Source organism: Ensifer adhaerens (assembly GCF_028993555.1).
Classification (GTDB): Bacteria; Pseudomonadota; Alphaproteobacteria; order Rhizobiales; family Rhizobiaceae; genus Ensifer; species Ensifer adhaerens_I.
Map to the genome: position 1 here is coordinate 3,190,539 of NZ_CP118610.1, position 57,671 is coordinate 3,248,209.

A 57,671-nucleotide genomic window follows, 5' to 3' on the forward strand; every position below is an offset into this window, starting at 1 on the left:
CGACGACGAGGTCACGCCCGGCGATAACGAGATCGCGCGATGACCGGCTTTTCGCTGATCGAAACATTGCGACACGAGCCTGAAAACGGTTTCGTCCGTTCGCGTCTGCATCTGGCGCGACTGAAGCGATCGGCGCGTCGACTTGGTATTCCTGGAGCGGAAGGCGCAGAAGCGGCCTTGCTGGCAGCTGTGGAGAGCGGCGACGAGAAGGCTGCGCGCCGCGTGCGGCTCGAGCTTTTCCCCGACGGACGCATCGATGTGAAGACCGCGCCGTTCGTGCCATTGTCGGACGATACGATCTGGCGGGTCGGGATTGCCGCCACGCGTCTCAACTCCCGCGATCCGCTACTGCGCTACAAGACCAGCCGCCGAGCCACCTATGAAACCGCCCGCGGCGAGTTTGCAGCGAACGAGGCCGACGAGGTTCTTCTGCTCAACGAGAAGGGCGAGGTTTGCGAAGGCACGATCACCTCGGTCTTCCTCGACGACGGCAGCGGCGTTCTGAAGACCCCGCCGATCGCCTGCGGCCTGCTCGCCGGCGTGCTTCGCACCGAACTCATCTGCCAGCGACGCGCGCGGGTAGCGCGCCTTTCGCCGGCGGATCTCAGCCACGGAACGCTCTATGTCGGCAATTCGCTACGCGGACTGATCCGGGTGAGACTCCTGGTCTGAACCGGGAAGCGTATAACGCCTGACCTGATCGCGGCCGTCGCGCTTGGCGAGATAGAGGGCCTGGTCGGCGCGCGCATAGAGGTCGCTGACGGAATCGCCGTCGCGATATTCCGCCAATCCCACAGAGCAAGTGTAGAAGAATTCCGGAATGTTCTCGAGCGGCCGGGAGCTTCTGACCCTTTCGAGCAGGCGGTCAAGAATGCGATTGCCTTCGCTGATGGTGGTATCGGGCAGGATGAGCATGAACTCCTCGCCGCCGATCCGGCCGAAGCAATCCGAGCGTCGCACGAATTCCTGCATCTGACGCGCGAAGTCGAGCAGCACCTCGTCGCCGCGCTGGTGTCCGTGGCGGTCGTTGATCGCCTTGAAGTAATCGATGTCGATGATCGCGACGCAGCCCCACATGTGCGGGTTCTCGGCGCAGTTGGCGATGAACTCGGTCAACCGCCCCATCGTGTAGCGACGGTTGGGCACGCTCGTCAGCTCGTCCACCTGGGCCGCGCGAAGCGCGAAGTCGCGATCCTGCCGGAGCTCGCGCTCCCCCGCATGGATAGTGGTGACATCGACGGCGATGCAAAGCATCCAGCCGTCGGAATCCACGGTCTCCGTCATCCACAGCCAGCGGCCGTCATGCAGGTCGGTTTCCATGGCACGAAACGGCGTCTTGCCGCGCCGGTGCGCCGTCGAGGCGATCCAGGCGTTGACGTCGTCGGTCTTCAGGACGGTCCCCTGGCCGGCTGCGTAGTTCCGGCGCATGATCTCCGCCCAGGTCGGGCTCTCGTCCGGGCCGACGTGATAGGCGGTGCGAAATGCCGGGTTGGCAAACCGCAATCGATCATGCTGATCGTAGAGCGCGATCAGTACGGGTGTTTTGCTCTGTAAGGCCGCAAGGGCCTTGAGATGACTACCGGTCACGGTCTGTCACGCCTCCGGGTCGGACAATATCAATCATGGCGCGAAGCGGATGCTTCAAGCGAAGCTATAGCACGAAGTGTCTGTGACAAGCGTTTACGCGCGTGAAACGATGGGGATATGGTTAAATCACCGCCTCGGACCGGCCCAACTGCCCGAAGCATATGGCCGACAACGGTTCGTCCAGGGCCCCTCGCCACCGGCCTTGCCCAGCTCGATCCCGATCGCTGGATCGAGCCTGACCAGGCGATCTTCGTCGCTGCAAACGGCATCCAGGAGGCGCAGCGCGAATTGCTTGGCGTACCCGCGGGTTAAGCACACTCTCAAATAGCGGTTGACCCGCCGGCTCTTTATTGTGACAGGAATCTATGCTCTACAGCGCCGCGTGCCCGACCGGGCACCAAGGGCCGCTTCGGCACATTCATCGAGCCAGAACAGCGGCGCCAGCCGCTCCTCATGCTTAGTCACCCACTGTCACAGGGAAAGTTTTCTCAGGAGAAAGACAAAAATGGCAGATACCACCTATCCGGTTTACGGCGAGATCACCGGTCCGATCGTCATGATCGGTTTCGGCTCGATCGGTCGCGGCACCCTGCCGCTGATCGAGCGCCACTTCAAATACGACAAGAACCGGTTGATCGTGGTCGAGCCCCGTGAGGACGCCGCCGACAACGAGATTTTCGAACGGCATGGTGTACGTCACGTTCGCGCTCATGTGACGAAGGACAACTACAAGGAACTGCTGAAGCCGCTTTTGACCGAAGGCGAAGGCCAGGGCTTCTGCGTCAACCTGTCGGTCGATACCGGCTCGCTCGACCTGATCAAGATGTGCCGCAAGCTCGACGTTCTCTACATCGACACGGTCGTCGAGCCGTGGCTCGGTTTCTACTTCGACTCTGAAATGGACAATTCCGAGCGCACCAACTACGCGCTGCGCGAAACCGTCCGCAAGGAAAAGGAAAAGAACCCGGGCGGCACCACGGCCGTTTCCACCTGCGGCGCCAACCCGGGCATGGTCTCCTGGTTCGTCAAGCAGGGCCTCTTGAACCTTGCCAACGACCTCGGCGTTAAGTTTGAAGAGCCGCATCAGGACGACCGCGAAGGCTGGGCGAAGCTGATGAAGAAGGTCGGCGTCAAGGGCGTGCACATTGCCGAGCGCGACACCCAGCTGACCAAGAAGCCGAAGCCGCTCGACGTATTCTGGAACACCTGGTCGGTCGAAGGCTTCATCTCCGAAGGTCTGCAGCCGGCCGAACTCGGCTGGGGCACCCATGAAAACTGGATGCCGAAGAACGCCAAGAAGCACAAGAAGGGCTGCAAGGCTGCAATCTACCTGGAGCAGCCGGGCGCCAACACCCGCGTGCGCACCTGGTGCCCGACGCCTGGCCCGCAATACGGCTTCCTCGTCACCCACAACGAGGCGATCTCGATCTCGGACTTCTTCACCGTTCGCGACAAGGACGGCGAAGTGACGTATCGCCCGACCTGCCACTACGCCTACCATCCGGCCAACGACGCTGTCCTGTCGCTGCACGAAATGTTCGGCAACGGCGGCAATGCGCAGCCGGTTCATCACGTTCTCGACGAGAAGGAACTCGTTGAAGGCCTCGACGAACTGGGCGTCCTGCTCTACGGCCACGACAAGAATGCCTATTGGTTCGGTTCGCGCCTGTCTCTGGAAGAGACACGTCGCATCGCCCCCTACCAGAATGCCACCGGCCTGCAGGTAACCTCTGCGGTTCTGGCCGGCATGGTCTGGGCGATCGAAAACCCGAAGTCCGGCATCGTTGAAGCCGACGAGATGGACTACAAGCGCTGCCTGGAAGTACAGCTTCCCTATCTCGGTCCGGTTGAAGGCCACTACACCGACTGGACCCCACTCGACGGTCGTCCGGGCCTGTTCCCGGAAGACATCGACACCAAGGATCCCTGGCAGTTCAAGAACATCCTTGTTCGCTAAGCTTTTGACGTAAAACGTCATCCGGCCCGGGGCACGACCGTGTCCCGGGCCTTTTCATCTGTGCTGGAAAAGGCGCCGGCAGCCCCCTGCCGCTCTTGCTTTCAACTCATGATCGCGGCATGGTCATGCCGGAATGAAACAGTCCGCTCGGCCCAATGCGGGGGAAATCGCCTATGAAGCCATTCGCAGTTCTGACCCTGATCGCAACCGCCGCGGCCTTGGCATCCTGCCAATCGTCGCCCCGGATCATCGATGAGGGTGGGCCGTCACGCCAGGCGACCGGCGTCGAAGGTTCCTGGGTGGACCCGAACGGCATCGTCTCGACTTTTGCGGGCGGCACCTTCTCGACCCGCACGACCGACACCAATCAGCTGCTCGCCTCGGGCAACTATACCCAGATGAGCCCGACGCTCGTCGAGATCAACATGACCTCGCTCGTGCGCAACACCCAGTCCAAGGTCAACTGCGCCCTGGTCACCCAGAACCAGCTCAATTGCACCACCGATGCCGGCGCGCAGTTCTCGCTGGCACGCCGCGGCTAAAACAGAAAATACGCACATATAAAAGCCCCCGATCGGGGGCTTTTTTTGTTGCAGGACCGCAGCTTAACCTAGTTCCAAATTGACAAGCGAGCTTGGTTTTTAGCGCTTGAAGTAACCTTCAACTGATGAAAACATCCGGCCCGGCAAAGCCACTCCGACCGTGGGGAACGGTTCCGTTTTGACGGCTCCGGAAACGGTCGGCTGACAACCGGCAAAACAGGAGAACATCATGATCAGACACATGCGGACCGGCCTGATGACCGCGTCCATTCTTGCCCTCTCCTCGGGCGCAGCCTTCGCCGATTATGAGTTGAACATCCTGCACATCAACGACCTCCATTCCCGCATCGAGTCGATCAACAAGTTCGACTCGACCTGCTCGGCGGAAGAGGAAGGCAAGAACGAATGCTTCGGCGGCGTCGCTCGCCTGAAGGCGCTGATCGACCAGAAACGCCAGGAGCTTTCGGGCAGGAACGTGCTGCTCTTGAACGCCGGCGACAACTTCCAGGGCTCGCTGTTCTTCACCACCTATAAGGGCTTGGCCGAAGCCGAGTTCCTCAATCTGATGAAGTTCGACGCCATGACCGTCGGCAACCACGAGTTCGACGAGAGCGAAGACGGCTTGGCTGGTTTCCTCGACAAGATCACCTTCCCGGTCGTCACTGCCAACGTGCTGCCGAGCTTCAAGTCGAAGATCGGCGACCGCATCAAGCCATCGATCGTGCTTGAGGTTGGCGGACAGAAGGTCGGCATCGTCGGCGCCGTCGCCAACGACACGCCGGAACTCTCGTCCCCCGGTCCGGATATCCTGATCGGCGACGATGTTGCCACCACCACCGCAGCCGTCGAAGAACTGAAGAAACAGGGCGTCGACAAGATCATCGCCCTGACCCATGTCGGCTACCCCCGCGATCTTGCGGCAATCGCCAAGATCCCTGATGTCGACATCGTCGTCGGCGGTCATTCGCACAGCCTGCTGTCGAACACCGACGCGAAAGCCGAGGGTCCTTACCCGACGATGGTCGACAACCCCGGTGGCTACAAGGTTCCGGTCGTCCAGGCCGCGTCCTACACCAAGTATCTCGGCGATCTCGTCGTCACCTTCGACGACAAGGGCGTCGTGAAAGCCGCCAAGGGCGATCCGATCCTGGTCGACTCGTCCGTCAAGCCGGATGAAGCGGTGCTCGCGCGCGTTGCCGAACTCGGCAAGCCCATCGAGGAACTGCGCTCGAAGATCATCGCCAAGACCGAAGCGCCGATCGACGGCTCGCGTGAGAATTGCCGCGCCAAGGAATGCGAGATGGGCAGCCTCGTCGCTGACGCCATGCTTGATCGCGTCAAGGGCCAGGGCGTGACGATCGCCATCACCAACGGCGGGGGCCTGCGCGCCTCCATCGACGCCGGCGACGTCTCGATGGGCGAAGCCATCACCGTTCTGCCGTTCCAGAACACGGTGGCGACCTTCCAGATCAAGGGTGACGGCATCCGCGAAGCGCTGGAAAACGGCCTCAGCAAGCTCGAAGAAGCCGGCGGTCGCTTCCCGCAGGTGGCCGGCATGAAGTTCTCCTTCGACAAGTCGAAGCCCGTCGGCAGCCGCGTCGTTTCGGTCGAGGTGAAGGAAGGCGAGAGCTACGTTCCGCTGGATCCGGCCAAGACCTATTCGCTGGTCACCAACAACTACATGCGCAACGGCGGCGACGGCTACAGCGTCTTCAAGGACAAGGGCGAAAACGCCTATGACTACGGTCCGGGCCTCGAGACCGTGCTTGCCGACTACCTGGCAGCACATCAGCCGTTCAAGCCCTATACCGACGGCCGCATCACCGAAGTCGCTTCGGCAGCCGGTGCGACGGCTGCAGAACCGGCAGCCGAAGCAAAGCCAGCCGCCGATGCAACGGCAACGCAGCCGGCTGCCACCGCCGGCGCTACGACGGCTGCAGCCAGCGGTCCGCAGAAGCACGTGATCGCCAAGGGCGACACGCTCTGGGACCTCGCCAAGGCGTTCTACGGCGAAGGCTCGCTGTGGAAGAAGATCTCCGAAGCCAACGGCAAACCGGCGCCGCGCGCGCTGCATGTCGGCACGGAACTGGAGATTCCGGCAAAGTAAGACAATTTGCCTCTACTTTCAGAGCCGGCGCGGGCTTCCCCGCGCCGGCTTTTCTTTTTAGAAGGATTTGAAACCGAAGGCAGTGTCCCGATTGAACGGGACCGACGAGGACCAAGATGACCGAACAGCTTGCCGTGACCGCCCCTGCCAACCATCCTTCCGTCAAATCCGGAAAGGTCGGCATTCTCCTGGTCAATCTCGGCACGCCCGACGGCACCGACTATACCTCGATGCGCCGCTACCTGAAGGAGTTCCTGACGGACCGCCGGGTGATCGAATGGTCGCGGCTGTTCTGGTATCCGATCCTGTTCGGCATCGTGCTCAACACCCGCCCCGGCAAGGTCGGCAAGGCCTATGAGACGATCTGGAACAAGGATTTGAACGAAAGTTATCTCCGGACCTACACCCGCAACCAGGCGGAACTCATGGCCAAGACCTTCGCCGATCGTCCAGATGTGATCGTCGACTGGGGCATGCGCTACGGTCAGCCCTCGATCGCCTCGCGCATGGAGGCTCTGCAGAAGGCCGGTTGTGAGCGCATTCTCGTCTTCCCGCTCTATCCGCAATATGCGGCTGCGACCACCGCCACCGTCAACGACAAGGCCTTCGAAGCGCTGCTCAAGATGCGCTGGCAGCCGGCGCTGCGCACGGTTCCGCCCTATCACGACGACCCCGTCTACATCGATGCGCTCGCGACCTCGATCGAACGTCATCTGGCGACACTCGACTGGGAGCCGGAAGTGGTGCTCACCTCCTTCCACGGCATCCCGAAGAGCTACTTCGATAAGGGCGACCCCTATTACTGCCAGTGCCAGAAGACCGCACGGCTGCTGCGCGAGAAGCTCGGCTGGTCCAAGGAGAAGCTGCAGGTCACCTTCCAGTCGCGCTTCGGGCCTGAGGAATGGCTGCAGCCCTACACCGACAAGACGGTCGAGAAGCTCGCCCAGGAAGGCGTCAAGCGCATTGCCGTTCTCAACCCCGGCTTCGTTTCCGACTGTCTGGAAACGCTGGAGGAGATCGCCGAGCAGGCCGCCGAGAGCTTCCACCACAATGGCGGCGACAAGTTTACCCACATTCCTTGTCTCAACGACAGCGCCGAGGGCATGGCCGTGCTCGAACATGTCGTGCGCCGGGAACTTGCCGGCTGGCTCTGAGAGCTTGCCGCACCCGCTGGAAACGGATGTAAGACCACCACCACCGGCTGAAACCGTGCCGCCCACGTCAACTCGCGTCTGCGCCAATCTAACATTTTGAATCTACGCGCAATCCGCGGAAAGCGATTCCGAAGGCAAACGGAATGCGCTAGAGTTCAGCCCCAGATCGCGATTGCAATTTAAGGGGGTATGTCTTGGGCGGCTTGGATTATGCGGTCATCGCATTGGTGGTTCTGATGATCATTGTGATCATCGCGATGGTTAAGACTGTACCACAAGGCTATCGCTATACGGTCGAGCGCTTCGGCCGTTACACGAAAACGATGGAGCCGGGTCTGAACGTCATCCTTCCCTTCATCGACCGAATCGGCGCGAAGATGAACGTGATGGAGCAGGTGCTCGACGTTCCGACCCAGGAGGTCATCACCAAGGACAATGCCAGCGTCTCGGCCGACGCCGTCGCCTTCTACCAGATCTTGAACGCGGCGCAGGCAGCCTATCAGGTCGCGAACCTCGAAATCGCCATCCTCAACCTGACGATGACCAATATCCGCTCGGTCATGGGCTCGATGGATCTCGACGAACTGCTGTCCAACCGCGACACGATCAACGACAGGCTGCTGCACGTCGTCGACGAAGCCGCGAGCCCCTGGGGCATCAAGATCACCCGCGTCGAGATCAAGGATATCGCACCGCCGAAGGATCTGGTCGACGCGATGGCAAGGCAGATGAAGGCCGAGCGCGAAAAGCGCGCGCAGGTGCTGGAAGCCGAAGGCGCCCGCAATGCGCAGATCCTGCGCGCCGAAGGCGCCAAGCAGTCGGCGATCCTCCAGGCTGAAGGTCAGCGCGAGGCTGCCTTCCGCGACGCCGAAGCCCGCGAGCGCCTGGCCGAGGCCGAAGCGAAGGCGACGAAGATGGTCTCCGACGCCATCGCATCCGGTGACGTCCAGGCAATCAACTACTTCGTCGCCCAGAAGTATACCGAAGCGCTCGCCTCGATCGGCACCGCCAACAACCAGAAGATCGTGCTGATGCCGATGGAAGCCTCCGCGCTGATCGGCTCGCTCGGCGGTATCGGCGCCATCGCCAAGGAGGTCTTCGGTGACGGCCAGACGGGGCAGGCCGTGCGCCCGCGCCAGTCGCCACCGCGCAGCACACCAGCCTTCCCCACCGATCCTTCGCAAGGGAAGTAGGCGATGATCGAACGCGCCATTCAAGAACTCGGCCCCTGGAGCTGGTGGGTTCTCGGCTTCGTGCTGCTCGCAGCCGAGCTCGTGGCACCCGGCGTATTCCTGATCTGGATCGGCATCGCCGCGCTCATTGTCGGAATTCTCTCCCTTATGCTCTGGGAGGCCGGCTTCTGGATGTGGCAGGTTCAGCTCGTCCTCTTCGCCGTCCTCGCGGTGGTCGCTGTCCTGCTCGGCCGCCGCTTTGTAATGTCCTCGTCCGAGACCACCGACGAACCCTTGCTGAACCAGAGAGCGGAAAGCCTCGTTGGCCGCACTGCGGTGCTCGAGAAACCGATCGCCGAGGGACGCGGTCGCATCCGGCTCGACGACACGTTCTGGATCATCGAGGGACCGGACCTGCCGGCCGGCACCCGGGTCCGCGTCGTTTCCAGCCATGGTCGAAGCCTGACAGTCGAAAGCGCCTGATCGGCAAGCGGCTGATGCCACGACGTTTTTCCCATTTGGAAACGATTGCTTAACCACGTCGCTTTACGATTGCGAAAGGATTGCAATCAGGCTCGTGGACAGACGGCATATGGTGCCAGGCTCATCTCGCTCGACCAAAGGAGACGCGCGGCGTTCGACGTCGCTGGCGTTGCTATTGGTTGGCACTGCCCTGCTCGCACCATCGCCATTGCTCGCGCAAACGGCCACGGCCCCCGCCCCGACGACCTCCTATGGCGTCGGCAGCACTCCGGCAGCCGTTCCGGCCGCGACGCCTGCAATCGCCGATCCGCAAACCACCGGCGCCGTCAGCGGTGACGATCTTCCGCCTGCACAGAACGAGGATTTCCTCCGCCTTAACCGGCGAGAGCCGACGATCGATGGCCTGCGCCTGCGCACCGATGGTCCTGAATATGATCGCGCACCGGGCGTTCGCATTGGCACCTTCACCCTGCGCCCCAGCGTCAGCGAGAGCATCAACCATGAATGGCGCAAGGACGGTGACACCAAGACGAACCGCGGTTACCTCGAAACCGGCATCCGCGGCACCCTGACCTCTGACTGGTCGCGTCACCAGTTGACCGTCACCGGCGGAGGCATCCTGCAGAACAATATCTCAGGCGAAGGCGAGGAAGAACCGCGCGCCGATGTCGACGCGGAACTGCGGCTCGATCTCTGGGACGAAACGATTGCACGACTCCGGGCCGGATACAGTTTCTACCGCGAAGACGCCGACGATCCGAACGCGATCTCGGACGCCAAGACCCAGTCGGCGGTCAACAGCTATCGCCTGGGCGCCGCCATCGAGCGCGACTTCGGTCTGATCCGCGGTTCGGTCGGTATCGATTTCGACCGCCAAACCTATGGCGATGTCGAGCTGGAGAACGGCACGAATCTCTCCGTCAAGTATCGCAATCGCAATACGGGCATCCTCATAACCCGCGTCGGTTATGAGCTGTCGCCGGCACTGATCCCGTTCATAGAAGGCTCGGTCGGAAAATCGCTTTACGATCTGCGCGAGGATCCGCTCGGCTTCGAGCGCTCGTACCAGACCTATGCCGCGCGCGGCGGTGTCGAGGTCGATCTCGGCGAGAAGCTCTATGGCGAGCTCGGCCTCGGCTATGAGACCTACAATTTCGAAGATGACCGGCTCGGTGAACTCAGCGGCCTGTCGGTCGATGGGCGCATCAACTGGTCGCCGCAGCGTGGCACCGATGTGCTCTTTGCGGTTTTGACCGACCTCAACCCATCGACGACACCGGGCGACCCGGGTTCGATCGACTACAACCTCACCAACATCATCACCCACCAGATGCGCTCGGATCTGGTGGCGCGTCTGACGAACAGCCTGACGCTGCGCAATTACCCCTCGGACGCCAGCTCATCGGACGAAATCACCTGGCGCACCGGCGCCGGCCTCACCTACGACATCAACCGCTACCTGGCGCTGACGGGCGACGTCAGCTACGAGCGCACGACCCGCGATCAAGGCGATACGACGGACATCACCCGCATCGGTGTCGGCCTGACGCTGCGGCGCTAGAGCAACTCCAGGAAAAGCGTGAAGCGGTTTTCCGTCCGGAATTACGTCGTTTCAAAGAAGCCTGCCATCTTCAACGAAAAAGGCCGCGCCCAAGGGACGCGGCCTTTCGCATGTTCGGGACCTGAGCGACTACTTCAGGCCGCTGAGCAGCGACTTCAGCGGACCTTCGACGGTCGGGCGGATGTCGCCGCGTTCCAGCGCAAAGGCAACGTTTGCCAGGATGAAGCCGTCCTTGGCGCCACAGTCATAGGTATCGCCACGGAAGTGATAGGCGGCGAACTGCTGGCTGTCGGAGAGCTTGAGCATGCCGTCGGTCAGCTGGATCTCGTTGCCGGCGCCGCGTTCCTGCTTTTCGAGGATCGGGAAGATCTCCGGTTGCAGGATGTAGCGGCCGTTGATGAAGAAGTTGGACGGGGCTGTGCCCGGTGCCGGCTTCTCGACCATCTTGGTGATCTTGAAACCGTCGCCCACCTTGTCGCCGACGCCGACGATACCGTACTTGTGGGCCTGGTCCGGTGCGCATTCCTCGACGGCGATGACATTGCCGCCGCTCTGCTCATAGAGCTCGACCATGCCCTTGAGGCAACCCTTTTCGCCCTTCATGATCATGTCCGGCAAAAGCAGCGCAAAGGGCTCGTTGCCGACGAGGTCGCGGGCGCACCAGACCGCGTGGCCGAGGCCGAGTGGCGCCTGCTGGCGGGTGAAGCTGGTCGTGCCGGCCTTCGGCAGGATACCGTCGAGCAGCGCGATTTCGGCCTTCTTGTTGCGCTCACGCAGGGTCTGGTCGAGTTCGACCTGGATGTCGAAATAATCCTCGATGACCGCCTTGCTGCGGCCGGTGACGAAGATCAGGTGCTCGATGCCGGCTTCCAGCGCCTCATCGACCACATATTGAATGACCGGCTTGTCCACCACCGTCAGCATTTCCTTCGGCACGGCCTTGGTGGCCGGCAGGAAACGGGTTCCCAGTCCTGCGACCGGGAACACGGCTTTGCGGACTTTACGCTTGTCGGTCATCGATACCTCCTTGATAGGACTTCACTCATAACTCTTGCTGAATGGCCTCGGACGTCAATCCGTCCAACCATACAGCGCTCCGTAATGGAGCCGCAATCTCTATGCCGTCAGCTGAACACAGCCTGAACCGACGGAACAAATGCATATGCGAACTCCACGACCATGGCTTGACATTTTCTACAGCGGAAGACGCCACCACAATTTCATGGTAAAGGGTTTGTTGACCACGTTTCTGTAGATTCGTTGCAATCCGGCAATGCAACAATCGCGGCCGGATCCGAAACAGGAGCCGCCGACGACTGCCCCCACCGTCGAGGCTGGCCCCAGACTGCCACCTTGCGGAGTGATTCGGGCCATGACGGCCGAAGCCCCGCAGAGAAACGGAACCGACAGCTGATGATCAGAAACCGCAGGACGTTTTTCCGTCATATCGCAGCCGCTCTCGTCCTAACCGCCGCAACGCTCGGCACCGCCCCCGCGCGCGCCGATGCCGGATTCCAGAACTGGATCAACGAATTCTACACGACGGCCGCCAAGGCCGGCATCACCAAGGCGACCTATCGCCAAGCCTTCGCCGGCGTGAAGTCGCCCGACCAGACGGTCATCGAGAAGGCGAACTACCAGCCGGAGTTCAAGCACAAGATCTGGGAATACATCGATTCCCGCGTGAACCCCTACACCAAGCGCGTCGGCCAGGAGATGGCGACGAAGCACGCCCGCACCCTGAACGCGCTGGAAAAGCACTTCGGCGTCGACAAGACCATCCTGCTCGCGATCTGGTCGATGGAATCCAACTACGGCGCCGTGCTCGAGAAGGATGATCGCCTTCACTACGTGCCGCGCGCACTCGCCACCCTTGCCTATGCCGACCCGAAGCGCTCGAACTACGCCAAGAAGCAGCTGATCGCAGCGCTGAAGATCCTCCAGAGCGGCGACATCACGCCGCGCGAGCTGACTGGCTCCTGGGCGGGCGCCATGGGCCACACGCAATTCATCCCGACGAGCTACCTGCTCTATGCGGTTGACGCCGATGGCAATGGCCACCGCGACATCTGGAACTCGGTGCCGGATGCGCTGGCGACCGCCGCCAACCTCTTGAAGAAGAACGGCTGGCAGCCGGGCGAAACCTGGGGCTACGAAGTCGCGCCGCCGGCAAATGCCGCGAAATATTCCGGCCAGACAAAGACGCTTGCCGAATGGGCGTCGCTCGGCTTCGGCCGGCCAAACGGCAAGGGCTTCCGCAATGGCAGCATTCGCGCAGAACTCAAGCTGCCGAGCGGTGGCGAGGGTCCCGGCTTCCTGATGACCAAGAACTTCTTCGTCATCAAGCGCTACAACGCCTCCGACAGCTACGCTCTTGGCGTCGGCCTTCTTGCCGACCAGATCGCCGGCTACCAGGGTATGCAGCAGCGCTGGCCGCGTCCGGACGGCTCGCTCGACATCAGCGAGAAGTTCGAACTCCAGAACCGCCTGAAGGAGCTCGGCTACTACAGTGGCGAAGTCGACGGCAATTTCGGTTCCGGTTCGAAGGCCGCGATCCAGGCGTTCCAGTCGAAGAACGGCCTGCCGCCGGATGGACAGCCGACGCAGATGCTGCTGCGGGCATTGCGCAACTAGCGGGATCAAGCGGTTTTACGACCGCCACATCCGTGAGATAAATGACGAGAAGCGCGCCGCACCCCGTGCGGCGCGCTGAGACGTCACAGCGGCTTAAGGCCGCCCGAACTCGCTATGAACGGGCATAGAAGCAGATGACAAGCACGCGCCGCGCGCAACCGCACCGAACGCCCTTCGGGATTGCGACAATCTGCATTGCCGCGATGGCGATGGTCGTCGTCGGCCTTTTCGCGAGCTTTGCCGAAGCGCAGGAACGGGTCCAGCGGCGCACCCTGTTCCAGATGCTTTTCGGCGGCCTGTCGCGCGAACGACCGGTCTATGAGGACCGTGACTATTTTCCCGAGCAGCCGCGCCCCAAACGCCAGCGCCAGCAGCAACAGCAGCGCCAGAAGGGCCTGGGGCAACAGAAGCAGAAGCCGAAGGCCACCGATACACCGGCCGCCGCGCCGGTGGTGGTGGAGAAGGCACCGGACGCCAAGAAGGTTCTGGTCGTCGGCGACTTCATGGCCGGCAGCCTCGGCGACGGCCTGAAGACCGCCTTCGAGATGACACCCGGCATCGCCGTCGAGACACGGGCGAACGGCTCGTCCGGCCTGGTGCGCGAGGATTACTTCAACTGGCCGGGCACCCTTCCCGGCTACGTCGGTGAAGTAAAGCCATCGGTGATCATCATCAGCCTCGGCGCCAATGATCGGCAGCAGATGCAGATGGGCGACGTCAAGGAGAAGTTCCGCAGCGATCTCTGGACGGAAGAGTATCGCAAGCGCGTCAATGCGCTGGCGGCCCTTGCCCGCAAGGAGAAGCTGCCGGTTCTCTGGGTCGGCATGCCGCCGTTCCAGTCGGCTGCGATGACCGCCGACATGGTGACCTTCAACGGCATCTATCGAGAGGAAATCGAGAAGGTCGGCGGCCAGTTCGTCGACATCTGGGATGGCTTCGTCGACGAGGGCGGAAAATTCGTCCTGACCGGCTCCGACATCAACGGTCAGCAGGTTCGCCTGCGCGGCGCCGATGGCGTCAACCTCACCAAGGCCGGCAAGCGCAAGCTCGCTTTCTATGTCGAGAAGGACATTCGCCGGCTGCTCGGCGATGCCGCCGCGACCGACAAGAACGTGCCGGGAGCGGGAGAACTCAAGGACCTGGTGGTAACGGCACCGCTTGGCAACGAGGATATCGTCAAGACCCAGCCGATCGGCCTGACCGATCCGGCGCTGGATGGCGCCGGGTCGTTGCTTGGCAACGCCGCACCGGACAAGGGCAACGGCAAGAGCCCGCGCGACCTGCTGGTCGAGAAGGGCGATATCGCCGCCGCACCCGCGGGCCGCGTCGACGACTTCCGCCTGTCGAAGCCAAGTACGGTGATCAGCAATCCGGTGATCCGCAACTAAGGCATGTCGCGTAGAACGGTGCCGCCGTTTTGCGAAAACGACATCCGAAATATCCAGAGCCCAAGGAGCGAATCTGAAAGATCGCGACGCGCTTTGGAACCAGCCTCAGCCCAGGACTGCCGAGCCTTCGGCACGGTCCAAAAAAAGCCCCGCATCGCTGCGGGGCTTTTTTCATGCTTGGGAGTGAACGCTTATCGCGGCAGGGTCGTCGAGCCCATCAGCGCCTCGTCGATCGCCCGCGCCGCCTGGCGGCCCTCGCGGATCGCCCAGACGACGAGCGACTGGCCGCGACGCACGTCGCCGGCGGTCCAGAGCTTTTCGACCGAGGTCTTGTAGTCGCGCTCGTTGGCAACGACATTGGTCGAGCCGCGGCGGTCGGTGTTGAGCGTCAGCTTGCCGCCGAGATCCTTCAGCACGCTGTTGGTGAAGGGACCGCTGAAGCCGATAGCGATGAAGGCAAGATCCGCCTTGATGATGAACTCGGTGCCGGCGACCGGCTTGCGACGGTCATCCACCTGGCAGCACTTCACGCCGGTCAGGTTGCCGTCCTCGTCGCCAATGAACTCGAGTGTCGCCACCTGGAACTCGCGGATGGCGCCCTCGGCCTGGCTGGAGGAGGTGCGCATCTTCGTCGCCCAGAACGGCCAGACGGCGAGCTTGTCTTCCTTTTCCGGCGGCTGCGGACGGATGTCGAGCTGGGTCACCTTGACCGCGCCCTGGCGGAAGGCAGTGCCGACGCAGTCCGACGCAGTGTCGCCACCGCCGACAACGACGATGTGCTTGCCGCCGGCAAGGATCGGCTGCGACGGCCAGCCGACGCTGTCGATGTTCTCGCGGCCGACGCGGCGGTTCTGCTGGACGAGATAGGGCATGGCGTCATGCACGCCGGCGAACTGGACGCCCGGGATGCCCGCGTCGCGCGGCGTTTCCGAGCCGCCGCAGTAGAGCACGGCATCGTGGTCGTCGAGCAGGCGCTGCATCGGCACGTCGACGCCGACATTGATGCCGCAATGGAAGGTGACGCCCTCGCCCCGCATCTGGTCGACGCGACGGTCGATGAAGTTCTTCTCCATCTTGAAGTCCGGGATGCCGTAGCGCAAAAGGCCACCGGGCTTGGTCTCGCGCTCGTAGACGTGAACCTCGTGGCCGGCGCGGGCAAGCTGCTGGGCCGCTGCCATGCCGGCAGGTCCCGAGCCGATGATCGCGACCTTCTTGCCGGTTTTGGTAACGGCCGGCTGCGGCACGATGTAGCCCATCTCATAGGCCTTGTCGGCAATCGCCTGCTCGACCGTCTTGATCGCGACCGGCGTGTCTTCAAGGTTCAGCGTGCAGGCTTCCTCGCAGGGAGCCGGGCAGACGCGACCGGTGAATTCCGGGAAGTTGTTGGTCGAATGCAGGTTGCGGATCGCCTCATCCCAGTTGCCGTTGTAGACGAGGTCGTTCCAGTCCGGGATCTGGTTGTGCACCGGGCAGCCGGTCGGCCCATGGCAATAGGGAATGCCACAGTCCATGCAGCGAGCAGCCTGCTTCTGCACTTCCGGTTCTGACATCGGAATGGTGAATTCACGGAAATGGCGGATGCGGTCAGACGCCGGCTGGTACTTTGCCACTTGCCGGTCGATCTCGAGAAATCCAGTTACCTTACCCATCGTACTATCCTGAAAGCTTTGCGTCTGAACAGGCGCTTTTGACAAGCGCGCGTGAGAGGCCCCCGAACCAGTCTGTGATGAACCGGGAGCCTTGGTCACCGGGGCCTCCTATTCGGCCGCCTCTGCCATTTTCATGCGTTCCATATCCTCGAGCGCACGGCGGTACTCGACCGGCATGACCTTGCGGAATTTCGGCCGGTAATCCGTCCAGTGATCGAGGATCTCCTTCGCCCGGGGCGAACCCGTGTGGTGAAGGTGGTTGGATATCAGCTGGTAGAGCCGCTCCTCGTCGTGGCGCGTCATGTCGCCGGACACGTCAACCATGCCTTTATGCATGATGTCGCCGCCGTGATGATGCAGCTTCTCAAGCATGTCGTCCTCTTCCGGAACCGGCTGCAGCTCGACCATGGCCATGTTGCAGCGGCGAGCGAAATCGCCTTCCTCGTCGAGCACATAGGCGACACCGCCGGACATGCCGGCCGCAAAGTTGCGCCCCGTGCCGCCAAGCACGACGACGACGCCGCCGGTCATGTATTCGCAGCCGTGATCACCCACGCCCTCGACGACCGCGACCGCGCCGGAGTTGCGCACGGCGAAACGTTCGCCGGCGACGCCGTTGAAGTAGCACTCGCCCGAGATCGCGCCATAAAGCACGGTGTTGCCGACGATGATCGATTCCTGCGGAACGATCGTCGCGTTTTCCGGCGGCCGGACGATGATGCGACCGCCCGACAGACCCTTGCCGACATAGTCGTTGCCGTCGCCCACGAGGTCGAAGGTGATGCCGCGCGCCAGGAACGCGCCGAAGGACTGGCCCGCCGTGCCCTTGAGGGTCACGTGGATGGTGTCGTCCTTCAGGCCCTTGTGGCCCCAGCGCTTGGCAAGCGCACCGGCGAGCATCGCACCGGCCGACCGGTCGACGTTCTTGATCGCAGCTTCGATCTTCACCGGCGCCTTGGTTTCGAGCGCGACCTTGGCCTCCTCGATCAGCTTGCGGTCGAGAATGTCGTCGATCGGATGCTTCTGGCGCGTGGTCCAGTAGGTCTCTTCCTTCTTTGCTTCCACCTTGTGGAAAATCTTCGAGAAGTCGAGGCCGTTCGCCTTCCAGTGGGCAAGCGCACCGTCCTTTTCGAGCAGCTCGGACGCGCCGATGATCTCGTCGAGCTTCTTGACGCCAAGCGACGCTAGGATCTCGCGCACTTCTTCAGCGACGAAGAAGAAGTAGTTGATGACGTGCTCGGCCGTGCCCTTGAAGCGCTTGCGCAGCACCGGATCCTGGGTGGCCACACCGACGGGACAGGTGTTGAGGTGGCACTTGCGCATCATGATGCAGCCGGCGGCGATCAGCGGTGCGGTGGCGAAGCCGAACTCGTCGGCACCGAGCAGCGCACCGATGATGACGTCGCGTCCGGTCTTCAGGCCACCATCGACCTGAAGGGCGACGCGCGAACGCAGGCCGTTCAAGACCAGCGTCTGCTGGGTTTCGGCAAGGCCGATTTCCCACGGGCTGCCGGCATGCTTGAGCGAGGTCAGCGGCGAGGCGCCGGTACCGCCGTCGAAGCCGGCGACGGTGATGTGGTCGGCGCGCGCCTTGGCAACGCCAGCGGCAACCGTGCCGACGCCGACTTCCGAGACGAGCTTCACCGAGACGTCCGCTTCCGGATTGACGTTCTTCAGATCGTAGATCAGCTGCGCCAGGTCTTCGATCGAATAGATGTCGTGGTGCGGCGGCGGCGAGATCAGGCCGACGCCCGGTGTCGAATGGCGGGTCTTGGCAACCGTCGCATCGACCTTGTGGCCGGGCAGCTGGCCGCCTTCGCCGGGCTTGGCGCCCTGGGCGACCTTGATCTGCAGCATATCGGCGTTGACCAGGTATTCGGTGGTCACGCCGAAACGGCCGGACGCGATCTGCTTGATCGCCGAACGCTCGGGGTTAACAGAGCCGTCCGGCAGCGGCAGGTAGCGATCGCTTTCCTCGCCGCCCTCGCCGGTGTTCGACTTGCCGCCGATCCGGTTCATGGCGATGGCCAGCGTCGTGTGCGCCTCGCGGCTGATCGAGCCGAAGGACATGGCCCCGGTCGAGAAGCGCTTGACGATATCGGCGGCCGATTCCACCTCATCGACGGAGATCGGCTTGCGGCCGGCAGCCTCTGCACTCTTGACCGTGAACAGGCCACGGATCGTGTTCATCCTGAGCGCCGAGGTGTTCACCATCTCGGCAAACTCGCGGTAGCGGTCCTGAGCATTGCCGCGCACCGCATGCTGCAGCGAAGCGATCGCGTCCGGCGTCCAGGCATGGCTTTCGCCGCGCATGCGGTAGGCATATTCACCACCGATGTCGAGCGTGTTGGCGAGCACCGGATCGGCACCGAAGGCCGCCTTGTGGCGGGCGACGGTCTCGGCAGCGATCTCGTCCAGACCGATGCCTTCGATCGTCGTTGCCGTTCCGAAGAAGAACTGGTCGACAAGCTTCGACGACAGGCCGACGGCGTCGAAGATCTGCGCGCCGCAATAGGACTGGTAGGTCGAGATGCCCATCTTGGACATGACCTTGAGGATGCCCTTACCGACCGCCTTGATGTAGCGGTAGACCACTTCGCTGCCGTCGACTTCCTTCGGGAAGTCGCCGCGCTTGTGCATGTCGGTCAGCGTATCGAAGGCGAGATAGGGGTTGATCGCCTCGGCGCCGTAGCCGGCAAGCAGGCAGAAGTGATGCACTTCGCGCGGTTCGCCGGATTCGAGCACGATGCCGACCGAGGTGCGCAGGCCCTTGCGGATCAGGTGATGGTGCACAGCCGCGGTCGCAAGCAGCGCCGGGATCGCCACGCGGTCCGGCCCGACCTGACGGTCCGACAGCACGATGATGTTGTAGCCGCCCTTCACCGCCGCTTCCGCGCGCTCGCAGAGACGGTCGAGCATTTCCGGCATGCCTTCGGCACCGCGCGAAATGTCATAGGTGAAGTCGAGCGTCTTGGTGTCGAAGCGATCCTCTGTGTGACCGATCGAGCGGATCTTTTCGAGATCACCATTGGTCAGGATCGGCTGTCGCACTTCGAGCCGCTTGGCATGCGCCATGCCCTCGTGGTCGAGGATGTTCGGGCGCGGGCCGATGAAGGAGACGAGGCTCATCACCAGCTCTTCACGGATCGGGTCGATCGGCGGGTTGGTGACCTGCGCGAAGTTCTGCTTGAAGTAGGTGTAGAGCAGCTTGCGCTTGTCCGACATCGCCGAGATCGGCGTGTCGGTGCCCATCGAGCCGATCGCTTCCTGGCCGGTCGTCGCCATCGGCGACATCAGGATCTTGGTGTCTTCCAGCGTGTAGCCGAAGGCCTGCTGACGGTCGATCAGCGAGACGTCGCGGCGAAGCGCGCGCGGCTCGACCGGCTTCAGTTCTTCCAGGATGAGCTGGGTGTCCTCGAGCCACTTGCTGTAGGGGTGCTTCTGGGCAAGCGACGACTTCACCTCCTCGTCGGAGATGATGCGGCCCTGCTCCATGTCGATGAGCAGCATCTTGCCCGGCTGCAGGCGCCACTTCTTGACGATCTTGTCCTCGTCGACCGGCAGAACGCCGGCTTCGGACGCGAGAATGACGCGATCGTCAGAGGTGACAATGTAGCGGGCCGGACGCAGACCGTTGCGGTCGAGCGTGGCGCCGATCTGGCGACCATCGGTAAAGGCAACGGCCGCCGGTCCGTCCCACGGCTCCATCAAGGCTGCGTGGTATTCGTAGAACGCCTTGCGTTCGGGCGACATCAGCTGGTTTCCGGCCCAGGCTTCCGGGATCAGCATCATGACGGCATGCGACAGCGAATAACCGCCCTGAACCAGGAACTCGAGAGCGTTGTCGAAGCAGGCGGTGTCCGACTGGCCCTCATAGGAGATCGGCCAGAGCTTGGAGATGTCGTCGCCGAAGAGCGGCGAGGAGACCGACGCCTGGCGCGCCGCCATCCAGTTGACGTTGCCGCGCAGCGTGTTGATTTCGCCGTTGTGGGCGACCATGCGGTAGGGATGCGCGAGCTTCCACGACGGGAAAGTGTTGGTCGAGAAGCGCTGGTGAACGAGCGCCACCGCACTTTCGAACCGAGGATCGGCCAGGTCCTTGTAATAGGCGCCAACCTGGTATGCGAGGAACATGCCCTTGTAGACGATCGTCGAGGACGACAGCGACACGGGATAGAAGTTGCTCTCTTCGCCCTTGTATTCATCATAGATGCGGTTGGAGATCACCTTGCGGAGCGTAAAGAGGCGACGCTCGAACTCGGGGTTCGTGGCAGCATCGCGGCCGGCGCCGATGAAGATCTGGACGTGGCGCGGCTCGGTCGCTGCGATCTCGGGCGCCTTCGACAGCGACGAATTGTCGACCGGTACGTCGCGGTAGCCGATGAGCACCTGGCCCTCTTCGGCGACGACGTCCTTGATCACCTGCTTGAAGTGTTCGACGAGCGCATCGTCCTGCGGCATGAAGATGTGGCCGACGGCATATTCGCCGGCCTTCGGCAGGGTGATGCCCTGCTTCGCCATTTCCTCGCGGAAGAAGCGGTCGGGAATCTGCACGAGAATGCCCGCGCCGTCGCCCATCAGCGGATCGGCACCGACGGCACCGCGGTGCGTCAGGTTTTCGAGCATGAAGAGGCCGTCGCACACGATCTGGTGCGACTTCTGACCCTTCATATGCGCGACGAAGCCGACGCCGCAGGCGTCATGCTCGTTGCGCGGATCGTAGAGACCCTGTTTTCGCGGCAGGCCAGTCGGGAATGCGGGCGTTTTTTCAGCCGTCGCAACGCCGTGTGCGAGGTTGAGCCCAGATTGCTGTGATGGCGAATGATCCGTCATCGTTTTCCCTCCTGTTAAACCCGGCGACCGCCGGGCATGGCACCGCCCGCGCATGGCTCTTCGTTGCGTGCGAAGGCACGCCAAAAAGCCGGGGCATTCATCGTCTCATGATCCTGATCAGGTCGCAAATAAGCACGGCATCATCAGGCACTGATGTCTGCGACCATCCTGACGGCAGGCGATAACAACCGGATGAAATCCGGCAAATCCCCCTGCTGCGCACGCCGTCTGCCATTTTTTTAGGCACTCGCGGCGATTGTTCCGGTCCCTAGACCGAAATAGGACAGCAAACCTGTCCTATTTCATGTGCTCTATGCCAGAAACTACCCCCCTCTGCAAGAGGCATATCAGCAAATAATAGAGAAGATTTTGCCGAACATTGCCGGAAATTTCCGGCTTTTATAATTTAATTACGGCTTGCCGGCGTTTTCTTCCTTTTGGTTTCAAACTGGTCTCCTGTTGGCCTTTGAGCTGCCAACCGTGATTGATCCCGTAGAGAACTCGGCTAAGGTCGGTTGAATCCGTCAAAACGACGGTGAAACAGAGTGAGAAGTGATGATTTTTTCGTCTGATAACTGGGCCGGCGCCCATCCCGCGATTGCCGAAAGCCTGATGGCGCATGCCGGCGGCTATGCGTCTGCCTATGGGACCAGCGACCTTGATCGGAAGGTGGAAAAAAAGTTCGCCGAGATATTCGAACGAGATGTCGCCGTCTTCTTCGTCGGCACGGGAACGGCTGCCAATTCTCTGGCACTTGCGAGTGCCTACCGGGCGGGTGGCCTCACCTTCTGCCATCGCGAAGCGCATGTCATCGCCGACGAATGCGGCGCACCGGAATTCTTCTCGCACGGCGCCAGGCTGAAGCCCGTCGACGGTCCCCGCGGCAAGATGGAGGCCGCACGGCTGGAAGCCGAGATCCGGCGCTATCCATCGGACAACGTCCATGGGGGCCAACCGGCGGCGGTCTCGCTGACCCAGGCAACGGAAAGCGGCACGGTCTATTCGCTCGCGGAGATCGAGGCGATCGCGGCCGTTGCCAAGGCGCACAAGCTGCCGCTGCACATGGATGGCGCCCGCTTCGCCAACGCGCTCGTCGGCCTCGGCGCAACGCCCGCCGAAATGACCTGGAAGCGTGGCGTCGATCTCGTCTCCTTCGGCGGCACCAAGAACGGCTGCTGGTGCGCCGAGGCGTTGGTGCTCTTCGACCTCTCGAAAGCGCATGAGATGCATTTCCTGCGCAAGCGTTCGGCCCAGCTCTTCTCCAAGTCGCGCTTCGTCTCGGCGCAGTTCGACGCCTATTTTGCCGGCGATCTCTGGCTGAACCTCGCACGCCATTCCAATGCAATGGCCACCCGCCTTGCCGAGGGAATCTCCGCCTCGAAGACGAGCCGGCTCGCCTGGCAGGCGGATGCCAACGAGGTCTTCCCGATCCTGAGGAAGGACGTGGCAGCGAAGCTGAGACAGCAGGGAGCTGTCTTCTATGACTGGCCGGTACCCCACGACCTCGATGGAAGCCTTACGCCGGACGAAGGTCTCTACCGGCTGGTGACCAGCTTCGCGACGAAGGCCGATGACGTCGACCGGTTCGTTGCCGGCTGCTGAAGCAATTCCAGGAAAATGGTGAACGCTTAGTTCTGTAAGCGACACGCCTTGAGAAACCGAACCATCCCGCTGCCTGAGCGGGATGGTACATCCACATCAAGCCTGCCCCTGCAGTGTCCTCACATTGGAGAGAATCTCGACCGAAAGTGCTGCACTCAGTTTCCGGTCGACGCCCTTGCTCGGCACCAGCACGAATTCCACGTCTTCAAGCGGCGGCAGGGCGCCGGCGGGTATCTCCTTCAGCCCCGACGGCACCATGCTGCGCGGCTGCACCAGCACGCCCATGCCGGCGCGGGCAGCCGCCGTCAGGCCGCTGAGACTGCCGCAGGTGCAGACGATGCGCCACGGCAAGCGATGCCGGTCGAGCACTTCGAGCGCGACGCTGCGCGTGATGCTCGGCGGCGGAAAGGCGATCAGTGGCAGCACCTTGTCCCGCCGGATCCTCTCGGGGTCACGCGCCAGCCAGACGAGCGGCTCGCGATAGACGAGTTCGCCCCTGAGGTCGCCGAGCCTTCGCTTGGCAAGCACGAGATCGATCTCGCCATTGTCCTGCATCTGGTAGAGCACGCCGCTCAAGGCGACGGTCAGTTCAAGATCGACCGACGGATGGGCGCGGACGAAATCTTCGAGAACCGCTGGCAACCGGCTCATGACGAAGTCCTCGGAAACGCCGAGGCGCAGGCGACCGCGCAGGCTGCTTTCGGCAAAAAGCGCCCGCACCTCGCCGTCGATCGCCAGCATCGAGCGGGCATGGGCAAGCAACGCCTGACCGTCCGCGGTCAGCGATACGCGGTGCGTATCACGGGCAACGAGCGTCCGTCCGAGCGAGGCCTCAAGCCTTTGAATATGCTGGCTCACCGTCGATTGCCCGAGCGACAGTTTCTCCGCCGCGAGCGTGAAGCTGCCCATTTGCTCGAGGGCGACGAAGCTGCGCAACTGCACGAGATCCAGCATGGCTCATCTCATTTCGTGATAACTGTTATTCCTTGCATCCTGCTTCATAATGCGTGATCCCGGCAAGACGTTTGATGACGAGCAAGTGACCTGATATGCGCCGCTACCTACCCGATACGTTCACGATCCTGCTTCTCGCGACAGTGCTCTTCGCATCCGTCCTGCCGATCCACGGAGAGGCAACCGTCTGGTTCGGCATGGCGACGAAGGTGGCCGTCGGCATGGTGTTCTTCCTGCACGGTGCGCGCCTGTCACGCGATGTGGTGATCGCCGGTATCCTGCACTGGCGGCTGCACCTGACGATCCTTGCCTCCACCTTCGCACTGTTCCCGCTGATCGGCCTTGCGATCGGATTCGTCCCGGACTCGATCCTGCCGCAGTCGCTCTACACCGGCATCCTCTTCCTCTGCGTGCTGCCCTCGACGGTGCAATCCTCGATCGCCTTCACCTCGATGGCCGGCGGCAACGTGCCGGCGGCCATCTGCTCGGCGTCTGCCTCCAACATCTTCGGCATGTTCCTGACGCCACTGCTCGTGGGGCTGCTCTTTTCCGCGGGTGGACATGGCGGCGTGACGCTCGATGCGCTGGAGCAGATCCTGCTGCAACTGCTTGCACCCTTCATCGTCGGGCAATTGCTGCAGCCCTGGATTGGCAACTGGATCCGCGCGCGCAAGGGGCTGCTGGCACCCGTCGATCGTGGCTCGATCCTGATGGTCGTCTATCTTGCCTTCAGCCAGGCGGTAACATCAGGCCTTTGGCAGACCTATTCGCTGAGCGATCTTGGCATCCTTGTTGTCATCGAGATCATCATGCTGGCGCTGGTCCTTGCCGTCACCATGTTCGGCAGCCGCCTGCTCGGCTTCGACAAGGCCGACGAGATCGCCATCACCTTCTGCGGCTCGAAGAAGAGCCTCGCGAGCGGCGTCCCGATGGCGAGCGCCATCTTCGTAGGCCAGAACATCGGCGCGATCGTGCTGCCGGTCATGCTGTTCCACCAGATCCAGCTGATGGCCTGCGCCGTGATTGCCCAGCGCTATGCCGCCAAGAAGGCAGCAGACGCCTCCGCCGTGGCGGTACCGGCGCAGTCCTGATCCGACAAACGAAATATCCTGACCGACAAAAAACGGCGTCCCTTTGGGGACGCCGCTCTTTGTGGGAGGCCTGTTCACGCCCTAATCGGGCATGGCGTTAGAGGCTCTGGGCCTCGATCTGCTTGGCTTGAGAGGCGACCGACGCGATCTCGATCCGGCGCGGCTTGGCGGCTTCCGGGATCTCGCGGGTAAGGTCGATGTGCAGCAAGCCGTTCTTCAGCGAAGCGGACTTGATCTCCACGTGATCGGCGAGCTGGAAGCGGCGCTCGAAAGCGCGCTTGGCAATGCCGCGATGGAGAAACTGGCTTTCTTCACCCTTTTCCTCGGCCTTTTCACCCTTGACCGTCAGCGTGTGCTCACGGGCTTCGATCGAAAGCTCGCTCTCGTCAAAGCCGGCAACGGCCATGGTGATGCGGTAGGCGTTTTCGCCGGTGCGCTCGATGTTGTAGGGCGGATAGGTCTGGGCTTCACCCGGCTGGCCGAGGCTGTCGAGCATCGTGAACAGGCGATCGAAGCCAACGGTGGAACGGTAAAGGGGAGAGAAATCGAAGTGACGCATTGTGTCCTCCTGGGAGCAACGGTTTGCGATGTCTGGTCGGCCACCCCATTCTGGCAGCGGCGAGACCGGTGAACGGACCCGTCTTCGGCGCCCGTGACCCTGATTTGGGGAGGCAAATTCGCGACTTCAAGACGCGAGCGCTGACGATTTTCGCGTGAACCCGAAATGAATGACCGCTTCGGCTTCCGTTCAGCCCCGGAGGGCTAGAAAGAAACTCTGGGCGGCAACTCCCAGGCTGAAGTGATAAGTCCCTTCCTCTTCAGCGGCCGGAAACGGTGATCGTCCGGATTTCACCCACCGTTTCCGGCTTTTTTCTTTGACGGCGAAGACCCTGCCGCCTATCCCTTGATGATATCGATCAACTCGCTCTTCTCGGTCGCAACGACGTCATGACCTCGATCCTCCACTCGACACCGGACAATCCGATCCCGGAGAACCACGTGGCGGGATTCTTCGACGGTGTCGGCGGCCGCAAGATCCGCTACGCGATCTTCAAGACGAAACAGCCGGTGGCCCGCGGCACGGTCGTCCTGCTGCAGGGCCGCAACGAATCGATCGAGAAATATTTCGAGACGATCGCCGAACTCACGGCAGCCGGTCTCTGGGTCGCGACCTTCGACTGGCGCGGCCAGGCGGGCTCGGAGCGGCTGCTGCTGCACCCGGGCCGCGGCTACGTCGACCACTTCTCCGACTATGAGCGCGACCTCAGCACCTTCCTCGAGCAGATCGTGTTGCCGGATACGCGCCTGCCCTTCTCGATCGTCGCCCATTCCATGGGTGCGCTCGTTGCCCTGTCGCTGGCGCCGATGCTCGCAAGCCGAATCGACCGGCTGGTGGTCCTCGCACCCTTCGTCGGCCTCGGCGGACAGGCGCTCGGCGAGCGCAGCATTGCTGCGGTTGCGACCCTCATGCGTTGCATCGGCCTTGGCACCCTGCCGGCCCATCCCGACAAGGGCAACCGCCCGTTCGAAAACAACGTGCTGACAGCGGACCGCCGCCGCTACCTGCGCAACATCGCGCTGACCGACACGCATCCGGAACTGAGGCTTGGCCCACCGACGGCGCGCTGGCTGAGCGAGGCCTTCCGCGCCATGCGCCGCGTCATCCGTCGTGAGCATCTGACGCGCATCACCCTGCCGACGATCATCCTGGCGCCGACGGCGGACCGTCTTGTGCCCCATCTCGCCGTCGAGTGGCTGGCGCGCAATTTCCGCGCCGCCCAGATGATCCCGATCGACGGCGCCCGCCACGAACTGTTGCACGAAGCGGATCGTTATCGCGCCCAGGCGATGGCAGCGATCCTTGCCTTCATCATCCCCGAAGAGGGTGACGAACGCGAAACGTCCGCGGCCTGACGACCCAGATCGCAGCCTAAACATTTGATTCTACGATTTTCTCCCGTAGGAGTAGCGGCGCGGTGCAGCCTCAGCCGTTGAGGATTTCCAGCGCCTGCGCATGCAACTCGGCGCTACCTGCGGCGACGACTTCGCCGCCCATTTCCGCGGGGCCACCCTGCCAGTTGGTGATGATGCCGCCGGCCTGCTCGATCAACGGGATCAGACCACCGACGTCATAGGGCTTCAACCCACATTCGATCACCAGGTCGATATGACCGGCGGCCAGAAGGGCGAAGGCGTAGCAATCGCAGCCGTAGCGGAACAGCCGAACCTTGTTCTGCACCGCCTCGTACTTGGTCTTGAAGTCGCCCGTGTAGAGATGCGGCGAGGTCGTAAACAACACCGCGTCCGAAAGCGAATTGCAGGCTCGCGTCGAAAGCACCTGCTCGCCACCCGGTCCGCGGTAGCTCGTCGTCTTGCCGTCGGCGAAATAGCGCTCGCCGGTGAAGGGTTGGTCCATCAGGCCCATGACCGCTTCACCATGGCGATAGAGACCGATCAGCGTGCCCCAGACCGGCAGGCCCGAAATGAAGGCGCGGGTGCCGTCGATCGGGTCGATGACCCAGACATACTCTCGGTCGAGCCCGACATTGCCATGCTCTTCGCCGAGGATGCCGTGTTCCGGGAAATGCTTCTCGATCAGTGCGCGGATCGCCGCTTCCGCCGATTGGTCCGCCTCCGTTACCGGATCGAAGCCGGCTTCGAGCTTGTTGACCACGCTGGTGCCGATCCGGAAACGCGGCAGGGTCTCAGCCTTGGCGGCATCGGCAAGGCGATCGAAGAAGGCGCGGTCAGGCAGCATGGCGATCTCTCTCGGAAGACGGACGAAGGAAGGTTTGTCCTGCATAGACGAAATTTATCGAAAGGCAAACGAGCTGATGCGATGGCAGAGGCGGCCAAATAGCCTGTGTTTTCAGATTTCTAGCGTTTCAATCGGTTCAGATGCCGCTTTCGACTGAAAAATCTTTGATGCACCGCAAAAGTTTTCACTGCTTTAACTTGACATTTGTGCAGTGCAATATTAAGGTTTGGGTACAGTCACCTGTGACTGTAAATACCCTCCTTGGGTGTTTCCTCCCTAGACTTGACCGCGCCGTTGGCGCGGTTTTTTTTGAAGCTCCCCGACCGAAATCTTTGAAGTCATTCCGCCGCGAGCGGGAGGTAGGCGCCGTAGTCTTCGACATGGCGGGCAAGCGACGCGATGAAGGTTGTGAGATCCGCGACCAAGGCGCCGAAGCCGGGCTTGCGCACCAGCGTCATCTCGTCGACATAGAGCGCCCGATTGATCTCGATCTGCAGTGCATGCAGCCCCCGTGTCGGTCGACCGTAGTGCTCGGTGATGAAACCGCCGGCGTAGGGCTTGTTGCGCACGACGCTGTAGCCGAGTTTCTGCAACAGGTCGACCGCAGCGCGCGACAGCTCCCCCGCGGCACTCGTCCCGTAGCGGTCGCCGATGATGAAGTCGGGACGCTGGGCGCTGCCGGGCAGATGCACGTTGCCGGGCATCGAATGGCAATCGATCAGCACCGACAGCCCGAACTGCACATGGGTGCGCGCAATCAGTTTGCGCAGGGTGGCATGGTAGGGCTTGTAGATCGTCTCGATCCGCGTCAGCGCGTCTTCGACAGGCACGCGTCCGCGGTAGATTTCCATGTTCTCGGCCACCAGCCGCGGGATCGTGCCGAGCCCACCTGCAACGCGCATCGAACTGATGTTGGCGTGCGGCGGCAGCGGACCGTCGAACATGCGCGGGTCAAGCTCATAGGGCTCTCGGTTGACGTCGAGGAACGCGCGCGGGAAATGCGCCAGCAGCATCGGCGCGCCGAGAAAAGTCGCGTTCTGGAACAGCTCATCGACATAGTGATCTTCCGACCGGCGAATCGAAACGGCATCGAGCCGCGACTGATCGAGAAAACTCTGGGGATAGGACCGGCCGCTATGCGGTGAATTGAACACAAAGGGAATGCGCTGGATCGGAGGTTCCAGGACCTCGAACAGTTCCCTCTCCGCAATTTCCCCCATCTGAACCCTTTTTTACCATATGCGGTTCTTACAATTGTCATCATGTTGCCAGTTGGTCCGCGCTGTGTCCATAGTGACAAAACACAGCCCCCGGGGAATTGACGTCCCGCGTTCACGAGATATTTACCGCGTTGGGTTTGGATAAAACGCCGCAATCTACACGCAATAATCTGAATAAAGAGAAGCACGGCCGAATTCATGACTGCGAAAATCCTTCTTGCCGAAGACGACAACGATATGCGCCGATTCCTGGTGAAGGCGCTCGAAAAGGCCGGCTACAAGGTCATGTCCTACGACAATGGCGCCAGCGCCTATGACCGGCTTCGCGAAGAGCCTTTTTCGCTTCTCCTCACCGACATCGTCATGCCCGAGATGGACGGCATCGAACTGGCGCGCCGCGCGACGGAACTCGACCCGGACCTCAAGGTCATGTTCATCACCGGCTTTGCCGCTGTTGCACTGAACCCCGACTCCAAGGCGCCGAAGGATGCCAAGGTGCTCTCGAAGCCCTTCCATCTGCGCGACCTCGTCGACGAGGTCAACAAGATGCTGGCCGCGGCTTAAAGCAACGAGTTTTCCACAGCCGCGATCGGCTGTGACGAGAGATCAAGAGACCGCCGTGATCCACAGGGGATCTCCGGCGGTCTTTTCGTTTCAAGACCTTAGCGGGAATCCCGCAAATCCGGGCCATTGCCAGGCCGCCCGGACCGACCCCGGTATGGGAAAAACCATGCCTTCGAAATTTCTGTCAAAAAACCTTCGAAAACCCTATTGACGCGACAGCGGGTTATGTGGTCTATGCGCCCCATCGGATGGGCGTGTAGCTCAGCGGGAGAGCACTACGTTGACATCGTAGGGGTCACAAGTTCGATCCTTGTCACGCCCACCATTCGAATTCAAAAGGCCTTTCGAGAAATCGAGAGGCCTTTTTCGTTTGCACCGCGGACGCGCCGGACGGCGACACCTCGACCGGTGCCAATCCTGTACGAAGTTTAATGTCTTCCGTCATGGAAGCGCCCCGATCCGCGCCCTAGTTTGCTTTCGCAAACTGATCGTATCCGCAGACCATCGTATCCGTAACCGCACGAGCGGCGATGCATCGCGCGCACTTCACCGGGCGGCAGGGACGGCATCGCCAACCAAATCTTTTTATCGGGAAAGGAACGGACATGCCGGCAGTCAAGAACATTGTGCTCGTACACGGCGCCTGGGGCGATGCGTCCCATTGGCGTCACATGATCCCGCCGCTCCACGCCAAGGGCTACAGGATCGCCGCGGTGCAGAACCCACTGACCTCGCTTGCCGACGACGTAACGCGCACGCGCAAGCTCGCCGAATCGCTCGACGGCCCAACGCTGCTCGTCGGCCACTCCTACGGGGGCGCTGTGATCAGTGGTGCTGGCCACGCGTCCAATGTCGTCGGCCTCGTCTATGTCGCGGCCTTCGCGCCCGATGAGGGCGACAGCCTCGGCAGCATCTTCGCGCGACGCGACCCGCCCTCCGGTGCCGCCAGCATCCGGCCCGACAAGGACGGCTTTCTCTGGCTGGCGCAGGACACCTTTCGCCAGAGCTTCGGCCAGGATTTGAACGAGACCGACGCGCTGGTCATGGCGGTGACGCAGAAGCCGATCGCGGCGCGTTGCTTCGAGGACAGGGCCGGACCGCCGGCATGGAAGGCGAAGCCGAGCTGGTACCAGGTTTCGCGCCACGACAACATGATCCCGCCGGAAACCGAACAGTGGATGGCCGAACGGATCAAGGCAAAGAAGATCATCACCCTGGATACCAGCCACGCTTCGCTTGCATCGCATCCAAAGGAGATCGTCGCACTGGTCGACGAAGCGATCGCGTCACTCGGCTAGCTTCCAAGGACTTTGGATCATTCGCCATTTTCAATGTCGCAACGAAAAACCCCGTCGATCGCTGGACCGACGGGGACTGTTCCTGGACCGCCGCCAGCGCCAACCGCCGTCGACGGCCAACCATCCAAGTGCAGCGCCCTAGTGCACCATGGCGGAGGCGACGGACATCAACTCGTCGCGGCGCGGGACGCCGAACAGGTTCTGACCGCCATCCGGCACTTCCGTGAAGCTCCAGCGCACGACGCCATCGCGATCAAGCAGGAATTCGCCAATGAGTTGCCCGGTCCCGGTCGCCATCATCCGTTCGTCGGCCTCGGTGATCTGGTAATCTTCCACCTTGTCGAGATAGGCCATGGCTGCGATCGGATCCATCGGTTCCGGCAGTTCCCCCGGCAAGTCCACCTTCATCGCCATGATCGTCTTCTGGGCGACCTTGTAGGGCCAGGCGTCTTCGTCCTCGGTGAATTCGAGGTTGGGCAGCCCGAACGCCCGATGCGAGACCCGTTCCGGGTCGGCGGCCGCCAGCAGGTTCGGCACCGGATGATACCGGAAATAGAGGCGCGCGCGATCGATCGGCGTGTTGACCACCGTCAGGCTCTCGATCCCCTTCTCCCGCAAGGCACCGTCCAACTGCGCCATGGCAGCGATCTGCCGTCTGCAGAATGGACAATGCAGCCCGCGAAACAGGCCGACCAGGACCGGTTTGCGGCCACGAAAATCATCAAGGGCGATCTGACCTTCCTGCGTGATTGCGTCGAGCACCACATTCGGCGCCCGGTCGCCCGGCTGCAACGGCCGTGCACTCAGCGGTTCAACCATGTTTTCATCTCCTCATCCCGGCCGGCACGCTCCTGGTGCGCCTGTGGCAAGGCGGGAGCTTCTCTCCGGCAAGCCATGCGCAGCAACGCAAACGCGGGCGCAGCGTCACGCGACGCTCGGAAATGTCAGTCGAGAAACGGCAAGATCATCAACGCCTCGGGATCGAGACCATGTTGCGCACATATGTCCCGCGCCAAGGCGAAGTACCTTTCCGCTGCATCGAGATCACCGGCGTCCAGGCAGAGCGTCGCCAAGCCATCATAACACGGAAACAGAAGCTGCGCCTCTTGCGTTTCTCCACAAAGGTCGAGCGCCTCCTGATACAGGCTGCGGGCGACGTCTGGCCGACCATGACACTGATTGATCTGGCCGAGCACCAGCAGCGACACCGGCAGATGGTCGCGCTGGTCGAGTTCCCGGTCGATCGCAATCGCGCGCTCGGCTGCCGGCATGCCGTCCGGCGCGCAGCGATCGGTGAAGGTGCAATAGGCAACGGCGAGGTTGGCGAGCAGGCGCGCCTGAAAACCGAGGTCGCCGATACGCCTCGCCATATCGAAACCGGAACGACAAACCTCGATCGCACGTTTCGGATCTGTGACCGCATAGAAGACCGCCAGATTGGTATAGCCGCGACAGGCGGCATTCAACAGGTTCGCACCTTCCGCCACGGCGACGCTTCGCTCGACGATACCGATCGCTTCGGCGCTACGGCCAAGGCGGGCAAGCGTCACACCCTTGGTGTTCAACGCTTCGGCCGTGACCCGCATCGCCTCCCGCTCAGTCTCTGGCGTATCCGTTGTATATGCCGCAATGCGATCCAGCGCGTCGTCCGCCGCCTTGAGGGCACCTGCATAATCTCCCATGCGGAAGGCGAGATGACCGCATTCCTGTGAAAGATGCGCACCTTCTATCGGTGCACTCGCGCCTTCGAGCAGCTGGGCGGCTGCGGCAAAGCAAGCCAGAGCCTCGTCACGCCGTCCGGTTTCCCAGAGATGATGACCGAATTTGCGCCGGATCCGTGCCGATGCAATGCGGTCCTCCGTGGCGCAGTAAATCTCCAGCAGTGCGCTGTAGTGCTGAACCGCCGCCTCACGGCGACCGGTCGGCCCCAGGAGGTCGGCGACGCGTTCGCGTGCGGCCAGCCATTCGGCCCCCTGTTCACCGGTAGCCTCCAGTGCCGCCATGGCCTGCTGATAAAGCCGGATGGCATCATCATTGGCATAGAGCGCCCGCGCCCGGTCTCCGGCCGCGATCAGGTAATGCGCGCCCTTGGCCTTGTGTTCAGAGAGGCCGAAATGGTGGCCGAGCAGCGCCATCTCCTCGAGCCGCTCGGTATCCTCGCCGAACCGGCGCTCCAGCACCTTGCCGATCAGTGCATGCTCGTCCGTGCGCCGGCTGAGCAGTAGATTGTTGTAGACCACCTCCTGCAACAGCGTCTGGGTAAACCGATAGGTCTGCATGCCAGGAGCCCCGCCGCCGTCCCTGATTTCTTCGACGATCTCGGTGTCGCAGAGCAGATCAAGAACCGCATCCACCGGCGTGTGCCCCGAAACCGCTTGCAGCAGATCCGCGTCGAAGCGCGGCCCGATCATCGCAGCGTGGTGCAGCAACCGGCGGGCGTCCGGCGGCAGCCGATCGACGCGGCCGAGCAGCATCGCCTCGATGGTCACTGGAATGTCAGTGGCCGCATCGCGCTCCACCACTCGCCAGGCCGAGCCGACCTTCTGCATGGCCGAAACATCGATCAGGCCGCGCACGATTTCCTCGACGAACAGGGGATTACCGCCGGCCCGTGCCAGGATGCGCTCCGCGACCGCCTGTGGCAGCCCATCCCCGCCGAAGAACGCCGCAAGCAGGCGTCGCCTGTCGGTTTCTGAAAGCGGTGTGAGGCGCAGCGCAGTCAAGCTTGTGCGGCCGGGCTTCAGCCGATCGGCATCGACGTCTGGCCGTTGAGTGGTCAGCAACATCAACGGGCTGCCTTCCGCCCGATCGAGGACAAAGGAAATGGCCTCGAGCGAGGCAGCGTCAGCCCAGTGCAGGTCCTCGATCACGAGCAGCAAGGGCGTTCGTGACAGGCGCCGTTCAAAAATCGCCCTCACTGCCGCGAAAAGCTGCCGGCGCATCTGTTCCGGCTCCACATGGCGCAACAGCTCATCCTGGGAATCCATGCCCAGAATCCTGAGGAACAGCGGCACGAGCTGTTCGAGCTTGTCTTCAGCAAAGCCGATCTCGGCCAGTCCTGTTGCGAGCAGCTCCGTCGTCCGCGGCAGGCTGTCGCTCAAAGATATCCCGTAGGCACCGCGCAGGACCGACGCGAGAACACCGTAGGACGGTTCTCCGAGCGAAGAACTGCCGGCGCGGCGAACGACGACGTTCGAGAAGCGCGGATCCGCGGCCACCCGTTCGAGGAACTCTTTGACCAGTCGCGACTTTCCGAGCCCTGCCTCTCCCGTTAGACGCACCACTTGCGCCGTCCCACCGCAGGCGAGCTCGAGACAATCAATCAGGCGCTTCATCTCCGCCTCACGCCCGATCAGCGGCGCGCCGAGCCCCAGAGCTTCGAGACCACGTGCCGTGCGCGGTGCCTCCAGAGACTGCGTCAGTCTGTAGACCTCGACGCTTTCCACTTTCCCGCGCAACGTCATCGCGCCGAGCGCCTCGTAGGCAAAGGCGTGGCAGGTCAACCGATAGGTCACCGGCCCGACGAGGATTTCCCCGGGGCCTGCCAGCGATTGCAGTCTCTGCGCCGTGTTGACTGCGTCGCCGGTCACCGAATAGGCCTTGCCGTCACCAGCGCCCAATCGCCCTGCCACGACCGTTCCGGTGTTGAGCCCGATATGGAGGTTCAGCGGCTCACCGATCCGCCGCTGCCAGCGTTCGCCGACCCGCCTTGCCCGACCGGCCATGTCGAGCGCGGCACGGAGCGCTCTTTCGGAATCGTCCTCGTGCGCCACCGGCGCGCCGAAGAGGGCAAGCAACGCGTCGCCGATGAATTTGTCGACAAAGCCGCCATAGGCCTCGACCGCTTCGGTCAGTTCTTCGAAGAGTTCGTTCTGGAAAGCCCTGAGGACTTCCGGATCCACCTGCTCGCTGAGGCCGGTAAAACCGCAGAGGTCGGCAAAAAGAATGGTGGCCGTGCGGCGGTCGGCGCCCGCCTCCTCCGGCAATGGCGGTGCGAGCGCCTCACCGCCAGATCGCACCAGGGGCGTCTGCGCCGGCTCAGGTCGCAAAGCCGTCGGCTTTGCTGATGCCGGAGCTCCAAGCCGGGTACCGCACGTGGGACAAAACGAGAAGTGTGGCGGACAGAGTGCGCCGCAACCGGGGCACGGGCTATGCTGCTTGGCGCCGCAATTCGGGCAAAACGCAAACCCGTCTTGGATCTCGCAACCGCACTCGTGGCAGTTCATCGACGACGAACCTTCGAACGAGCCCCGGTCGGCACGGCCAATGCTGCGCCAACCGGGGCTGGTGGCCTCGAAAGAATGAACCTGCGTCAACTGCTTTGCAAGCAACAGGAAAAAGCTCGACAGGAGACCGCGGGTGCGGCCCCGTCCAAGGCTCTGATGCGTTCATCTCCGGCGGGCAAACCCCGATCGTCCGGGTGAGGCAAGCGCCATCAGGAATGGGTACGGCGCACCCTTGATGGACGTGAAAACGTATCGAGATCGATGGCGGCGCCTTCCGGCGCGCGGCAAACCTCTTCCGGATGCCGATCGCTCGCCTCGACTGCGAAGTGGATCGCGGCCGTCTCGTTGGTGAAGAGACCGCCGACGACCCCTTTGCGATCGGAAACGACCCACCAGCCGTGCCTGTCGCGACCGACGACGAAACGTGCGCGCGCGCGAAAACCGCGCCGGATCTGCTGCATGCTGCCCATGATGGAATGATCCTCGTTGGTGGGAAAGAAGACTTAACCGGCAATCCACGGAATGGCCGCCTGAATGCCATAGGCAAGGCCGAGAACGATACCGAGGCGGATGCCGATGCCGAGAAAGGCGTCGCGAACCGCGCTGTCGTTACCGCGATGGTTCTCGATGTTTTCACTGCCTTGAGCGCGCCGGCGCTGTTCGGCCAGGGCGGCGAGGTGTGGTAGGCGTGACATCATCTGTCTCCTTTTTAACGAAGGGCCAGGGCCGCGCTTTGATCCCGAGGCAAGCTCCATGGATCAGGGGATGCGGATGGAGCGAAAATGGCTTGGGGAACTTAGCTCGCGAGCGCGATGCGTAGACCGCGTGCGATATGGGTCGAGGTCGGAAGCTCGGTGAGTGGCTCGAGCGCTGCGCGGATCTCGGCCGCGGCTTCCGGCGCAAGCGGGGTCAGCGGCAGCCGCAGTTCGGGGCTCATGCGGCGCGCAAGATGCAGGGCGTATTTGACCGGTCCCGGATTGGTCTCGCGCTCCAGCGCCACCAGCAACGGCCTTAGCCGCTCATGGATGGCGATCGCCGCCGATACGTTACCGGTCGCGACGGCCTGATGCATCGCCACCACCAGGCGCGGAACGACGTTGGATGCCACCGAAATCGTGCCGTAACCGCCACAGAGGTTGAACGCCAGCGCCGTCTGGTCATGGCCGGAAAGCGGACGAAGGCGGCTCTTCAGCGGCGCGGACATGGAGAGAAACCGGCCGATGTCACCCGTCGCGTCCTTGATGCCGACGATCCCTGGAAGCTCTGCCAACCGTTCCAGTGTGCGCGGCGCAAAATCAACGCCGGTGCGGGAGGGAACATTGTAGATGATAATGGGCAGATCGACTGCCTTGGTGACCGCCTCGAAATGCCGATAGACCCCTTCCTGCGACGGCTTGCTGTAGTAGGGCGCAACGATAAGCGCCGCATCGGCACCGAGCGCCTTGGCTTCCGCCGTCAGCGCGATCGTCGTCTCGGTACTGTTGGTGCCGGTTCCGGCGATAACGGGGATCTTCCGCTCGGCAACCTCGACGCAGCGCTCGATCACCATTGCCCGTTCGTTGCGCGACAGCGTCGGTGCCTCACCGGTCGTGCCGCAAGCGACGATGCCGGAGATGCCGTGGCGCATCTGCCATTCGACCAGCGACATCAGGCCGACGACATCGACCTTGCCCTCACGAAACGGCGTGACGAGCGCCGTGATCGCCCCTTCGAGGCGCAGCGATTGCATGCTCATGGAAATATCCTTCAGGTGGGAAACTGGCCGCGGTCAACGGTGCTGATGGCAAGCTGGTAGCCGCGGCAGGAGCGCAGGAACGCGCCGAGGATCGCGGTGGCCAGATCGGCATGGCGCGCCTTGAACGTGACCCGACCTGCGCCTGGCGGCCGATAGCGCAGCGCGCAGGTCCAAAGCCCGAGTTCGTGGCTGAGTGTCCTGAGGCAGAGTTTTGCCTCAGTCGTCGACGTCAGGTGGATGACCGCATCGACGAGGGCATCGGCTGCCATCAGATCGCGAAACCGACGCGACGGCCACTCGTCCACGACAAGGCCGGGCAGCTCCCGGATCACGCGGACCGCCTCCCAGACGTGATGTTCGCGCAGGCGGCGAACCGCGGTCAGCCGCAGCAGCAGCGCGTCCAGGACGTCCGCACTCGCCTCGACAGTGCCGGGCCGCTGGCGCAAACCTGTATCGGCCGGGAGGGTCCGGGCATGATGACGCAAGGTGAAATCGTGAAGAGACATGGAACTCATCCGTATTCGATGGGCAGAGCCTAGTTCCATGAGGCGTCCGGATTCGATTCCGACTTGAGGCGTCCGGCATAAGATTTCCGTAAAGCCTCCGGATTGGCGCTGTCCAAGGCATCCATGCGCGGCTAGATTGACATTCGAAGGGACTGAACCCCCGTAAAACGCCAGCGCGCGGCGTCGAAATAATCTGACGCAAAAGATGACGTGCACGCAATTTTGCGCTAGGTAGCCCCTTCTGTGGCGATAAGGATCGCCATGTTCGAGCAATGCCCCCTGTCCGTGAAGGAACATGCCATGCCTGCCTATCGCTCACGTACCACCACCCACGGCCGCAACATGGCCGGTGCCCGCGGCCTCTGGCGCGCGACGGGCATGAAGGACAGCGATTTTGGCAAGCCGATTATTGCAGTGGTGAACTCCTTCACCCAGTTTGTGCCGGGCCACGTGCACCTCAAGGATCTCGGCCAGCTCGTCGCCCGCGAGATCGAGGCGGCCGGCGGTGTTGCCAAGGAATTCAACACGATCGCCGTCGACGACGGCATCGCCATGGGCCATGACGGCATGCTCTATTCGCTGCCGTCGCGCGAAATCATCGCCGACTCTGTCGAGTATATGGTCAACGCGCACTGCGCCGACGCCATGGTCTGCATCTCCAACTGCGACAAGATCACCCCCGGCATGCTGATGGCCGCACTCCGGCTCAACATCCCCGCCGTCTTCGTCTCCGGTGGCCCGATGGAGGCCGGCAAGGTCGTCCTGCACGGCAAGACGCATGCGCTTGACCTCGTCGACGCCATGGTCGCGGCTGCCGACGACAAGGTATCGGATGAGGACGTCCAGGTCATCGAGCGCTCCGCCTGCCCGACCTGCGGCTCGTGCTCCGGCATGTTCACGGCCAACTCGATGAACTGTCTGACCGAAGCACTGGGCCTGTCGCTGCCGGGCAACGGCTCGACGCTTGCCACCCACGCCGACCGCAAGCGCCTGTTCGTCGAGGCCGGCCACCTGGTCGTCGATCTCGCCCGCCGCTATTACGAGCAGGAAGACGAGAACGTCCTGCCGCGCAATGTCGCTTCCAAGCAGGCGTTCGAAAACGCCATGGCGCTCGACATAGCCATGGGCGGCTCGACCAACACCGTGCTGCACATTCTCGCCGCCGCCCATGAGGGCGAGGTCGATTTCACCATGGCCGACATCGACCGCCTGTCACGCAAAGTTCCGTGCCTGTCGAAGGTGGCGCCGGCCAAGAGCGACGTGCACATGGAAGACGTGCACCGCGCCGGCGGTATCATGTCGATCCTCGGCGAACTCGACAAAGGCGGTCTCATCAATCGCGATTGCCCGACGGTTCACAGCGCCACGATCGGCGATGCCATCGACCGCTGGGACATCACCCGCACCTCGAGCGAGACCGTGCGCAACTTCTTCCGCGCGGCACCGGGTGGCATCCCGACCCAGGTGGCCTTCAGCCAGGAGGCGCGCTGGGACGAGCTCGACACCGACCGCGAAAAGGGCGTCATCCGCTCGGTCGAGCATCCCTTCTCCAAGGACGGTGGCCTCGCGGTGCTCAAGGGCAACATCGCCATCGACGGCTGCATCGTGAAGACCGCCGGCGTTGACGAGAGCATCCTGAAATTCTCCGGCCCGGCACGCGTGTTCGAAAGCCAGGACGCATCCGTCAAGGCGATCCTCGGCAACGAGATCAAGGCCGGCGACGTCGTCGTCATCCGCTACGAAGGCCCGAAGGGCGGCCCGGGCATGCAGGAAATGCTCTATCCGACGAGCTACCTGAAGTCGAAAGGCCTCGGCAAGGCCTGCGCGCTCATCACCGACGGTCGCTTCTCAGGCGGCACCTCGGGTCTTTCGATCGGCCACGTTTCGCCGGAAGCGGCCAATGGCGGCACCATCGGCCTGGTGCGTGAAGGCGACATGATCGATATCGACATCCCGAACCGCACGATCAGCCTGCGGATCGATGAGGCGGAGCTTGCGAACCGCCGCACGGAACAGGACGTCAAGGGCTGGAAGCCGGCCGAGCAGCGCAAGCGCAAGGTGACGACGGCGCTCAAGGCCTATGCCGCCTTCGCAACGTCGGCCGACCGCGGCGCCGTGCGCGACCTCGGCGACCACTGAGCCGAAAACCGGCAGGATCTGACAGGCCCCGGATCCCCGGGGCCTTTTTCTTTGGCGGGTATCGGACGCTGGCCCATTTCGCACCGCTGCCTTCTTTGCCCGGCCGCGTGCATCTGTTATTTTAGTCTACCCTAAGATTAAAACAGGTGGGTCATGGCGAACGCATCCGAACTGCTCGGCACCTGGAAGATGCTCTCCTGGAAACGCAAGGTTGTCGCCACCGGCGAAACCAGCGATGCCATGGGCGCCGATCCTATCGGCTACCTCTCCTACTATCCCGATGGCCGCGTCAGCGCCGTCGTGGTGAGGCGCGATCGCCCCGCATTGAAGGGCGCCGTACCGACGAACGACGAAAAGGCCGCACTGTTCGATTCGATGCTCGCCTATGCCGGATCCTACAGGCTCGAGGATGGCCGGGTCATCCACCAGCTGGATGCGAGCTGGAACCCGGCCTGGGGCATGTCGGATCTGATCCGCCCGTTCTACGTGGAAGGCGACAGGCTGGTGATCTACGGCGCACCAGCCATCGACCCCCGGACGGGCGAAGAGGTCACATACCATCTCGAGTTTCGTCGGATGTGACCAGCCGAAATCTCCGGACGTCAGAGATGGCGCGTCTCAGCCGGCGCGTGGAACCAGTTGTTGTTGCGTCCGTCCATGTACTGCACCGGTGCCTCGGCGAGCACCGCCGGATCGAGATCGTCGAGGCAGGCGACGTTGACCGAAAAATAGGCGCCACCGATTTCCTCGATGTAGCCGTGGCCGAAGGCTGCGACACCGCAAGTCTTGCAAAAGCGGTGATGCACACTGCTGCTGTTGAACTGGTAGTCGGCAATGTTGGCCTCATCGCACTGCAGGCGGAAGCTGTCGGGCTTCACGATTGCCCCCCAGTAGCGCCGTTTCCAGCAGATCGAGCAATTGCACTTTCCGGTGCCGGCATCGAGGTCGATATCGGCCTCATAGCGGATATTTCCGCAATGGCAGCTTCCCTTATAGGTCAGTTTCATAACCGTCACTCCTGCTTTCCGGGCCCAGGCAGACCCCGCCTCTTCGCCCGCCTACTTGACCACATGCTGTCAGATTAAGCTCATGCTGTTCACTTGCCATATTGACAACATATTGTCAATTGAAAGCGATTAATCTGTGCAGCCACTAGAGATGCGAACCTCGGCTGGCCTATCCCATCGGCTGCTGCGACCATCAAGGTATCCCACCGACAGTCCGTAGAACGTGCGGATCGAAATCATCCAGGGGTGATGTTGCAAAGGGTGCCACCGAGTGCCTCCACGTAGCCATCGCTGCTGAAATAGCTTGCCGAATGCAATGCGATGTGACAACATGATGTCATATGAAGACTTCCGCACAGCAGGTGACACTGTCGACATGAAAGACCCTGAACGGACGCCCGCTGGAGACGCCTTTGCGGATTTTGCGATTACCGCGCTGCGGCTTGCCGGCCCGCTGACGCAGGCCGGCGACGCTCTCGCCAAACCTTCCGGACAGACGAGCGCCCGCTGGCAGGTGCTGGCCGCAGCAAACCACGCTCCCATGTCGGTCGCCGATGCGGCGCGCGCCCTCGGCCTGGCGCGCCAGGGCGTGCAGCGCATCGCCGACCTGCTGGAGGAGGAAGGCCTGATCGCCTACAGCGACAATCCCACCCACCAAAGGGCAAAACTGATGGCCCTGACGGCGGCCGGAGAAACGGCGCTTTACGAAATCAAGAAACGGCAGGCGGCATGGGCCGACAGGCTCGGTACCGAGCTGGGCGAAAGACGCCTGCGACAGGCCTCGGCCTTGATGGTCGAGATCATCGAAGTCCTCAAGGAACGAGCCTTACCGGAGGATGCCGCCTCCTAGGCGTCCATCGTTCAAGCCAGCATCAGGAGATCCGCGCGCAGACGGTCCGGTCCACCGTCACCAAGCACCGGATCGAGCGCCGCGTGCAATGCCTTCCAGATGGGTATGGCTCGCGCCAACAGTGTTTCCCCCTCCTGCGTCAGCCGCAGCCGCCGCGACCGCCGATCCTCCGAGTCGGCAAAGCTCTCGACCAGGCCGCGCCGTTCCAGGGGTTTCAGCGCCGCAGTCAGCGTCGTCCGATCCATGGCAAGCAGCGACGCAATCGACCCCATGTTCGGCGGCGTCGGACGATTGAGCGACATCAGCAGGGAGAACTGCCCGTTGGTGATATCGAGGGGCCGCAACGCCTCGTCGAACCGGCGGGCCATGGCGCGAGCGGCACGCTGCACATGCAGACAGAGGCAGGTGTCCCTCACATGCAGGGTGGTCGCGAAGGGAATCGAAGTCATCTTTGACATGACTGATTAATGTTGATATCAACGTATTAGTCAAGTGCAGCGTTGGGAGGATGAACGGGCATGAGACAGGACCACGCAGTCGTATCGCCCGAGGAGTGGTTGAAAGCGCGCAAAGATCTGCTCGCGCTGGAAAAGGAACACACCCACGCACGCGACAAGGTCAATGCCGCCCGGCTGGCGCTGCCCTGGGTGAAGTTGGAGAAGACCTACATTTTCGACACGGTGACCGGACGCAAGTCGCTGTCCGACCTGTTCGACGGTCGCAGTCAGCTCATCGTCTACCATTTCATGTTCGGCCCCACCTGGGAGGCCGGCTGCCCCGGCTGCTCCTTCCTGGCCGATCACTTCGCCGGCATGCTGCCGCACCTCAACCACCACGACGTAACACTGATCGCCGCATCGAATGCGCCGCTGACGAAAATCGAAGCCTACAGGAAGCGCATGGACTGGAACTTCTCCTGGGTCTCGGCCGAGGGCAACGGCTTCAACCATGATTACCACGTCGCCTTTGCTCCCGACGAACTCGCAAGCGGCAAGGTCGCCTACAATTTCACCGAGATCGAAAGCGCCAACGCGCATGAGGAACTGCCGGGACTGAGCGCCTTCCAGAAAGGCGAGGACGGCACGATCTATCACACCTATTCGTCCTATGCCCGCGGTCTCGAGGAACTGGTCGGCACGCTGATGCTGCTCGATCGCGCGCCGAAGGGCCGCAATGAAGACGGGACGATGAGCTTCGTCCGCCGCCACGACGAGTACGAACAGAAACGCAAGGCAGGCTAGACATGCTGGCGTCCCCGCAGGCGGAACCTTTCGCGTGCGAAGACGTTTCCTCACCGCTCGCGCGTCGGGCCGATGATCTGCGCCCGCCAAAAAGGAAAACCAGCCGTGAGAGCAGAACCGGAAGAAGCGCACCGTTGGCTCGAACAACTGCTGGGCGACTGGCAGGTTCGCACCTCCGGGCCAGACAACGAGCCCGACCGAAGCGGCCCCTGGACCGAACACGTTCGCTCGCTACAGGGCCTCTGGATCGTCTGCGAAGGTCAGGGAACGATGCCGGGCGGCAGTTCCGGCGAGACGCTCATGACGCTCGGCTACAATCCCGAGACGAAACGCTACGTCGGCACCTGGGTCGGCTCCATGCTGACCCATATGTGGGTCTATGACGGCGAACTGGATGCGCAAGGCAAGTCCCTGTCCCTCTACTGCGAGGGGCCGGACTTCGAAAACCCCGGCAAAACTGCGCGATACCGGGACATCATCACGCTCATCGATCAATCCCGGCGCCTCCTGACGGCGCAGGTGCAGGCAGCGGGCGGAAGCTGGAAAGACATGATGACGGCGGAATACCTGCGCAGCGATTGACCGCGGAATCGGCGGCCATTCTCGGTTTCCGGCCGCGCCCACAGCAGTCTGACGGCTCATTCGAACTACAACCAAGCGGCACGAAACGTCGCCGCGCCTGAGCAAACTGGAGGAAGGCAATGGCAGATCACGGAAAATACGTCTGGTACGAATTGATGACGACGGACATGGCCGCGGCGGAGACCTTCTACAAGGACGTCGTCGGCTGGAGTGCCCACGATTCCGGCATGCCCGGCATCAGCTACACGCTGTTCAATGCAGGCGAGATACCGGTTGCCGGGCTGATGACCATGCCGGAAGGCGCGCTCGAAATGAAAGTTCCCCCGGCCTGGCTCGGCTACGTCGGCGTCGACGACGTCGATGCGACCGCCGCCAGCATCGCCGCCAAGGGTGGCAAGGTTCATCGGGCGCCGGACGATATCCCCGGCATCGGGCGCTTTGCCGTCGTGACCGACCCGCACGGCGCCGTGTTCGCGATCTTCAAGGGAACGGGCGACCCGCCGCCGGTCACCGATCCAATGGCGCCCGGCCTTGTCGGCTGGCACGAGCTCGCATCCGGCGACCTCGACACTGCCTTCCCCTTTTACGCCGAGCTCTTCGGCTGGACGAAGGACCAGGGCATGGATATGGGCGAGATGGGCATCTACCAGATCTTTGCCCATGGCGGCGCCCCGATCGGCGGGATGATGACCAAGCCGAAGGAAGTGCCCTCGCCCTACTGGCTCTACTACATCAACGTTCCCGCACTCGACGCGTCGATCGCGCGCATCAACGCCGGTGGCGGCAAGGTCGTGCTCGAGCCGATGGAGGTGCCCGGAGGCGCCTGGATCGTCCAGGCGCTCGACCCGCAGGGCGCCCTTTTCGCGCTGGTCGCGCCGAAACGCTGAACGGTCGCATCAACCGACAAGCACGCGCATGAAACAGGGCCCGCCCTACGGAGGCGGGCCCCTTTTCGATCCCATTGGCGGAATGTACAGACGAAGCACAGGCACCTGCCCTGCACCACGCGCATCCCTCGGTTGCGGCGTGACCCCTAGTATTTCAGGGTATTTCAAGGTTATTTAACACCTTATACGATAACAGGGGCAACGAGCACACTGATTTCGGATGGGTTTCTTGTCACACGACAAGAATTGTCGCGACAGCCCAAGCGATGAGCGGCGACATGAGTGGAGCAACTTCGCGTAAATGAAGAACAAAGGCGGCAGCTATACGCCCCCGGAAACGGGCGTTGCAGAAGCGCGCACGGCGAAGGCACTGCGCCGCAAACTCCAGTGGCTGCTCGCCATCGTTGTTGCCTGTACTGGCGTTCTCGCCACCGAGATCATCGCCGCCTCCTATAGCGAATTCGTCATCGCCCGCCGCAACCTGACCGAAGTCATGGCTTTTTGCCGGGTGCTCGACGCCGCAAACTACCTCTCGGCGGAACGCGGCCCCTCAAACGGCATGCTCGGCATCGGCGTGGCAGCGGGGTCACCCGTCCAGGCCCGGCTTGCCGAGTTTCGTGCCCGCAGCGACGCGGCGCTCACCAGGCTTACCGAGGACATCGACAATGCCAGCCGCTCGGAGCCGGCTGGTGCCCTCTCCCCCATTCTCGCCGAAGCTCGCCGCCGCCTGATGCTGGCTCGCGCAGAGGTCGATCGGATTGCCGCGCTTCCGCCCGAACAACGGGATCTGACGCAGATCCAGGCGACGATCGAGGCAATGTTCGGCGTCATCGACGCGCTTCGCCCGGCGATCGACTGGAACATCCAACGCCTGACCAATACAGACCCGAACCTTGCCGGCATCGCGCTTGCGGCGCAGATGCTTGCCAATCTGCGCGAGGACGGTGGCCGCCTCGGCTCGCAGGTCATGGCCCCGGTCGCCGTCGGCCGGCCGCTCCAAGCCAAGAACATCGCCGATAGTGAGCGCACGCGCGGTAGACTGCAGGAGATCTGGTCCATTGTCGGCAAGCCTGGCGCCCTTCCCGGCCTGAAACCGGCCAATATTGCAGATCTCGCCAGGATCGACCGGGAATTCTTTGGTGAAGGATTTGCGATCATTGACAGTGTCGTCGCCATCGGCAGGCAATCGGGCGCCTACCCCATGACCGCCGAGCAATTGACCGACCGCTTCGTCCCGAAGATGAAGCCAATCGAGAATCTTCGCCGCGCCTTCATGGATGCGACCGTCGAACGGCTTGCGGCAAACAAGACGCGGGCCTCGGTCAAGCTGGCGGTCGCCAGCCTCGCGACCTTCGCGCTGTTCCTGGTCTTGCTGGTTCTGATGCGCCGCGCCCGCTCGCTGGTCTTCGAACCGCTGCTCATCGCACGCCACAGCATCATCGAACTCGCTAATGACCGCCCGATCGCCCGGCTTCAGGGCAAGGGCGGCGAAGGCGAGATGGGGCGCCTGTTCGACGCGATCGACGTGCTGCGCAAACGCCTCGACGAACGCGCGCTGTTGATGCAGCACCTTGAACATCAGGCTGAAACCGATGAGCTGACCGGCCTGCTCAACCGCCGGGCATTGGAACTCATCGGCGGCGCAGAGGACACGGCCGACAGCAGCCAGGATGCCTGTCTTATCCTGATGGACATCGACCATTTCAAGCAGATCAACGACACCCACGGTCACCTCATCGGCGACATCGTGCTCAAGGAAACTGCCCGGGTCATCCGCAACTCCGTGCGCAACTCCGATCTCGTCGCCCGTTTCGGCGGCGAGGAGTTCGCGGTCATCACTCCCGGTGACAGCATCGAGTCGGCCCTTGCGCTGGCGGAGCGGATCCGGGCCAATCTTGCGCGCGAGCCGATCGTGGTTGCGGATGGCCAGACACTGAAGGTGACCGCCAGCTTCGGCGTGGCGGAGGGCCGAACCGCAGACGGCGGCTGGAAGCACCTGATCGAGTGCGCCGACACGGAGCTCTATCGCGCCAAATCCGAGGGCCGCAACCGCGTCTGCGGCCACCCGGCGGAGGCGACCATTTCCCGCTTCACAAAGACGAAATCCGCGCGCGCGTAGCCAGAAAATCGAGCATCACCCGCACGCGCGACGGCAAGGCTCCGCCCTGACCGAGAAATACGGCGTGGAAGGTTTCGACGTCACCGGGATTGAGATGCTCGACGAGCGGCAGCAGCCGGCCCGCCTGGATATCTTCCCGCACGGTGAAGGTCGGGAGCCGGGCGAGCCCCACACCCGCGAGTGCGAGCCGGCGCAGGCCCTCGCCATCGCTCACCCGCACCCGTTCCGTCGGCGGCAGCAAGATCTGTTCTGCGTTCGAAAGCAACGGCCAGCCGTCGAACACACGTGCGTAGCTATGGCTCAGCCGGTTATGCGTCTCGATATCCTCGATGGTCTGAGGCACGCCGAAACGATCCAGATAGGATGGGGCGCCGACGATCGTCATCGATGTGCTGCCGAGCTTGCGGGCAATCAGGCTCGATGTCTTCAGCGGACCGGCGCGCACGGCGATATCGACACGTTCCGCCAGCAGATCGACGACGGCGTCCGTCTGCAGGATATCGACAGCGACTGATGGAAACTCCGCCAGGAATTCGGGTAGCACCGGCATCAAAGCATGCGTCGCGTAGGAAGCGCTGACATTGAGGCGCACCCGGCCCTCAGGCGTTTCGCCAGCGCCCGCCGCGCGCTCCGCATCATCGATGTCGGCGAGAATGCGCACGGCCCGCTCATAGAAGGCGCAGCCCTCCGCCGTCAGTTGCAGCCGCCGCGTCGACCGGTTGACGAGCCGGACGCCGAGCCTTTCTTCCAGTCGTTGGACGAGTTTGCTGACAGCCGAGGGCGTCATGCAGCAGACCTTTGCCGCGGACGAAAAGCCGCCAAGCTCCACCACCTTGGCAAATACCGCCATCTCCCCCGAACGATTGATCGTCAAGCGCGACATGTGATTTCAACTCACAAATGATGTTCCTTCATGACCTCTACATCGCAAATGCCGGCAACACCACCTTCCTCCGTGAGGCGAGCCGCTGACCACAGGCGTCGCTGAACAGGCAGAACCAACGAGGAGCGGAAGACATGGAATACAGACGGCTTGGATCATCGGGACTGAAGGTGCCCGCCTTGAGCTTTGGCGCAGGGACTTTCGGCGGTAAGGGACCGCTTTTCAGCGCCTGGGGCAACAGCGACGCGGCCGAAGCGCGACGACTGATCGACATTTCGCTCGAAGCCGGCGTCAATCTCTTCGATACGGCCGACGTCTACTCGGACGGTGCCTCCGAGAGCGTGCTCGGCGCCGCGATCAAGGGACGGCGCGATGCCGTGCTCATTTCGACCAAGATCGCGCTGCCGATGGGCGATGGGCCGAACGATGCCGGCACCTCCCGTGCGCGCCTGGTAAAGGGCGTCGACGATGCTCTCAAGCGGCTCGGCACCGACTACATCGACCTCCTGCAACTGCATGCCTTCGACGCCGGCACGCCGGTCGAGGAAACCCTTGCGACACTCGACGGTCTCGTCACTGCCGGGAAACTGCGCTACGTCGGGGCCTCCAATTTCGCCGGCTGGCAGCTGATGAAATCGCTGGCTGCCTCCGAAAAACACAGCCTCGTGCGCCATGTCGCCCACCAGGTCTATTATTCGCTGGTTGGACGCGACTACGAATGGGAGCTGATGCCGCTTGCCGTCGACCAGGGCGTCGGGGCGCTCGTCTGGAGCCCGCTCGGTTGGGGCCGCCTCACCGGTAAGATCCGGCGCGGCCAGCCCTGGCCGGAAGGCAGCCGTTTGCACGACACCGCGGCCTTCGGCCCGCCGGTCGATAACGAGAAGCTCTACGACATCGTCGACGTGCTTGATCAACTGGCCGAGGAGACCGGCAAGACGGTTCCGCAGATCGCCATCAACTGGCTCTTGCAGCGCCCGACCGTATCGAGTGTCATCATCGGTGCCCGCAACGAAGAACAGCTTCGCCAGAACCTCGGCGCCATCGGCTGGTCGCTGTCGACGGAACAGATCGCGAGGCTCGATGAAGCGAGCAAGACGACGCCGGCCTATCCGTACTTCCCCTATTACCGCCAGGAAGGTTTCGCCCGGATCAATCCGCCGATCGTCTAGCGGGAACGGAAGCCGCCTTTCGCACGCCTGAACGGGCGTGCGAAAGCGCTGCAGCGCCTTGATTTTCCTCAGACACTTTCACGCTTGCATTCTCTCTTCGCATTGCACAAACTTCCCGGAGATGGGGGCGCAAGACCTACCACGAAGGGGATCAAGTCCGGCATGTCGATCAAGGCCAGCATCTACCACCTGACCCACTATATCTATGACCGTCCCGTAAGGCTGTCGCCGCAGATCATCCGGCTGAAACCTGCGGCCCATTCCAAGACCAAGGTCATCAGCCACTCGCTGAAGGTTTCGCCCGCCAATCACTTCGTCAACCTGCAGCAGGATCCCTACGGCAACTACCTCGCCCGCTTCGTCTTTCCCGATCCGGTGAGCGAACTGAAGATCGAGGTCGACCTTGTCGCCGATATGACTGTCTACAATCCCTTCGACTTCTTCGTTGAAGAAGAAGCCGAGCACTGGCCCTTTGCCTACCCGGAAGATCTCAGCGACGATCTCAGGATCTACATGACCCCGGAGCCGATGGGACCGGCGCTCACCACCTTCATGGCGACGGTCGACCGCTCCCGCCAGCGGACCGTCGACATGGTGGTCGGACTGAACGCCCGCCTGCAGCACGAAGTCGGCTACGTCATCCGCATGGAGCCGGGCGTCCAGACGCCGGAGGATACGCTGACGTCGGCCCGTGGCTCGTGTCGTGATTCGAGCTGGCTGCTTGTCCAGATCCTGCGCAATCTCGGTTTTGCCGCCCGCTTCGTCTCCGGCTATCTCATCCAGCTCACACCCGATCTCAAGGCGCTCGACGGCCCGACGGGTACCGACCATGACTTTACCGACCTGCACGCCTGGGCCGAGGTCTACCTGCCCGGCGCCGGCTGGGTCGGGCTCGACCCCACCTCGGGCCTCCTGACCGGCGAAAGCCATATCCCGCTTGCCGCCACCCCGCATTTCCGCAACGCAGCACCCATCTCCGGCGGCTTCTTCGGCGACCCCGATACCCGCACAGATTTCGCCTTCGACATGAAGGTGACACGTGTCGCCGAACATCCGCGGATCACCAAGCCCTTCTCCGACGAGAGTTGGGAGGCGCTGAATGCGCTCGGCGAAGAGGTGGATCGGGTTCTTGAGGACAACGACATACGCCTGACGATGGGCGGCGAGCCGACCTTCGTTTCGATCGACGACTTCGAGTCCGAGGAGTGGAACACCGACGCGGTCGGGCCGACCAAGCGCGAAAAGGCGGACGCGCTGATCCGCCGCCTGCGCGAGCGCTTCGCGCCGGGCGGTTTCCTGCATTACGGCCAGGGCAAATGGTATCCCGGCGAGAGCCTGCCGCGCTGGACCTTCTCGCTCTACTGGCGCAAGGACGGTGTGCCGATCTGGCGCCGCCCCGACCTCATTGCCGAGGAGGCGGGCCGCCACGACGTCACCGAGAAGGACGCCGAACGTCTGCTGCATCTGATGGCAGGCGAATTGAGCGTGCCGACCGAAATGGTCCAACCGGCCTTCGAAGACCCCGCCGACTGGCTGCTGAAGGAGGCAAACCTCCCCGAAAACGTCGATCCTTCCAATTCCAAGCTGAAGGATCCCGAAGAGCGCAGCCGCATGGCCCGTGTCTTCGAACGCGGCCTGACGACGCCGACCGGCTACGTGCTGCCTGTGCAAGCCTGGAATGCCCGGGCCACCGGCGTTCGGTGGATGAGCGAGAAATGGCAGACGCGCCGCGGCCGCATCTTCCTCGTTCCCGGCGATAGCCCCGTCGGTTATCGCCTGCCGCTCGGCGCCCTGCCCTATGTGGCGCCCTCCGCCTACCCCTATATCCATCCGCTCGACCCGACCGTCCCCCGGAACGACCTGCCTGACTTCGCCGAACGCAGCGCCCGTCCGCAGCACTCCCGCTTTCAAGCCGCGGAAGTACCGGAAACCCCGCAGGCCCAGCCACGCGACGAAATAGCCGGGCTGGTGCGCACCGCCATCAGTGTCGAGCCGCGCGACGGCAGGCTCTGCGTCTTCATGCCGCCGACGGCGAGCATCGAGGAATATATCGACCTGATCGCGTCTGCGGAGCGGGCGGCTGCCGCTCTCGGCCTGCCGGTGCACATCGAAGGTTATGCGCCGCCGCAGGACGAGCGCATCAACGTCATCCGCGTGGCGCCGGACCCGGGCGTGATCGAGGTCAATATCCATCCGGCCGGCAGCTGGCAGGATTGCGTCGACATCACCACGGCGGTCTACGAGGAGGCGCGGCAGAGCCGGCTCGGCGCCGACAAGTTCATGATCGACGGACGTCACACCGGCACCGGCGGCGGCAACCATGTGGTCGTCGGCGGCGCCAATCCCAACGACAGCCCGTTCCTGCGCCGCCCGGACCTCCTCAAGAGCGTCGTCCTGCACTGGCAGCGCCACCCGTCGCTCTCCTACCTGTTCTCCGGCCTCTTCATCGGCCCGACATCACAGGCGCCGCGCATCGACGAGGCCCGGCACGATCAGCTCTACGAGCTTGAAATCGCGCTCGCCCAGGTGCCGATGCCGGGCTCGGCAACGCCGCCTCCACTTCCGTGGCTGATCGACCGGTTGTTCCGCAACCTGCTCGTCGATGTCACCGGCAACACCCACCGCGCCGAGATCTGCATCGACAAGCTGTTTTCCCCGGACGGCCCGACGGGACGCCTTGGCCTCGTCGAGTTCCGCGGTTTCGAGATGCCGCCGAATGCCCGCATGTCGCTCGCCCAGCAATTGCTGGTGCGCGCCCTCATCGCCCGCTTCTGGAAACACCCGGTTGATGGCCGCTTCGTGCGCTGGGGCACGGCGCTGCATGATCGTTTCATGCTGCCGCACCATGTCTGGCAGGATTTTCTCGAGGTGCTCGCCGACCTCAGGACCCACGGCTTTGATCTGAAGCCCGAATGGTTCGAGGCTCAGCTCGAGTTCCGCTTCCCCTTCTGCGGCGAGGTCGAATACCAGGACGCCAGGCTCGAAATCCGCCAGGCGTTGGAACCCTGGCACGTCATGGGCGAGCAGGGCGCGATCGGCGGTACCGTGCGCTATGTCGACAGCTCGGTCGAGCGCCTGCAGGTCAAGCTCGATACTGCCAATCCCGAGCGCTATGCGGTCGCCTGCAATGGCCGGCCGATACCGTTGACGCGCACCGGCTCCAACGGCTCGGCTGTTGCCGGCGTCCGCTACAAGGCCTGGCAGCCGGCCTCGGGGTTGCATCCAGTGCTGCCGGTCAACACTCCCCTTACATTCGACATCTATGATACATGGTCGAATCGGGCGATTGGCGGATGTGTCTACCATGTCGCCCATCCGGGTGGGCGCAGCTACGACACGTTTCCGGTGAACGGCAACGAGGCCGAGGCGCGGCGCCTGGCGCGGTTCGAGCCCTGGGGGCATACGCCAGGAGGTTACCCGCTTCGCCCGGAAAACCCGTCGATGGAATTCCCGATGACGCTTGATCTCAGGCGTCCACCAGGAGCGTAAATGGCGAAGAAGCAGACAGCTGCCGCGAACGATCGCGGTGCCGAGGACGATCCGGTCTTCGGCTACCGCGCCCTTCCTGATATCGCCGACGAGATGCTCGACCGGGAGGGCAATGTCCGTCCCGTATGGCAGCGCCTGCTCGCGACCCTGGGGCGGCTCGACGAAACGGAACTTGCCAACCGCTTCGCCCGCGCCGACCGCTACCTGCGTGATGCCGGCGTGTTCTATCGTGTCTACGGTGCCAAGGAGGCTTCGGACCGGAGCTGGCCGCTATCGCATATCCCCGTCCTGATCGACGAAAGGGAATGGGCAACGGTTTCGCAAGGGCTCGTGCAGCGTGCCGAGCTCCTGGAGAAGGTGGTCGCCGATATCTACGGCGAGAACCGGTTGGTGCGCGAAGGTCTGCTTCCGCCGGCGCTCGTTGCCTCCAATCCGGAATTTCTGCGGCCGCTCGTCGGCGTGAAGCCGGCCGACGGTCATTTCCTCCATTTCGTATCCTTCGAGATCGGCCGTGGCCCCGACGGCAATTGGTGGGTGCTTTCGGATCGCACCGAAGCGCCATCCGGCGCGGGCTTCGCGCTGGAAAACCGGGTCGCGACCACGCGCGCCTTTTCCAATCTCTACGCGGAATCCCATGTCCACCGACTGGCGGGCTTCTTCGGTGAATTCCGAGACGCGCTTCAGAGCCGCAAGCTTCATCCGGATGATCGCATCGCCGTGCTTTCGCCAGGCATCGCCAACGAGACCTATTTCGAACACGCCTATATCGCCCGCTACCTGGGCTTCATGCTGCTTGAGGGTGAGGACCTGACCGTCGTCGGCGGTCGGGTGATGGTGCGAACCGTCGCCGGCCTCAAGCCGGTTGGCGTGCTCTGGCGTCGCCTTGATGCCGCCTTCGCCGATCCGCTCGAACTCAACCAGTCCTCGCATATCGGCACGCCCGGCATCGTCGAGGCGCTACGCGCCGGCTCGGTCTCGATCGTCAATGCGCTCGGCACCGGCATCGTCGAGACACGCGCCTTCCTCGCCTTCATGCCGGCGATCTGCCGCCATTTGCTCGGCGAGGAGCAGAAGCTCCCCTCGATCGCCACCTGGTGGTGCGGACAGCCGGCCGAGCGCGAACAGGTCGCTGCCAATCTCGATCGTATGGTCATCGGTCCGGCCTATGCGACGCGCCCCTTTTTCGATGACAACGGCCAGTCGCTGCTCGGCGCCACGCTAGATGAAAAAGCCCGCGCCTCGATCGCCGATTGGCTCGACGCCGAAGGCGGCAAGCTCGTCGGTCAGGAAGTCGTCACGCTTTCGACCACCCCCGCCTGGGTCCGTGGCCGGCTCACTCCACGACCCATGAGCTTGCGTGTCTTCGCGGCGCGGACCCGTGACGGCTGGCAGATCATGCCGGGCGGTTTCGCCCGCATCGGCTCCGGCGACGATGTGGCCGCGATCGCGATGCAGGCGGGCGGCACCGCCGCCGACGTCTGGATTGTCAGCGACCGTCCGGTCGAGCGCACCACATTGCTTCCGGCTGAGGAGAGCTTTACCCGCAACATGCCGGGAAGCCTGCCGAGCCGGGCAGCCGACAATCTCTTCTGGCTCGGCCGTTACATCGAGCGTTCGGAAGGGGCGCTGCGCATCCTGCGCGCCTGGCATGGCCGCTTTGCCGAAACCGCCGACCCGGACCTGCCGTTGCTGAGAGATGTCAGCGACTATCTCGACGCACTGGACATCGACACGCGCCAGCCGGTGCCCGACAGCCTGCTTGCCAACATCTCAAGCGCTCTTTTCAGCGCCGGCAACATCCGCGACCGGTTCTCCCCGGATGGATGGCTGGCGCTCAACGACCTTTCGCAGACGGCTCGCAAGTTTCACGCGACGGTGCAGTCGGGCGACGATGCGACCCGCGCGATGACGGTGCTGCTCCGCAAGCTCGCCGGCTTTGCCGGCCTCGTGCACGAAAACATGTACCGTTTCACCGGCTGGCGCTTTCTGTCGATCGGCCGATACCTGGAGCGCGGCCTTCACATGACGCGACTGCTCGGCCACATGTCGGGCCCCGATGCGCCCGACGGCGCCTATGACATGCTGCTCGAGATCGGCGACAGCGTCATGACCCACCGCCGGCGCTACAATGTCAGCACCGCCGCCTTGACCGTGACCGACCTTTTGGCGCTCGACCCGCTCAACCCGCGCTCGGTGCTCTACCAGCTGAACGAGATCAAGACCGAGGTGGAACTGCTGCCGAACGCCTTCGTCAACGGCCAGATGTCCCCCTTCTACCGCGAGGCGATGCGCCTGCATTCGGGCCTCGCGGTGATGACGCCGGAAGCGATGAACCTCGGCGTCTACAATCGGCTGGAGCGGGATCTCGAAAGCCTGTCCGATCTGCTCGCACGAACCTATCTCGGCTAGCGGGCAAAGGGACGACATGCTCTACGATATCAGCCTGAAGATCATCTATGACTATGAAGTACCGGTTTCCGGCGGGCGCCATCTCGTGCGCGTCATGCCGGCGACGCTTCCCGGTCGCCAGCGGCTCATCGTCGGTTCGCTCAGCTGCCAGCCAAATCCGGCCGAGCGCGCCGAAAGCATCGACTTCTTCGCCAACCCTTTCGCCTCGATCCTGTTTCGGTCTTCTCACGACGACCTGACGATCCGCATGCAAGCGCGGGTACAAGTGGAGCCGCAGCCTTTGACCGCGGATTTCTCACCTGACCTCGCGGGCCTGCCGGCCGAGCTTGCCGCCTGCTGGTCTGTCGACGCCGAAGCGCCGCACCACTTCACGGGACCAAGCCCGCTGCTGCCGGAGACACCTGAAATTGCCGCCTACGCAAGGGCAATCATCGCCGAGACAATGACGGTCCGGCAGATCGCCGCGGCGCTGTGCGAGCGCATCCACCGCGATTTCACCTATGACGGCGAGGCCACCACAGTGAACACCACGCCCGCGGAGGCCTTCAAGCTGAAGCGCGGCGTCTGCCAGGATTTCACCCATGTGATGATCGTGGCGCTGCGAAGCCTCGGCATCCCCGCCGGCTATGTCAGCGGCTTCCTGCGGACAATCCCTCCGCCCGGCAAGGAGCGCCTTGAGGGTGCCGACGCCATGCACGCCTGGGTGCGGATATGGTGCGGCACCACAGGCGGCTGGCTCGAACTCGACCCGACCAACAATATTCCGGCGGGAACCGACCACATCGTCGTCGGCCACGGCCGCGATTACGGCGACGTCGCCCCGGTCATCGGGGTCCTCAAGAGCTACGGCAGCCAGACGACGAAACAGGCCGTCGACGTCATTCCCGTTCTCTGACCCGATTTGACACAGCGAAATTCTCGTTTTCAGACACGGCAAATACCGCGGAACCCGCTGTAAGCACTGGCTTTCCTGCATTCCATTAAAATTGCAGTGATTGCTGGAACGATATCGTAAGCCATCGACGCTATTGATGCACTCAAGCTTGCAACGTGTTCCTTTGGGGTGTGCAAAGATGGGAAGACGATACACGGTAGGCCGGTCCTTCGTAGCGATGCTCAAGGACCGGGGTGGCAATTTCGGTATGATGGCGGCACTCGCAGCGCCGTTGATATTGGCAGCCGGCGGCGTCGCCGTTGATATGGCCGGCATGATGACGGCCAAGAACCAGATGCAGGATGCAGCGGATGCCGCAGCGCTTGCTGCGGCCTCTTCGCTGGTTTCGAAGGATCCGCCGACGATTGCCAAGGCAAAAGAAATAGCCGCGGCCTTCCTCAAGACCCAGTCGGGCGGCACCAGTGTCGACGTTCCCGGCGGGAAGGATTCCGGCGGCACGGGATCGTTGGCCAAAACCGCTTCGCCGGAAACATCGACGGCCGGCCAGCCGGTCATCGACATCGTTGAAAGCAGCAATGGCCCCACCGGCAAGGCCTACAACGTCACGGTCCTCAACAGGCAGACGTTCCAATTCAACGCGATGACACGCCTGCTCGGGAAGACATCGATCAACATCGAGACCCGCGCCACTGCCGAAAGCGCGACGGAGAGCAAGAACGCGCTCTCGATGTATCTGGTGCTCGACCGCTCCGGTTCCATGGCCTGGAAGACCAATACGAAGGACACGACCAAGACGTCGTGCCCGAACTACACGGAATCGAACTGGAGCAAGTATCCGAACCTGAAGGCAAGCAGCCCCTGCTACGTGACGAAGATCGACGCGCTGAAAAGCGCTGTCGGCGATTTGCTCAAGCAGCTGAACACCGCCGACCCGAACACGCTCTATGTCCGCACGGCAGCCGTCTCCTACAATTCGGCGCAGGACACGGCAGGAAACCTTGCATGGGGTACAACCGGCACCTCGACTTACGTGAACGCTCTTGTCGCGACAGGTGGCACTGCCTCGGGCAACGCGTTCAAGACAGCCTACGGCAAGGTAACCGCAGCGACCGAGGATAGCGCCCACAAGGCCAAGAACGGTCAGGTCCCCACGAAATACATCGTCTTCATGACCGATGGTGACAACAACAACACGAGCGACGACACGACAACCCTGACGTGGTGCGACACCGCTCGAAAGAACAATGTGCAGGTCTACACCGTCGCCTTCATGGCGCCGGACCGCGGCAAGTCGCTGCTCAAGGCCTGCGCCACGACGGAAGCGAACTACTTCCAGGCGGAAGAAGCCGGCGATCTGATCGCAGCCTTCAAGGCGATCGGCGAAAAAGCTTCGGCCATGGCTACACGCCTGACGAAATAAGACACCAAAACGTGCCAGCTCCATGCCGCCCGGTCCCGCCGGGCGGCATTTGCGTTCACGCACCGCCAGGTTCTTTCCGCCAGCGAGTTCCGTAGCTTGAGACAGTTCTAATCCATTTAAAAACATCTGTTGCAAGCGCTTCGGATCGATGCATAAATTGCCCTATCCCCGGTCGGTTCCGGCCTGCGACCTCCCAACGCAAAAGGGTAAAGACAGTTTCATGATGAACAGGCTCTCCACCAACGAAGTGCCGCAGCCCGCCCCCAGGTCGTCCGAACCAGGACAGCTTGCCGTCGAAATCCTCGAACGCCTGAAGTACCGCATCGGCAAGGATCCGAAGGTCGCCAAGCCCCATGACTGGCTGACCGCGGCGATCCTGGTCGCGCGCGACCGCATCACCGACAAGTGGATGGATTCCACCCGCAAGACCTATGCGACCGGCGCCAAGCGCGTTTACTACCTCTCGCTCGAATTCCTCATCGGCCGGCTGATGCGCGACGCCATGACCAATATCGGCCTGATGGACGAGATGCGCGATGCGCTCGCTTCGCTCGGTGTCGATATCGACGTTGTCGCCGAGCTCGAGCCGGATGCGGCGCTTGGCAATGGCGGCCTTGGCCGCCTTGCCGCCTGCTTCATGGAATCGATGGCGACCGTCGACGTGCCAGCCTATGGCTACGGCATCCGCTACATGCACGGCCTGTTCCGCCAGCAGATGGCCGACGGCTGGCAGGTCGAACTGCCGGAAACCTGGCTTGCCCACGGCAATCCCTGGGAGTTCGAACGGCGCGAAAGCTCTTACGAAATCGGCTTTGGCGGGGTCGTCGAAACGGCGAATGTCGATGAGGAAATCCAGCGTTTCGTCTGGAAGCCGGCCGAACGCGTCATCGCCACGGCCTTCGACACACCCGCCGTCGGCTGGCGGGCAAAGCGCGTCAACACGCTGCGGCTCTGGACGGCGCAGCCGATCGACCCGATCCTGCTCGCCGCCTTCAACGCCGGCGACCACATCGGCGCGCTGCGCGAAAGCAACAAGGCGGAAAGCCTGACCCGCGTTCTCTATCCCGCCGACGCGACGCCGGCCGGGCAGGAATTGCGTCTGCGCCAGGAATACTTCTTCTCCTCCGCCTCGCTGCAGGACATCCTGCGTCGTCATCTGCAGCAATATCCGGATTTCAACTCGCTGCCCGACGCCGTTGCGATACAGCTCAACGACACCCACCCGGCCGTCTCGGTTGCCGAACTGGTGCGATTGCTCACCGACATTCACGGCCTCGATTTCGAGCAGGCCTGGGACATCACCCGCCGCACGATCTCCTACACCAACCACACGCTTCTGCCGGAGGCGCTGGAAAGCTGGCCGGTGCCGCTGATCGAGCGGCTGCTGCCGCGCCATATGCAGATCGTCTACGCGATCAATGCCAAGATCTTGATCGAGGCCCGCCGGCAGAAGGGCGCAACGGACGACGAGATCCGCAACATCTCGCTGATCGACGAGAGTGGCGAACGGCGCGTGCGCATGGGCAATCTCGCCTTTGTCGGCTCGCATTCGATCAACGG

General features: G+C 62.8%; 46 protein-coding genes and 1 tRNA gene (1 of these 47 only partly in view). 30 read left to right on the forward strand and 17 right to left on the reverse strand.

Annotation, left to right across the window (positions count from 1 at the left end; genetic code table 11):
* The first annotated feature begins 39 nt into the window (after positions 1-39).
* A complete protein-coding gene (locus PWG15_RS15615) occupies positions 40-672 on the forward strand; it encodes an aminotransferase class IV family protein (protein ID WP_275021354.1) in 633 nt (210 codons plus the stop codon).
* Here PWG15_RS15615 and PWG15_RS15620 read toward each other — a convergent pair.
* Positions 637-1,587, reverse strand: coding sequence for a GGDEF domain-containing protein (locus PWG15_RS15620; protein WP_275021356.1), 951 nt, complete (start codon positions 1,585-1,587; stop codon positions 637-639). The genes PWG15_RS15615 and PWG15_RS15620 overlap by 36 nt on opposite strands.
* 117 nt (positions 1,588-1,704) lie before the next feature.
* Here PWG15_RS15620 and PWG15_RS15625 point away from each other — a divergent pair, with 117 nt between their 5' ends.
* From PWG15_RS15625 to PWG15_RS15660, 8 genes are all read left to right on the forward strand, one after another.
* Positions 1,705-1,899, forward strand: coding sequence for a hypothetical protein (locus PWG15_RS15625; protein WP_275021358.1), 195 nt, complete (start codon positions 1,705-1,707; stop codon positions 1,897-1,899).
* A gap of 193 nt (positions 1,900-2,092) precedes the next feature.
* A complete protein-coding gene (locus tag PWG15_RS15630; RefSeq protein ID WP_275021359.1) occupies positions 2,093-3,544 on the forward strand; it encodes a homospermidine synthase in 1,452 nt (483 codons plus the stop codon).
* Positions 3,545-3,717: 173 nt separating this feature from the next.
* Positions 3,718-4,086 (forward strand): outer membrane lipoprotein Omp10, encoded by a 369-nt coding sequence (gene omp10, locus PWG15_RS15635; protein WP_275021361.1) that lies wholly within the window; start codon positions 3,718-3,720, stop codon positions 4,084-4,086.
* Positions 4,087-4,315: 229 nt separating this feature from the next.
* A complete protein-coding gene (locus PWG15_RS15640) occupies positions 4,316-6,193 on the forward strand; it encodes a 5'-nucleotidase C-terminal domain-containing protein (protein WP_275021363.1) in 1,878 nt (625 codons plus the stop codon).
* A gap of 116 nt (positions 6,194-6,309) precedes the next feature.
* The gene (hemH, locus tag PWG15_RS15645; RefSeq protein ID WP_275021365.1) at positions 6,310-7,347 is read left to right on the forward strand and encodes a ferrochelatase; all 1,038 of its coding nucleotides are present in this window, start codon (positions 6,310-6,312) and stop codon (positions 7,345-7,347) included.
* Positions 7,348-7,541: 194 nt separating this feature from the next.
* The gene (locus tag PWG15_RS15650) at positions 7,542-8,540 is read left to right on the forward strand and encodes an SPFH domain-containing protein (protein ID WP_275021366.1); all 999 of its coding nucleotides are present in this window, start codon (positions 7,542-7,544) and stop codon (positions 8,538-8,540) included.
* Between the two features lie 3 nt (positions 8,541-8,543).
* Complete coding sequence (locus tag PWG15_RS15655) at positions 8,544-9,002, forward strand: NfeD family protein (RefSeq protein WP_275021368.1); 459 nt, start codon at positions 8,544-8,546, stop codon at positions 9,000-9,002.
* 109 nt (positions 9,003-9,111) lie between these two features.
* The gene (locus tag PWG15_RS15660) at positions 9,112-10,563 is read left to right on the forward strand and encodes an outer membrane beta-barrel protein (protein ID WP_275021370.1); all 1,452 of its coding nucleotides are present in this window, start codon (positions 9,112-9,114) and stop codon (positions 10,561-10,563) included.
* Between the two features lie 129 nt (positions 10,564-10,692).
* On the opposite strand, the gene galU is transcribed toward PWG15_RS15660, so the two are convergent.
* Positions 10,693-11,580 carry a UTP--glucose-1-phosphate uridylyltransferase GalU gene (galU, locus tag PWG15_RS15665; protein WP_275021371.1) on the reverse strand — a complete coding sequence of 296 codons (888 nt, stop codon included), beginning with the start codon at positions 11,578-11,580 and terminating at the stop codon, positions 10,693-10,695.
* 396 nt (positions 11,581-11,976) lie between these two features.
* On the opposite strand from galU, the gene PWG15_RS15670 reads away from it, so the two are divergent.
* Together PWG15_RS15670 and PWG15_RS15675 are read left to right on the forward strand one after the other, a co-directional pair.
* Positions 11,977-13,197, forward strand: coding sequence for a lytic murein transglycosylase (locus tag PWG15_RS15670; protein WP_275021373.1), 1,221 nt, complete (start codon positions 11,977-11,979; stop codon positions 13,195-13,197).
* Positions 13,198-13,331: 134 nt separating this feature from the next.
* Positions 13,332-14,585: an SGNH/GDSL hydrolase family protein gene (locus PWG15_RS15675; RefSeq protein WP_275021375.1), complete on the forward strand. Its 1,254-nt coding sequence runs from the start codon at positions 13,332-13,334 to the stop codon at positions 14,583-14,585.
* Between the two features lie 191 nt (positions 14,586-14,776).
* Here PWG15_RS15675 and PWG15_RS15680 read toward each other — a convergent pair whose 3' ends face one another.
* Both PWG15_RS15680 and gltB read right to left on the reverse strand, forming a co-directional pair.
* Positions 14,777-16,234 (reverse strand): glutamate synthase subunit beta, encoded by a 1,458-nt coding sequence (locus PWG15_RS15680; RefSeq protein WP_275021377.1) that lies wholly within the window; start codon positions 16,232-16,234, stop codon positions 14,777-14,779.
* Between the two features lie 108 nt (positions 16,235-16,342).
* Positions 16,343-21,067, reverse strand: a complete 4,725-nt coding sequence (gene gltB, locus PWG15_RS15685) for a glutamate synthase large subunit (RefSeq protein ID WP_275021379.1) — start codon at positions 21,065-21,067, stop codon at positions 16,343-16,345.
* 555 nt (positions 21,068-21,622) lie between these two features.
* On the opposite strand from gltB, the gene PWG15_RS15690 reads away from it, so the two are divergent.
* Positions 21,623-22,669: a threonine aldolase family protein gene (locus tag PWG15_RS15690; RefSeq protein ID WP_275021381.1), complete on the forward strand. Its 1,047-nt coding sequence runs from the start codon at positions 21,623-21,625 to the stop codon at positions 22,667-22,669.
* A 96-nt stretch (positions 22,670-22,765) separates the two neighbouring features.
* Here PWG15_RS15690 and PWG15_RS15695 read toward each other — a convergent pair whose 3' ends face one another.
* Positions 22,766-23,623, reverse strand: coding sequence for a LysR substrate-binding domain-containing protein (locus tag PWG15_RS15695; protein WP_275021382.1), 858 nt, complete (start codon positions 23,621-23,623; stop codon positions 22,766-22,768).
* Between the two features lie 95 nt (positions 23,624-23,718).
* Between PWG15_RS15695 and PWG15_RS15700 the strand changes: the two genes are divergently transcribed.
* Positions 23,719-24,714, forward strand: coding sequence for a bile acid:sodium symporter family protein (locus PWG15_RS15700; protein ID WP_275021384.1), 996 nt, complete (start codon positions 23,719-23,721; stop codon positions 24,712-24,714).
* 97 nt (positions 24,715-24,811) lie between these two features.
* Here the strand turns inward: PWG15_RS15700 and PWG15_RS15705 are convergent, their stop codons facing one another.
* Entirely contained in the window at positions 24,812-25,273 is a 462-nt protein-coding gene (locus PWG15_RS15705) for an Hsp20 family protein (protein ID WP_275021386.1), read from the reverse strand.
* Positions 25,274-25,662: 389 nt separating this feature from the next.
* Between PWG15_RS15705 and PWG15_RS15710 the strand changes: the two genes are divergently transcribed.
* A complete protein-coding gene (locus tag PWG15_RS15710; protein ID WP_275021388.1) occupies positions 25,663-26,628 on the forward strand; it encodes an alpha/beta fold hydrolase in 966 nt (321 codons plus the stop codon).
* Between the two features lie 70 nt (positions 26,629-26,698).
* Here the strand turns inward: PWG15_RS15710 and hisN are convergent, their stop codons facing one another.
* Both hisN and PWG15_RS15720 read right to left on the reverse strand, forming a co-directional pair.
* The gene (gene hisN, locus PWG15_RS15715; protein ID WP_275021389.1) at positions 26,699-27,472 is read right to left on the reverse strand and encodes a histidinol-phosphatase; all 774 of its coding nucleotides are present in this window, start codon (positions 27,470-27,472) and stop codon (positions 26,699-26,701) included.
* Between the two features lie 338 nt (positions 27,473-27,810).
* On the reverse strand, positions 27,811-28,692 hold the full coding sequence (locus tag PWG15_RS15720) for an N-formylglutamate amidohydrolase (RefSeq protein ID WP_275021392.1): 882 nt from the start codon (positions 28,690-28,692) through the stop codon (positions 27,811-27,813).
* Between the two features lie 198 nt (positions 28,693-28,890).
* Between PWG15_RS15720 and cpdR1 the strand changes: the two genes are divergently transcribed.
* The 3 genes from cpdR1 (at position 28,891) to PWG15_RS15735 (ending at position 30,554) form a co-directional block, all read left to right on the forward strand.
* Positions 28,891-29,256: a response regulator CpdR1 gene (gene cpdR1 / locus PWG15_RS15725; protein WP_034786813.1), complete on the forward strand. Its 366-nt coding sequence runs from the start codon at positions 28,891-28,893 to the stop codon at positions 29,254-29,256.
* 250 nt (positions 29,257-29,506) lie between these two features.
* Positions 29,507-29,581: transfer RNA gene (locus PWG15_RS15730), tRNA-Val, on the forward strand.
* Positions 29,582-29,861: 280 nt separating this feature from the next.
* Complete coding sequence (locus tag PWG15_RS15735) at positions 29,862-30,554, forward strand: alpha/beta fold hydrolase (protein WP_275021404.1); 693 nt, start codon at positions 29,862-29,864, stop codon at positions 30,552-30,554.
* A gap of 138 nt (positions 30,555-30,692) precedes the next feature.
* On the opposite strand, the gene PWG15_RS15740 is transcribed toward PWG15_RS15735, so the two are convergent.
* From PWG15_RS15740 to PWG15_RS15765, 6 genes are all read right to left on the reverse strand, one after another.
* Entirely contained in the window at positions 30,693-31,373 is a 681-nt protein-coding gene (locus tag PWG15_RS15740) for a peroxiredoxin-like family protein (RefSeq protein ID WP_275021406.1), read from the reverse strand.
* Positions 31,374-31,498: 125 nt separating this feature from the next.
* A complete protein-coding gene (locus PWG15_RS15745) occupies positions 31,499-34,780 on the reverse strand; it encodes an adenylate/guanylate cyclase domain-containing protein (protein ID WP_275024435.1) in 3,282 nt (1,093 codons plus the stop codon).
* A 209-nt stretch (positions 34,781-34,989) separates the two neighbouring features.
* Positions 34,990-35,250 carry a hypothetical protein gene (locus PWG15_RS15750; RefSeq protein ID WP_275021407.1) on the reverse strand — a complete coding sequence of 87 codons (261 nt, stop codon included), beginning with the start codon at positions 35,248-35,250 and terminating at the stop codon, positions 34,990-34,992.
* 33 nt (positions 35,251-35,283) lie between these two features.
* Entirely contained in the window at positions 35,284-35,475 is a 192-nt protein-coding gene (locus PWG15_RS15755; protein ID WP_275021409.1) for a hypothetical protein, read from the reverse strand.
* 101 nt (positions 35,476-35,576) lie between these two features.
* Entirely contained in the window at positions 35,577-36,515 is a 939-nt protein-coding gene (gene dapA, locus PWG15_RS15760) for a 4-hydroxy-tetrahydrodipicolinate synthase (protein WP_275021411.1), read from the reverse strand.
* A gap of 11 nt (positions 36,516-36,526) precedes the next feature.
* A complete protein-coding gene (locus tag PWG15_RS15765) occupies positions 36,527-37,021 on the reverse strand; it encodes a hypothetical protein (protein WP_275021413.1) in 495 nt (164 codons plus the stop codon).
* A gap of 300 nt (positions 37,022-37,321) precedes the next feature.
* Between PWG15_RS15765 and ilvD the strand changes: the two genes are divergently transcribed.
* A complete protein-coding gene (ilvD, locus tag PWG15_RS15770) occupies positions 37,322-39,160 on the forward strand; it encodes a dihydroxy-acid dehydratase (RefSeq protein ID WP_275021415.1) in 1,839 nt (612 codons plus the stop codon).
* Positions 39,161-39,313: 153 nt separating this feature from the next.
* Entirely contained in the window at positions 39,314-39,742 is a 429-nt protein-coding gene (locus tag PWG15_RS15775) for a lipocalin-like domain-containing protein (protein WP_275021417.1), read from the forward strand.
* 20 nt (positions 39,743-39,762) lie between these two features.
* Here PWG15_RS15775 and PWG15_RS15780 read toward each other — a convergent pair whose 3' ends face one another.
* Positions 39,763-40,167 carry a GFA family protein gene (locus tag PWG15_RS15780; protein ID WP_275021420.1) on the reverse strand — a complete coding sequence of 135 codons (405 nt, stop codon included), beginning with the start codon at positions 40,165-40,167 and terminating at the stop codon, positions 39,763-39,765.
* Between the two features lie 376 nt (positions 40,168-40,543).
* Between PWG15_RS15780 and PWG15_RS15785 the strand changes: the two genes are divergently transcribed.
* Positions 40,544-41,017 carry a MarR family winged helix-turn-helix transcriptional regulator gene (locus PWG15_RS15785; RefSeq protein ID WP_275021422.1) on the forward strand — a complete coding sequence of 158 codons (474 nt, stop codon included), beginning with the start codon at positions 40,544-40,546 and terminating at the stop codon, positions 41,015-41,017.
* Positions 41,018-41,028: 11 nt separating this feature from the next.
* On the opposite strand, the gene PWG15_RS15790 is transcribed toward PWG15_RS15785, so the two are convergent.
* Positions 41,029-41,475, reverse strand: a complete 447-nt coding sequence (locus PWG15_RS15790; RefSeq protein WP_275021424.1) for a MarR family transcriptional regulator — start codon at positions 41,473-41,475, stop codon at positions 41,029-41,031.
* A gap of 60 nt (positions 41,476-41,535) precedes the next feature.
* Between PWG15_RS15790 and PWG15_RS15795 the strand changes: the two genes are divergently transcribed.
* From PWG15_RS15795 to PWG15_RS15810, 4 genes are all read left to right on the forward strand, one after another.
* Positions 41,536-42,258, forward strand: a complete 723-nt coding sequence (locus tag PWG15_RS15795; protein WP_275021426.1) for a DUF899 domain-containing protein — start codon at positions 41,536-41,538, stop codon at positions 42,256-42,258.
* A gap of 105 nt (positions 42,259-42,363) precedes the next feature.
* Positions 42,364-42,840: a DUF1579 domain-containing protein gene (locus tag PWG15_RS15800; protein ID WP_275021428.1), complete on the forward strand. Its 477-nt coding sequence runs from the start codon at positions 42,364-42,366 to the stop codon at positions 42,838-42,840.
* A gap of 119 nt (positions 42,841-42,959) precedes the next feature.
* On the forward strand, positions 42,960-43,727 hold the full coding sequence (locus PWG15_RS15805) for a VOC family protein (RefSeq protein WP_275021430.1): 768 nt from the start codon (positions 42,960-42,962) through the stop codon (positions 43,725-43,727).
* A gap of 301 nt (positions 43,728-44,028) precedes the next feature.
* Positions 44,029-45,846, forward strand: a complete 1,818-nt coding sequence (locus tag PWG15_RS15810; RefSeq protein WP_275021432.1) for a GGDEF domain-containing protein — start codon at positions 44,029-44,031, stop codon at positions 45,844-45,846.
* On the opposite strand, the gene PWG15_RS15815 is transcribed toward PWG15_RS15810, so the two are convergent.
* The gene (locus PWG15_RS15815) at positions 45,818-46,729 is read right to left on the reverse strand and encodes a LysR family transcriptional regulator (RefSeq protein WP_275021434.1); all 912 of its coding nucleotides are present in this window, start codon (positions 46,727-46,729) and stop codon (positions 45,818-45,820) included. The two genes, PWG15_RS15810 and PWG15_RS15815, sit on opposite strands and share 29 nt — an antisense overlap.
* A gap of 134 nt (positions 46,730-46,863) precedes the next feature.
* Here PWG15_RS15815 and PWG15_RS15820 point away from each other — a divergent pair, with 134 nt between their 5' ends.
* The 6 genes from PWG15_RS15820 to PWG15_RS15845 form a co-directional block, all read left to right on the forward strand.
* Positions 46,864-47,898, forward strand: coding sequence for an aldo/keto reductase (locus tag PWG15_RS15820; RefSeq protein ID WP_275021436.1), 1,035 nt, complete (start codon positions 46,864-46,866; stop codon positions 47,896-47,898).
* A gap of 162 nt (positions 47,899-48,060) precedes the next feature.
* Entirely contained in the window at positions 48,061-51,387 is a 3,327-nt protein-coding gene (locus PWG15_RS15825; protein WP_275021438.1) for a transglutaminase family protein, read from the forward strand.
* The gene (locus PWG15_RS15830; protein ID WP_275021440.1) at positions 51,388-53,796 is read left to right on the forward strand and encodes a circularly permuted type 2 ATP-grasp protein; all 2,409 of its coding nucleotides are present in this window, start codon (positions 51,388-51,390) and stop codon (positions 53,794-53,796) included.
* A 16-nt stretch (positions 53,797-53,812) separates the two neighbouring features.
* Positions 53,813-54,691, forward strand: a complete 879-nt coding sequence (locus PWG15_RS15835; RefSeq protein ID WP_275021441.1) for a transglutaminase family protein — start codon at positions 53,813-53,815, stop codon at positions 54,689-54,691.
* 178 nt (positions 54,692-54,869) lie between these two features.
* On the forward strand, positions 54,870-56,111 hold the full coding sequence (locus tag PWG15_RS15840; RefSeq protein WP_275021444.1) for a vWA domain-containing protein: 1,242 nt from the start codon (positions 54,870-54,872) through the stop codon (positions 56,109-56,111).
* 223 nt (positions 56,112-56,334) lie between these two features.
* Positions 56,335-57,671 carry the 5' portion of a glycogen/starch/alpha-glucan phosphorylase gene (locus PWG15_RS15845; RefSeq protein WP_275024436.1) on the forward strand. Its footprint extends 1,126 nt past the window's final position, so the window shows 1,337 of its 2,463 coding nt (coding positions 1-1,337); its start codon is at positions 56,335-56,337; the stop codon falls past the right edge of the window.

What these genes read in the sequence shown, in the direction of transcription:
- PWG15_RS15790 (WP_275021424.1), bottom strand. Translation starts at nt 41,475, where the DNA reads ATGTCAAAGATGACTTCGATTCCCTTCGCGACCACCCTGCATGTGAGG.
- PWG15_RS15705 (WP_275021386.1), bottom strand. Translation starts at nt 25,273, where the DNA reads ATGCGTCACTTCGATTTCTCTCCCCTTTACCGTTCCACCGTTGGCTTC.
- PWG15_RS15820 (WP_275021436.1), top strand. Translation starts at nt 46,864, where the DNA reads ATGGAATACAGACGGCTTGGATCATCGGGACTGAAGGTGCCCGCCTTG.
- gltB (WP_275021379.1), bottom strand. Translation starts at nt 21,067, where the DNA reads ATGACGGATCATTCGCCATCACAGCAATCTGGGCTCAACCTCGCACAC.
- ilvD (WP_275021415.1), top strand. Translation starts at nt 37,322, where the DNA reads ATGCCTGCCTATCGCTCACGTACCACCACCCACGGCCGCAACATGGCC.
- PWG15_RS15815 (WP_275021434.1), bottom strand. Translation starts at nt 46,729, where the DNA reads ATGTCGCGCTTGACGATCAATCGTTCGGGGGAGATGGCGGTATTTGCC.
- PWG15_RS15740 (WP_275021406.1), bottom strand. Translation starts at nt 31,373, where the DNA reads ATGGTTGAACCGCTGAGTGCACGGCCGTTGCAGCCGGGCGACCGGGCG.
- PWG15_RS15690 (WP_275021381.1), top strand. Translation starts at nt 21,623, where the DNA reads ATGATTTTTTCGTCTGATAACTGGGCCGGCGCCCATCCCGCGATTGCC.
- PWG15_RS15630 (WP_275021359.1), top strand. Translation starts at nt 2,093, where the DNA reads ATGGCAGATACCACCTATCCGGTTTACGGCGAGATCACCGGTCCGATC.
- cpdR1 (WP_034786813.1), top strand. Translation starts at nt 28,891, where the DNA reads ATGACTGCGAAAATCCTTCTTGCCGAAGACGACAACGATATGCGCCGA.
- PWG15_RS15785 (WP_275021422.1), top strand. Translation starts at nt 40,544, where the DNA reads ATGAAAGACCCTGAACGGACGCCCGCTGGAGACGCCTTTGCGGATTTT.
- PWG15_RS15710 (WP_275021388.1), top strand. Translation starts at nt 25,663, where the DNA reads ATGACCTCGATCCTCCACTCGACACCGGACAATCCGATCCCGGAGAAC.
- PWG15_RS15775 (WP_275021417.1), top strand. Translation starts at nt 39,314, where the DNA reads ATGGCGAACGCATCCGAACTGCTCGGCACCTGGAAGATGCTCTCCTGG.
- PWG15_RS15680 (WP_275021377.1), bottom strand. Translation starts at nt 16,234, where the DNA reads ATGGGTAAGGTAACTGGATTTCTCGAGATCGACCGGCAAGTGGCAAAG.
- PWG15_RS15695 (WP_275021382.1), bottom strand. Translation starts at nt 23,623, where the DNA reads ATGCTGGATCTCGTGCAGTTGCGCAGCTTCGTCGCCCTCGAGCAAATG.
- PWG15_RS15670 (WP_275021373.1), top strand. Translation starts at nt 11,977, where the DNA reads ATGATCAGAAACCGCAGGACGTTTTTCCGTCATATCGCAGCCGCTCTC.
- PWG15_RS15755 (WP_275021409.1), bottom strand. Translation starts at nt 35,475, where the DNA reads ATGTCACGCCTACCACACCTCGCCGCCCTGGCCGAACAGCGCCGGCGC.
- PWG15_RS15660 (WP_275021370.1), top strand. Translation starts at nt 9,112, where the DNA reads ATGGTGCCAGGCTCATCTCGCTCGACCAAAGGAGACGCGCGGCGTTCG.
- PWG15_RS15745 (WP_275024435.1), bottom strand. Translation starts at nt 34,780, where the DNA reads ATGAACTGCCACGAGTGCGGTTGCGAGATCCAAGACGGGTTTGCGTTT.
- PWG15_RS15640 (WP_275021363.1), top strand. Translation starts at nt 4,316, where the DNA reads ATGATCAGACACATGCGGACCGGCCTGATGACCGCGTCCATTCTTGCC.
- PWG15_RS15825 (WP_275021438.1), top strand. Translation starts at nt 48,061, where the DNA reads ATGTCGATCAAGGCCAGCATCTACCACCTGACCCACTATATCTATGAC.
- PWG15_RS15750 (WP_275021407.1), bottom strand. Translation starts at nt 35,250, where the DNA reads ATGGGCAGCATGCAGCAGATCCGGCGCGGTTTTCGCGCGCGCGCACGT.
- omp10 (WP_275021361.1), top strand. Translation starts at nt 3,718, where the DNA reads ATGAAGCCATTCGCAGTTCTGACCCTGATCGCAACCGCCGCGGCCTTG.
- PWG15_RS15765 (WP_275021413.1), bottom strand. Translation starts at nt 37,021, where the DNA reads ATGTCTCTTCACGATTTCACCTTGCGTCATCATGCCCGGACCCTCCCG.
- PWG15_RS15735 (WP_275021404.1), top strand. Translation starts at nt 29,862, where the DNA reads ATGCCGGCAGTCAAGAACATTGTGCTCGTACACGGCGCCTGGGGCGAT.
- PWG15_RS15625 (WP_275021358.1), top strand. Translation starts at nt 1,705, where the DNA reads ATGGTTAAATCACCGCCTCGGACCGGCCCAACTGCCCGAAGCATATGG.
- PWG15_RS15835 (WP_275021441.1), top strand. Translation starts at nt 53,813, where the DNA reads ATGCTCTACGATATCAGCCTGAAGATCATCTATGACTATGAAGTACCG.
- PWG15_RS15805 (WP_275021430.1), top strand. Translation starts at nt 42,960, where the DNA reads ATGGCAGATCACGGAAAATACGTCTGGTACGAATTGATGACGACGGAC.
- dapA (WP_275021411.1), bottom strand. Translation starts at nt 36,515, where the DNA reads ATGAGCATGCAATCGCTGCGCCTCGAAGGGGCGATCACGGCGCTCGTC.
- PWG15_RS15810 (WP_275021432.1), top strand. Translation starts at nt 44,029, where the DNA reads ATGAAGAACAAAGGCGGCAGCTATACGCCCCCGGAAACGGGCGTTGCA.
- PWG15_RS15615 (WP_275021354.1), top strand. Translation starts at nt 40, where the DNA reads ATGACCGGCTTTTCGCTGATCGAAACATTGCGACACGAGCCTGAAAAC.
- PWG15_RS15830 (WP_275021440.1), top strand. Translation starts at nt 51,388, where the DNA reads ATGGCGAAGAAGCAGACAGCTGCCGCGAACGATCGCGGTGCCGAGGAC.
- hemH (WP_275021365.1), top strand. Translation starts at nt 6,310, where the DNA reads ATGACCGAACAGCTTGCCGTGACCGCCCCTGCCAACCATCCTTCCGTC.
- hisN (WP_275021389.1), bottom strand. Translation starts at nt 27,472, where the DNA reads ATGCTGCCTGACCGCGCCTTCTTCGATCGCCTTGCCGATGCCGCCAAG.
- PWG15_RS15795 (WP_275021426.1), top strand. Translation starts at nt 41,536, where the DNA reads ATGAGACAGGACCACGCAGTCGTATCGCCCGAGGAGTGGTTGAAAGCG.
- PWG15_RS15780 (WP_275021420.1), bottom strand. Translation starts at nt 40,167, where the DNA reads ATGAAACTGACCTATAAGGGAAGCTGCCATTGCGGAAATATCCGCTAT.
- PWG15_RS15720 (WP_275021392.1), bottom strand. Translation starts at nt 28,692, where the DNA reads ATGGGGGAAATTGCGGAGAGGGAACTGTTCGAGGTCCTGGAACCTCCG.
- PWG15_RS15655 (WP_275021368.1), top strand. Translation starts at nt 8,544, where the DNA reads ATGATCGAACGCGCCATTCAAGAACTCGGCCCCTGGAGCTGGTGGGTT.
- PWG15_RS15675 (WP_275021375.1), top strand. Translation starts at nt 13,332, where the DNA reads ATGACAAGCACGCGCCGCGCGCAACCGCACCGAACGCCCTTCGGGATT.
- PWG15_RS15700 (WP_275021384.1), top strand. Translation starts at nt 23,719, where the DNA reads ATGCGCCGCTACCTACCCGATACGTTCACGATCCTGCTTCTCGCGACA.
- PWG15_RS15840 (WP_275021444.1), top strand. Translation starts at nt 54,870, where the DNA reads ATGGGAAGACGATACACGGTAGGCCGGTCCTTCGTAGCGATGCTCAAG.
- galU (WP_275021371.1), bottom strand. Translation starts at nt 11,580, where the DNA reads ATGACCGACAAGCGTAAAGTCCGCAAAGCCGTGTTCCCGGTCGCAGGA.